45 protein-coding genes and 2 riboswitches (1 of these 47 only partly in view) are annotated in these 57,671 nt (G+C 59.3%); of the genes, 25 read left to right on the top strand and 20 right to left on the bottom strand.

Annotated elements, in window-relative coordinates; all coding sequences use genetic code 11:
• On the bottom strand, positions 1 to 778 hold the 5' portion of the coding sequence (locus AGR13A_RS13605) for a M20 aminoacylase family protein (protein WP_167377497.1). 401 nt of this gene lie to the left of the window's left edge; the window shows 778 of its 1,179 coding nt (coding positions 1–778); the start codon lies at positions 776 to 778; its stop codon lies beyond the left edge, outside the window.
• Positions 779 to 1,352: 574 nt separating this feature from the next.
• Here AGR13A_RS13605 and AGR13A_RS13595 point away from each other — a divergent pair.
• Entirely contained in the window at positions 1,353 to 9,848 is an 8,496-nt protein-coding gene (locus AGR13A_RS13595) for a GH36-type glycosyl hydrolase domain-containing protein (RefSeq protein ID WP_080836210.1), read from the top strand.
• A gap of 531 nt (positions 9,849 to 10,379) precedes the next feature.
• Here AGR13A_RS13595 and AGR13A_RS13590 read toward each other — a convergent pair.
• Positions 10,380 to 12,143 carry a glucan ABC transporter ATP-binding protein/ permease gene (locus AGR13A_RS13590; protein WP_080836209.1) on the bottom strand — a complete coding sequence of 588 codons (1,764 nt, stop codon included), beginning with the start codon at positions 12,141 to 12,143 and terminating at the stop codon, positions 10,380 to 10,382.
• A gap of 337 nt (positions 12,144 to 12,480) precedes the next feature.
• On the opposite strand from AGR13A_RS13590, the gene AGR13A_RS13585 reads away from it, so the two are divergent.
• From AGR13A_RS13585 to AGR13A_RS13560, 6 genes are all read left to right on the top strand, one after another.
• On the top strand, positions 12,481 to 13,218 hold the full coding sequence (locus AGR13A_RS13585; protein WP_035221773.1) for a helix-turn-helix transcriptional regulator: 738 nt from the start codon (positions 12,481 to 12,483) through the stop codon (positions 13,216 to 13,218).
• A gap of 106 nt (positions 13,219 to 13,324) precedes the next feature.
• The gene (gene pyc / locus AGR13A_RS13580) at positions 13,325 to 16,786 is read left to right on the top strand and encodes a pyruvate carboxylase (RefSeq protein ID WP_080836207.1); all 3,462 of its coding nucleotides are present in this window, start codon (positions 13,325 to 13,327) and stop codon (positions 16,784 to 16,786) included.
• A 127-nt stretch (positions 16,787 to 16,913) separates the two neighbouring features.
• Positions 16,914 to 17,714: a DeoR/GlpR family DNA-binding transcription regulator gene (locus tag AGR13A_RS13575; RefSeq protein ID WP_080836205.1), complete on the top strand. Its 801-nt coding sequence runs from the start codon at positions 16,914 to 16,916 to the stop codon at positions 17,712 to 17,714.
• A gap of 12 nt (positions 17,715 to 17,726) precedes the next feature.
• A complete protein-coding gene (locus AGR13A_RS13570; protein WP_035221767.1) occupies positions 17,727 to 18,917 on the top strand; it encodes an MFS transporter in 1,191 nt (396 codons plus the stop codon).
• A gap of 120 nt (positions 18,918 to 19,037) precedes the next feature.
• The gene (ispG, locus tag AGR13A_RS13565) at positions 19,038 to 20,288 is read left to right on the top strand and encodes a flavodoxin-dependent (E)-4-hydroxy-3-methylbut-2-enyl-diphosphate synthase (protein WP_080836203.1); all 1,251 of its coding nucleotides are present in this window, start codon (positions 19,038 to 19,040) and stop codon (positions 20,286 to 20,288) included.
• Positions 20,289 to 20,354: 66 nt separating this feature from the next.
• Positions 20,355 to 21,017: an OmpA family protein gene (locus tag AGR13A_RS13560; RefSeq protein WP_080836202.1), complete on the top strand. Its 663-nt coding sequence runs from the start codon at positions 20,355 to 20,357 to the stop codon at positions 21,015 to 21,017.
• A 154-nt stretch (positions 21,018 to 21,171) separates the two neighbouring features.
• On the opposite strand, the gene AGR13A_RS13555 is transcribed toward AGR13A_RS13560, so the two are convergent.
• On the bottom strand, positions 21,172 to 22,086 hold the full coding sequence (locus AGR13A_RS13555) for a polyprenyl synthetase family protein (protein WP_080836201.1): 915 nt from the start codon (positions 22,084 to 22,086) through the stop codon (positions 21,172 to 21,174).
• A 136-nt stretch (positions 22,087 to 22,222) separates the two neighbouring features.
• Between AGR13A_RS13555 and mtgA the strand changes: the two genes are divergently transcribed.
• The gene (gene mtgA / locus AGR13A_RS13550; RefSeq protein WP_080836199.1) at positions 22,223 to 22,969 is read left to right on the top strand and encodes a monofunctional biosynthetic peptidoglycan transglycosylase; all 747 of its coding nucleotides are present in this window, start codon (positions 22,223 to 22,225) and stop codon (positions 22,967 to 22,969) included.
• A gap of 15 nt (positions 22,970 to 22,984) precedes the next feature.
• Here mtgA and AGR13A_RS13545 read toward each other — a convergent pair whose 3' ends face one another.
• Together AGR13A_RS13545 and metA are read right to left on the bottom strand one after the other, a co-directional pair.
• Positions 22,985 to 24,004 (bottom strand): aldose epimerase family protein, encoded by a 1,020-nt coding sequence (locus tag AGR13A_RS13545; protein ID WP_080836197.1) that lies wholly within the window; start codon positions 24,002 to 24,004, stop codon positions 22,985 to 22,987.
• A gap of 74 nt (positions 24,005 to 24,078) precedes the next feature.
• Positions 24,079 to 25,005, bottom strand: a complete 927-nt coding sequence (gene metA / locus AGR13A_RS13540) for a homoserine O-acetyltransferase MetA (RefSeq protein WP_080836195.1) — start codon at positions 25,003 to 25,005, stop codon at positions 24,079 to 24,081.
• An 82-nt stretch (positions 25,006 to 25,087) separates the two neighbouring features.
• Positions 25,088 to 25,164, bottom strand: a riboswitch (SAM riboswitch).
• A gap of 89 nt (positions 25,165 to 25,253) precedes the next feature.
• On the opposite strand from metA, the gene AGR13A_RS13535 reads away from it, so the two are divergent.
• The 7 genes from AGR13A_RS13535 to AGR13A_RS13500 all read left to right on the top strand — a co-directional run bounded on the left by AGR13A_RS13535 (position 25,254) and on the right by AGR13A_RS13500 (position 33,550).
• Positions 25,254 to 25,907 carry a thiamine diphosphokinase gene (locus tag AGR13A_RS13535; RefSeq protein WP_080836193.1) on the top strand — a complete coding sequence of 218 codons (654 nt, stop codon included), beginning with the start codon at positions 25,254 to 25,256 and terminating at the stop codon, positions 25,905 to 25,907.
• 4 nt (positions 25,908 to 25,911) lie between these two features.
• The gene (locus tag AGR13A_RS13530) at positions 25,912 to 27,738 is read left to right on the top strand and encodes an ABC-F family ATP-binding cassette domain-containing protein (protein ID WP_080836191.1); all 1,827 of its coding nucleotides are present in this window, start codon (positions 25,912 to 25,914) and stop codon (positions 27,736 to 27,738) included.
• A gap of 92 nt (positions 27,739 to 27,830) precedes the next feature.
• Entirely contained in the window at positions 27,831 to 28,223 is a 393-nt protein-coding gene (locus AGR13A_RS13525) for a VOC family protein (RefSeq protein ID WP_035221756.1), read from the top strand.
• A 45-nt stretch (positions 28,224 to 28,268) separates the two neighbouring features.
• Positions 28,269 to 28,379, top strand: a riboswitch (TPP riboswitch).
• 37 nt (positions 28,380 to 28,416) lie between these two features.
• Positions 28,417 to 29,430, top strand: a complete 1,014-nt coding sequence (gene thiB / locus AGR13A_RS13520; RefSeq protein ID WP_080836189.1) for a thiamine ABC transporter substrate binding subunit — start codon at positions 28,417 to 28,419, stop codon at positions 29,428 to 29,430.
• 19 nt (positions 29,431 to 29,449) lie between these two features.
• Positions 29,450 to 31,075 (top strand): thiamine/thiamine pyrophosphate ABC transporter permease ThiP, encoded by a 1,626-nt coding sequence (thiP, locus tag AGR13A_RS13515; RefSeq protein WP_080836187.1) that lies wholly within the window; start codon positions 29,450 to 29,452, stop codon positions 31,073 to 31,075.
• Positions 31,072 to 31,782, top strand: a complete 711-nt coding sequence (locus AGR13A_RS13510) for a thiamine ABC transporter ATP-binding protein (RefSeq protein ID WP_080836185.1) — start codon at positions 31,072 to 31,074, stop codon at positions 31,780 to 31,782. Before thiP ends, AGR13A_RS13510 begins: the two co-directional genes overlap by 4 nt.
• A 307-nt stretch (positions 31,783 to 32,089) precedes the next feature.
• Complete coding sequence (locus AGR13A_RS13500; protein WP_035222097.1) at positions 32,090 to 33,550, top strand: M48 family metalloprotease; 1,461 nt, start codon at positions 32,090 to 32,092, stop codon at positions 33,548 to 33,550.
• Positions 33,551 to 33,562: 12 nt separating this feature from the next.
• Here AGR13A_RS13500 and AGR13A_RS13495 read toward each other — a convergent pair whose 3' ends face one another.
• Positions 33,563 to 34,159, bottom strand: a complete 597-nt coding sequence (locus AGR13A_RS13495; protein ID WP_080836183.1) for a TetR/AcrR family transcriptional regulator — start codon at positions 34,157 to 34,159, stop codon at positions 33,563 to 33,565.
• A gap of 96 nt (positions 34,160 to 34,255) precedes the next feature.
• Here AGR13A_RS13495 and AGR13A_RS13490 point away from each other — a divergent pair, with 96 nt between their 5' ends.
• A complete protein-coding gene (locus tag AGR13A_RS13490) occupies positions 34,256 to 34,762 on the top strand; it encodes a DinB family protein (RefSeq protein WP_080836181.1) in 507 nt (168 codons plus the stop codon).
• A 60-nt stretch (positions 34,763 to 34,822) separates the two neighbouring features.
• Here AGR13A_RS13490 and leuC read toward each other — a convergent pair whose 3' ends face one another.
• A complete protein-coding gene (gene leuC, locus AGR13A_RS13485) occupies positions 34,823 to 36,232 on the bottom strand; it encodes a 3-isopropylmalate dehydratase large subunit (RefSeq protein ID WP_035221746.1) in 1,410 nt (469 codons plus the stop codon).
• A 427-nt stretch (positions 36,233 to 36,659) separates the two neighbouring features.
• Here leuC and AGR13A_RS13475 point away from each other — a divergent pair, with 427 nt between their 5' ends.
• Positions 36,660 to 37,937, top strand: a complete 1,278-nt coding sequence (locus AGR13A_RS13475) for an MFS transporter (RefSeq protein WP_080836180.1) — start codon at positions 36,660 to 36,662, stop codon at positions 37,935 to 37,937.
• A 123-nt stretch (positions 37,938 to 38,060) separates the two neighbouring features.
• Here AGR13A_RS13475 and AGR13A_RS13470 read toward each other — a convergent pair whose 3' ends face one another.
• The 4 genes from AGR13A_RS13470 to rplS all read right to left on the bottom strand — a co-directional run bounded on the left by AGR13A_RS13470 (position 38,061) and on the right by rplS (position 43,000).
• Complete coding sequence (locus AGR13A_RS13470; protein WP_080836178.1) at positions 38,061 to 39,002, bottom strand: rhizobiocin; 942 nt, start codon at positions 39,000 to 39,002, stop codon at positions 38,061 to 38,063.
• A 181-nt stretch (positions 39,003 to 39,183) separates the two neighbouring features.
• A complete protein-coding gene (locus AGR13A_RS13465; protein ID WP_080836175.1) occupies positions 39,184 to 40,497 on the bottom strand; it encodes an HlyD family type I secretion periplasmic adaptor subunit in 1,314 nt (437 codons plus the stop codon).
• The gene (locus tag AGR13A_RS13460) at positions 40,490 to 42,226 is read right to left on the bottom strand and encodes a type I secretion system permease/ATPase (protein WP_080836173.1); all 1,737 of its coding nucleotides are present in this window, start codon (positions 42,224 to 42,226) and stop codon (positions 40,490 to 40,492) included. Before AGR13A_RS13460 ends, AGR13A_RS13465 begins: the two co-directional genes overlap by 8 nt.
• A 234-nt stretch (positions 42,227 to 42,460) precedes the next feature.
• The gene (rplS, locus tag AGR13A_RS13455) at positions 42,461 to 43,000 is read right to left on the bottom strand and encodes a 50S ribosomal protein L19 (protein ID WP_003492508.1); all 540 of its coding nucleotides are present in this window, start codon (positions 42,998 to 43,000) and stop codon (positions 42,461 to 42,463) included.
• A 265-nt stretch (positions 43,001 to 43,265) separates the two neighbouring features.
• On the opposite strand from rplS, the gene AGR13A_RS13450 reads away from it, so the two are divergent.
• Positions 43,266 to 44,012, top strand: a complete 747-nt coding sequence (locus tag AGR13A_RS13450; RefSeq protein WP_080836172.1) for a sulfite exporter TauE/SafE family protein — start codon at positions 43,266 to 43,268, stop codon at positions 44,010 to 44,012.
• Here the strand turns inward: AGR13A_RS13450 and trmD are convergent.
• From trmD to ffh, 5 genes are all read right to left on the bottom strand, one after another.
• The gene (trmD, locus tag AGR13A_RS13445) at positions 43,994 to 44,692 is read right to left on the bottom strand and encodes a tRNA (guanosine(37)-N1)-methyltransferase TrmD (RefSeq protein ID WP_080836169.1); all 699 of its coding nucleotides are present in this window, start codon (positions 44,690 to 44,692) and stop codon (positions 43,994 to 43,996) included. The genes AGR13A_RS13450 and trmD overlap by 19 nt on opposite strands.
• Before the next feature lie 4 nt (positions 44,693 to 44,696).
• Positions 44,697 to 45,263, bottom strand: coding sequence for a ribosome maturation factor RimM (gene rimM, locus AGR13A_RS13440; protein ID WP_035221730.1), 567 nt, complete (start codon positions 45,261 to 45,263; stop codon positions 44,697 to 44,699).
• Positions 45,264 to 45,383: 120 nt separating this feature from the next.
• Positions 45,384 to 45,761 carry a 30S ribosomal protein S16 gene (gene rpsP, locus AGR13A_RS13435; RefSeq protein WP_035221728.1) on the bottom strand — a complete coding sequence of 126 codons (378 nt, stop codon included), beginning with the start codon at positions 45,759 to 45,761 and terminating at the stop codon, positions 45,384 to 45,386.
• Positions 45,762 to 45,794: 33 nt separating this feature from the next.
• Complete coding sequence (locus AGR13A_RS13430) at positions 45,795 to 46,112, bottom strand: chorismate mutase (protein ID WP_003492497.1); 318 nt, start codon at positions 46,110 to 46,112, stop codon at positions 45,795 to 45,797.
• Positions 46,113 to 46,123: 11 nt separating this feature from the next.
• Positions 46,124 to 47,692 carry a signal recognition particle protein gene (ffh, locus tag AGR13A_RS13425; RefSeq protein ID WP_080836167.1) on the bottom strand — a complete coding sequence of 523 codons (1,569 nt, stop codon included), beginning with the start codon at positions 47,690 to 47,692 and terminating at the stop codon, positions 46,124 to 46,126.
• Between the two features lie 326 nt (positions 47,693 to 48,018).
• On the opposite strand from ffh, the gene AGR13A_RS13415 reads away from it, so the two are divergent.
• The 7 genes from AGR13A_RS13415 (at position 48,019) to AGR13A_RS13385 (ending at position 55,392) form a co-directional block, all read left to right on the top strand.
• Complete coding sequence (locus AGR13A_RS13415) at positions 48,019 to 49,089, top strand: MBL fold metallo-hydrolase (protein WP_080836165.1); 1,071 nt, start codon at positions 48,019 to 48,021, stop codon at positions 49,087 to 49,089.
• Between the two features lie 121 nt (positions 49,090 to 49,210).
• Positions 49,211 to 50,113: a diaminopimelate epimerase gene (gene dapF, locus AGR13A_RS13410; RefSeq protein WP_080836866.1), complete on the top strand. Its 903-nt coding sequence runs from the start codon at positions 49,211 to 49,213 to the stop codon at positions 50,111 to 50,113.
• A complete protein-coding gene (mtaB, locus tag AGR13A_RS13405; RefSeq protein WP_080836163.1) occupies positions 50,110 to 51,384 on the top strand; it encodes a tRNA (N(6)-L-threonylcarbamoyladenosine(37)-C(2))-methylthiotransferase MtaB in 1,275 nt (424 codons plus the stop codon). Before dapF ends, mtaB begins: the two co-directional genes overlap by 4 nt.
• Before the next feature lie 31 nt (positions 51,385 to 51,415).
• A complete protein-coding gene (gene ftsY, locus AGR13A_RS13400; RefSeq protein WP_080836159.1) occupies positions 51,416 to 52,837 on the top strand; it encodes a signal recognition particle-docking protein FtsY in 1,422 nt (473 codons plus the stop codon).
• Positions 52,838 to 52,839: 2 nt separating this feature from the next.
• On the top strand, positions 52,840 to 53,490 hold the full coding sequence (locus AGR13A_RS13395) for a septation protein A (protein ID WP_035221720.1): 651 nt from the start codon (positions 52,840 to 52,842) through the stop codon (positions 53,488 to 53,490).
• Positions 53,487 to 54,083 (top strand): DUF2585 domain-containing protein, encoded by a 597-nt coding sequence (locus AGR13A_RS13390; RefSeq protein WP_080836157.1) that lies wholly within the window; start codon positions 53,487 to 53,489, stop codon positions 54,081 to 54,083. Before AGR13A_RS13395 ends, AGR13A_RS13390 begins: the two co-directional genes overlap by 4 nt.
• Positions 54,084 to 54,204: 121 nt before the next feature.
• The gene (locus AGR13A_RS13385) at positions 54,205 to 55,392 is read left to right on the top strand and encodes a GGDEF domain-containing protein (RefSeq protein WP_167377496.1); all 1,188 of its coding nucleotides are present in this window, start codon (positions 54,205 to 54,207) and stop codon (positions 55,390 to 55,392) included.
• 18 nt (positions 55,393 to 55,410) lie between these two features.
• Here the strand turns inward: AGR13A_RS13385 and AGR13A_RS13380 are convergent, their stop codons facing one another.
• The 4 genes from AGR13A_RS13380 to ccmB all read right to left on the bottom strand — a co-directional run.
• Positions 55,411 to 56,016 carry a DsbE family thiol:disulfide interchange protein gene (locus tag AGR13A_RS13380; RefSeq protein ID WP_139786055.1) on the bottom strand — a complete coding sequence of 202 codons (606 nt, stop codon included), beginning with the start codon at positions 56,014 to 56,016 and terminating at the stop codon, positions 55,411 to 55,413.
• Complete coding sequence (gene ccmD, locus AGR13A_RS13375) at positions 56,013 to 56,186, bottom strand: heme exporter protein CcmD (RefSeq protein WP_080836155.1); 174 nt, start codon at positions 56,184 to 56,186, stop codon at positions 56,013 to 56,015. The genes AGR13A_RS13380 and ccmD overlap by 4 nt, the downstream gene beginning before the upstream one ends.
• 4 nt (positions 56,187 to 56,190) lie before the next feature.
• Entirely contained in the window at positions 56,191 to 56,952 is a 762-nt protein-coding gene (locus AGR13A_RS13370; protein ID WP_080836152.1) for a heme ABC transporter permease, read from the bottom strand.
• A gap of 73 nt (positions 56,953 to 57,025) precedes the next feature.
• Positions 57,026 to 57,671 (bottom strand): heme exporter protein CcmB (gene ccmB / locus AGR13A_RS13365; RefSeq protein WP_080836150.1); only part of this gene is annotated, 646 nt, incomplete at its 5' end.

Below are 57,671 nucleotides of genomic sequence, written 5' to 3'. Positions count from 1 at the left end.
TCAGCAGCATTTCCGCCGTTTCGGGAATGACATTGCTGGCAGCACCGGCATGGAACGCGCCAACGGTGACGACCGCAGACAATTGCGGATGGATGTTGCGGGAGACCACGGTTTGCAGTGCCATGATGATGCTTGCGCCGGCAACGATGGGGTCGGCCGCATCCTGCGGTTCGGCGCCGTGGCCGCCATATCCGTTGACCGTGATCTTGCACTCGTCGACGGCGGCAAGGATCGGCCCGTCGCGCAGCACGAATTGCCCGAAAGGCACGCCGGGATCGTTATGAAGGGCAAAAACCGCATCGCAGGGAAAACGGTCAAACAGCCCGTCCTCGATCATGATGCGGGCGCCGCCGAAATTCTCTTCCGCCGGCTGGAAGATCAGATGCAGGGTTCCGTCGAAATTTTTGCGCTCGGCAATGATCTTTGCCGCACCAAGCAGCATGGCGGTGTGGCCGTCATGACCGCAGGCATGCATCACGCCCTGATTGGCGCTCGCATAATCCGCCCCCGTCTCCTCGTGGATCGGCAGGGCGTCGATATCGGCGCGGATGCCGAGCGTGCGGGTGCTGTCGCCATTGCTGAGCGTGGCGACGACACCGGTTCCGGCGAGCCCCCGCGTGACTTCATAACCCATTGCCGCCAACTGTTCGGCAATAAAATCCGACGTCTTGAACTCCGAAAGGCCGATTTCGGGATTGCGGTGCAGGTGGCGGCGAATGGCCACCACATCCGGCATATGGTTGGCAAAAGATGCGAGATTTGCGGTCTGTCTGGTCATTTTTAAAGTCCCGAGTTCGGCCGTTTTTTCCGGCGTCTTTTGTAAATGACATAGCAGCATATGCAGCCATGCGTAAGGGGCGTGCCTGCCCGGAAATGCCCCGAAATTCAGCGCTTGCATCGTGCCGCGACAGGTGGCATGGAACTATTGACGTCCTGGGGCATTAGCTTCTTTCGGATGTAGCGCGGGCCTCTCGGTTCGTGTTGCCCTTCAGGTTGTCAACGGGGGATTATCGGACGTTGTGCGAACAATTTTCGCCATCGGGGAGGGTGCGAAATCCGGTCGGAACGGCGTTGCCGGGCCGCAGGACGGCATATTCTTCCGCCTATCGAAAACACGATGGCCGTACCGATCTCCAGCTTCGCGAACATTCCGGATTAATTATACCGCAGCATGATGCGCCTGTGGATGTGCTGCTCATGACGATCCGTTCCGGACAGCGTCCGGTCCGGTTCACCGAAGGTTCAGGATAAGTCATAAATATAGCGTGGCCCGATTTTCGTGCGTGTTCCCGCCACGGACGAAATGCCGGTCAAGTCGAACAAGTCTCCATAAAGTTCAGAATACGAGCCCGATGTCATTTCATATTACCCCGACCGCCGCCGCCCGTGATTCCGAGACGAAGCAGATCGATCACAATGATTCGATCCGCGCGTCGTATATGACGGTTGAGGAACTTCATGATGCGGGCGCCGCGCTTTCGCGCGATGGCGCCGACAGTCTTCCCGGCTTCATGGAGTTCGATTTCTTCGAGCGTCATCGCGAGAACGAGAAGGAAATCCTCAGGGTCTATCGCACGACGGCCGTCGACGCGGAAAATGGCGCGACGATAACGCCGGCGGCGGAATGGCTGCTCGACAATCACTACGTCATCGAAGAGGCGATCCAGGAAGTCCGCCGTGATTTTCCGCGCAAGTTCTACCGCCAGCTGCCGACGATGACGGTGGGCGGTGTTACGATCCCGCGGGTCATGGCGCTCGGCTGGCTTTATGTCGCCCATACCCACAGCACGGTTTCGCGCGAGAACATGACGGCGCTGGTGGATGGCTACCAGACCTCGAAGACGTTGCAGATCGGCGAATTGTGGGCTTTGCCGTCGATCATCCGTTTCGTTCTCATCGAAAATCTTCGCCGCATCTCCATCCGTGTCGAGCGTTCGCGCCGCATGCGCCAGAAGGCGAATGAGGTCGTCGATGAAATCATCCGTCTGAACGATGCGGAAGCGTCGGCGGCGCTTCTCAAGCAGGTCGATTCGCTGGTGGACGACCCGACTTTCGCGACGCAGTTCCTTTATCGTCTGAGGAACGGTTCGCAGACCTCCGGTTTTGCCGTTGCCTGGCTCGAAGAGCGTCTTCACGCTGCCGGCACCGACGCTGAAAACGTCATGATGTCGGAACATAACCGCCTGGCATCCGGCAATGTGACGATGGGCAACATCGTCAAGAGCCTGCGCGAGATCGACGATACCGAGTGGTCGGTGTGGTTCGAGGAAGTCAGCCATATCGACAAGGTTCTGCGCGAAGAGACCGACTACGAGGTTCTCGATTTCGGTTCGCGCAACACCTACCGCAATACGATTGAACTTCTGGCGCGCCGTTCTCCCAAGACCGAAGTGGAGGTTGCGCGCGCCGCCGTCGAAATGGCGCGTTCGGAGACGCCGGCTGGTGCGGATGAAACTCATCGCGTCAATGTCGGCTCCGTGCTTGTCGGCCAGCGTCGCTTCGAGCTTGAAAAGGCTTTGGGTTATCGGCCGCTGGTGTCGCAGCGCATCGTGCGCTCGATGCGCAAGTTCAACTGGCTGGCAATCGCCGCGCCGGTGCTTCTCATCACCGCGCTCGCCATGCTCGCTGTCGGCTGGTTCCTGGCGCAGGCGGGCATGCCCTGGTATGTCGTGACCGCGTTCCTGCTGATGTTCGCATTGCCGGCATCCGAAGGCGCGACCGGCCTCTTCAACACCCTCGTCACCTTCTTCGTGAAACCGTTCCGGCTGGTCGGATACGAATTCAAGAACGGCATTCCGCAGGATGCCCGCACATTGGTCGCCGTGCCCTGCATGCTGACCAGCCGCGACAGCGTCGATGAGATGATGCGCAATATCGAGGTGCATTATCTCGCAAATCCGCATGGCGAGATTTACTTCTCGCTGGTGAGCGACTGGCGTGATGCGCAGTATGAACAGTCCGACGATGACCTTGAAATTCTCGACTATGCCAAGCGCGAGCTTGCGGCGCTGAACAGCCGTTATGCCTTTGATGGCAAGACGCGCTTTTACCTGCTGCATCGCCGCCGCATCTACAATCCGGCCGAAGGCTGCTGGATGGGCTGGGAGCGCAAGCGCGGCAAGCTGCATGAGCTGAACATGCTGCTGCGCGGCGACAAGGATACGACCTTCCTCGGCGGTGCGAACATCGTCCCGGCCGATGTCAAATACGTCATGACGCTGGATGCCGATACGCGCCTGATGCGCGATGCGGTGACCAAGCTCGTCGGCAAGATGCATCACCCGATCAACCGTCCGGTGATCGATCCGGTATCCGGACGGGTTGTCGAAGGCTACGGCCTGCTGCAGCCGCGGGTAACGCCCTCGCTGACGACCGGCAAGGACGCCTCCGTCTTCCAGCGCGTCTTCTCGATCAACCGCGGTATCGATCCTTACGTCTTTACCGTTTCCGACGTCTATCAGGACCTGACCTCGGAAGGCACCTTCACCGGCAAGGGTCTTTACGATGTGGATGCCTTCGAGGCGGCGCTGAAGGGCCGTATCGAGGAAAACTCCATCCTCAGCCACGATCTGCTCGAAGGCTCCTTTGCGCGCTGTGCGCTGGTGACCGATGTAGAGCTGGTGGAGGACTTTCCGACCCGCTATGAAGTGGAAGTGTCGCGCCAGCATCGCTGGGCGCGTGGCGACTGGCAGCTTCTGCCCTTTATCCTCGATCGTGCCCGCGGCGTTACCGCCATCGGCCGCTGGAAGATGGTCGACAATCTGCGTCGCTCGCTCACGCCGATCGCCTGGTTCTTCGCCTCGATCCTCGGCTGGTATTTCATGGATCCGCTCGGTGCGCTGATCTGGCAGATCCTGCTGATCTTCTCGCTGTTCGTCGCGCCCACGCTTTCCCTGCTGTCCGGTCTCGTGCCGCGCTCCACTGATATCGTGCCACAGGCGCATTTCCATACCATCTGGTCGGAAATCCGCGCCACCAATGCACAGGTGGCGCTGCGTATCGTCTTCATCGCCGATGCCGCCTGCATGATGACGGATGCGATTGCCCGTTCGCTTTACCGCCTGCTCGTCAGCCACAAGCTGATGCTGGAATGGCGTACCGCCGCCAGCATGCAGTCGAGCGCGCAGGGCAGCATCATCGATTATTACCGCCAGATGTGGCATGCGCCCGTGGTGGCGATGCTTGGCCTGCTGTTTGCGGCGCTGCCGGGCGATAACGCTTTCCTGATCGGCATTCCCTTCACGCTGCTCTGGGTTCTGTCCCCCGCCGTTGCCTGGTATGTCAGCCAGTCGGCTGAAACCGAAGACCGGCTGTTCGTTTCGGAACACGTTTCTTTCGAGCTTCGCAAGATCGCACGCCGCACCTGGCGTTATTACGAGGCCTTCGTGACGCCGCAGGAAAACCACCTGCCGCCGGATAACTTCCAGGAAACGCCGGAGCCGATCGTCGCTTCGCGTACCTCGCCCACCAATATCGGCGTTTATCTGCTTTCCATTATTTCGGCCCGCCAGTTCGGCTGGATCAGCTTTGCCGATACGCTGGAGCGGATCGAGAACACGATCCAGACCGTCGAGAAGATGGAAAAGCATCGTGGCCATCTCTACAACTGGTATCATACCGACACCTTGCAGACGCTTGGGCCGCGCTATGTTTCGGCGGTGGACAGCGGCAATCTCGCCGGCCACCTGATCGCGGTTTCGTCCGCCTGCCGTGATTGGGCAGAAGCGCCGTCCGCGCATCTTCAGGGCAATCTTGACGGTATCGGCGATGTCGCCGGCATTCTGCGTGAAACGCTGAAGGCGCTGCCCGACGACCGCAAGAACCTGCGTCCGCTGCATCGTCGCCTTGAGGAGCGCATCATCGGCTTCTCGAACGCTCTGGCCTCGGTCAAGCGCGAGCATGAATTTGCTTCCATCCGCGTTATCAATCTTGCGGTGCTGGCGCGCGACATCCAGAAGCTCGCCACCAATGTCGATCATGAGGTGAAGTCCGCGCAGAGCGCGGAAGTGACCCGTTGGGCGCAATTGCTCGTGGAATCCTGCGAGGCGCATATTTCCGACAGCGCCATCGATCTCACCAATATGGAGCCGCTGCGCCAGCGTCTCGCATCGCTGCGCGACCGTAGCCGCAATCTCGCCTTCTCGATGGATTTCACCTTCCTTTATCGTAAGGATCGCCGTCTTCTGTCGATTGGCTATCGCGTCGAAAGCAAGGAGCTGGATGAGGCCTGCTACGACCTTCTGGCTTCCGAATGCCGCCTGACCAGCCTCTTCGCCATCGCCAAGGGCGATCTGCCGACCGAGCACTGGTACCGTCTCGGCCGCCAGGTCGTGCCGATCGGCGCGCAGGGTGCGCTGGTCTCCTGGTCCGGCTCGATGTTCGAATATCTGATGCCGCCGCTCGTCATGCAGGAGCGTCAGGGTGGCATTCTCAACCAGACCAACAATCTGATCGTCAAGGAACAGATGAACCACGGTCGTCGTCTAGGCACGCCATGGGGCATTTCCGAAGCGGCATTCAACGCCCGCGATCACAACATGAACTATCAGTACACCAATTTCGGTGTGCCGACGCTCGGCCTCAAGCGCGGCCTTGGCCAGAATGCGGTGATCGCGCCTTATGCATCGATCCTCGCCAGCCAGTATGATCCTGATGGTGCGCTCGAAAACCTCGACAAGCTGCGCAAGCTTGGCGCTCTCGGCCAGTACGGTTTCCACGACGCGGTGGATTTCACGCCGACACGTGTGCCTGACGGCAAGGTCTGCGCAGTGGTTTACAATTATTATGCTCACCACCATGGCATGTCGATTGCGGCCGTCGCCAACGTCGCCTTCGATGGCGTGCTGCGCGAACTCTTCCATTCCGATCCGGTGATCGAGGCAGCCGAACTGCTGCTGCAGGAGAAGGCGCCGCGCGAAGTGCCGGTCATGAGCGCCAAATACGAGCCGGAAACTCCCGGCAAGGAACAGGCCGACCTCCTGCGTGCGGAAGTGCGCTCCATTGCCGATCCGGCCGTGCGCGACCGCGAAGTGGTGTTCCTGTCGAATGGCCATTACTCGACCATGCTCACCTCCACGGGTGCCGGTTATTCGAAGTGGAACGGCCAGGCGATTTCCCGCTGGAAGGCCGACCCGACGGAGGATCGCTGGGGCACCTTCATCTTCCTGCGCGACACCACCAATGGACAATGGTGGAGTGCGACGGCGGAGCCGCGCGTCATCGAAGGTGAAAAGACCAAGACGATCTTCACCGACGACAAGGCCGAGTTCCACAAGACCACCGGCGATCTGCAGAGCGTGGTCGAATGCATCGTCGCCACCGAGCATGATGCCGAGGGCCGCCGCGTCACCCTGCTCAATGTCGGTTCCGAGGATCGCTATATCGAAGTGACCTCCTATATGGAGCCGGTGATTGCGTCGGAGGATGACGACAACGCCCATCCGTTGTTCTCGCGCATGTTCGTGCAGACGGAGATTGGCCGGCGCGGCGACGTTATCCGCGCCTGGCGCAATCGCCGCAGTCCGAACGAGCCTGGCACTGTCATTGCGCATCTTGCCGCCGACAATGCCGGCCCGTCGCGGCCGACGGAATTCGAGACGGATCGCGCCAAGTTCATCGGTCGCGGACGTTCGCTGCGTGAAGCGGCGGCTTTCGATGCCGGTGCGACGCTTTCCAGCACCGACGGCTTCACGCTTGATCCTATCCTGTCGCTGCGCCGCACCGTGCGCGTGCCGGCGGGCAAGAAGGTGAGCGTGATCTTCTGGACGATCGCCGCGCCAAGCCGCGAGGAAGTCGACAAGGCAATCGACCGTTATCGTCATCCGGACGCCTTCGCGCATGAACTCGTGCATGCCTGGACGCGCACGCAGGTGCAGATGCGACATGTCGGCGTCACCTCGCAGCAGGCGGCCGCCTTCCAGCATCTCGGCCGTTATCTGACCTATCCCGACATGCATTTGCGGGCGGATTCGGAAACGCTGAAAACCGGCCTTGCCTCGCAGCGCGCTTTGTGGCCGCTGGCGATTTCGGGCGATTTCCCGATCTTCAGCCTGCGTATCAACGACGATATGGACATGGATATCGCCCGTGAGGCGCTGAGCGCCCATGAATATCTACGTTCACGCGGCGTGATCTTCGATCTCGTCATCGTCAACGAACGGGCTGCGTCCTATGCGCAGGACATGCAGCATGCGCTGGATCATATTTCCGAGGCGCAGCGCCGCATCAATCCCGCCGATGGCGGACGTCCGCACGTCTTCTCCGTGCGCCGCGACCTGATGGATGAAGAGACCTGGAGCGCGCTTCTCGCCGCTTCCCGCGTCGTTCTCCATGTGCGTAACGGCAAGATCGTTGACCAGATCAACCGTGCGGTATCGCTGTTTGCGGCCCATCGCGGTCCTGACGGCACAAGCGACGCCGCGCAGGCCCGTCTGCCTGTGCCGGTCTTCCCTGTGGCGGAGCCGGTGGAGGATGCGGGTGATCTCGATTTCTGGAACGGTTTCGGCGGTTTTGCCAGAAGCGGTCAGGAATATGTCGTGCGCCTCAATGGCGGGCAGTCCACGCCGCATCCGTGGATCAACGTCATCTCGAACGAGAATTTCGGCTTCCATATTTCGGCTGAAGGCGCAGGTTTCAGCTGGAGCCGCAATTCGCGCGACTATCAGCTGACGCCCTGGAGCAACGATCCGGTCATTAACCGGCCGGGCGAGGCCTTCTATGTCGCCGATGTGGAGACAGGAAAGCTTTATACGCCCTGTGCCGCGCTGTCGCGCGATCCCGAAGCCATGTTCGAAACGCGCCATGGTCTCGGTTACTCCGTGCTGACGGGCGTGGCCGACACGCTGGAGGTGGAGCTGACGCAGACCGTGGACCGTGAAAAACCTGTCAAGCTCTCGCAGGTCATCGTTCGCAACAAGGGCTCGAAAAGCCGCCGCCTGAAGGTCTATGCCTATGTGGAATGGGTGCTCGGCAATAACGGCCAGAAATCCGCGCCGTTCATCCTGAGCAGGCACGATGCCGGCAATAACGCCATCTTCGCGTCGAACCCCTACAGCATCGACTATAGCGCCCGCACCGCGTTCCTCACGCTCGACAGTGAGGCGAGCGGCTTCACCACCAGCCGCCGGGAATTCATCGGTCGCTTCGGGTCGGCGCAGGCGCCGCAGGGCATCGTGTCCGGTGCCGCACTTAGTGGCAGCACCGAGGTCGACGGCGATCCCTGTGCTGCGCTGATGCAGGAAATCCACCTGAAGCCCGGCGAAGAACGGCACATGACCTTCATTCTCGGCGATGCCGACAATGCGGAAGAGGCCGAAGCGCTGGTGAAGGATGTTCGCCAGGCGGACTTCCAGACGGTGCTGGACGAAAGCAAGGCGTTCTGGACGGGCTTTACCGGGCAGTTGCAGGTTTCCACGCCGGATGCCGGCTTCAACCATATGGTCAATAACTGGCTGCCCTATCAGGCGCTTGCCTGCCGCATTCTGGCGCGCACGGCCTTTTATCAGTCGAGCGGTGCCTTCGGTTTCCGCGACCAGCTTCAGGATACGCTGGCCTTCCTGCTCTACCAGCCGGACCTCGCCCGCAAGCAGATCCTGCGCGCGGCTGGCCGCCAGTTCCCTGAAGGCGATGTGCAGCATTGGTGGCTGCCGCTGACGGGCGCCGGTGTTCGCACCACCATTTCGGACGACGTGGTTTGGCTTGCTTATGCGATCAACCAATATGTCTCGGCCACGGGTGATGCCGCCATCCTCGATGAGAGCATTCCCTTCCTGAAAGGTCCGGCATTGATGCCTGGCCAGCATGATGCTTTCTTCCAGCCGGAGACGAGCGACAGGTCCGCCACACTTTACGAACATGCGGCGCTGGCGCTCGATCTCGCCATCCATCGCACCGGCGAAAACGGTCTGCCGCTGATCCTCGGCGGTGACTGGAACGACGGCATGAACCGTGTCGGCGTTGGCGGCAAGGGCACCAGCGTCTGGCTCGGCTGGTTCCTGGCCGGGGCCCTGCGTGATTTCATCGGCATCGCCGAGAAGCGTGGCGATGCTGACCGTGTCGGCAAATGGACGGCGCATCGGGAAAAGCTGCGCAATGTTCTCGAAACGGCGGGTTGGGACGGCAGCTATTACCGGCGTGGTTATTTCGATGACGGCACGCCGCTCGGTTCCGCCGAAAGCGAGGAATGCCGGATCGATTCGCTTGGCCAGAGCTGGAGCGTTCTCTCCGGCGAAGGTGAAGAGGCTCGGTCGCGGCAGGCAATGGATGCCGTCATGGAGCATCTGGTCGATGAAAAGACCGGCATTATCCGGCTGTTCACGCCGCCCTTCTCGCAGGCGCCGCATGATCCGGGCTATATCAAGGGATATCCGCCGGGTGTGCGCGAAAACGGCGGACAATATACCCATGCGGCAACCTGGGTGGTTCTCGCCCTTGCCAAGCAGGGTAGGGCGCAGGAAGCATGGAACTGCTTCAAGCTGCTCAACCCCGTCAATCATGCGCTCGATGCGGCAGCGTCGGAGACCTATCGGGTCGAACCCTATGTGGTGACTGCGGATGTCTACGGTGAAGGCGCTTATGCGGGCCGTGGTGGCTGGAGTTGGTACACGGGTTCCGCCGGCTGGCTCTACCGTGCGGCAGTCGAAGGTATTCTTGGCATCACCCGCACCGACGGCAAGCTTCACATCTCGCCATCGCTGCCGGAGGACTGGAGCGGTTTCTCGGTGAAGATCACGCTCGACGGAAAGGCGAAGGACATTGCCGTCAGCCGCAAGGCCGGCACAGCGGACGTCTCCGTATCCGTCGATGGCAAGCCGCTGTCGGCAGATGATCGGGTGATCCCCTTCGATTGAGACGACCGATTTTCCGCGCTTTTAAAGCCAGGCTCCTGCGGTGACGTAGGGGCCTGAATTTTTATGAACTGCCTCGCCTCTGATATTTGTTTGGTTTTGCATGGGCGCGTGGGACCCCAGCCTTTTGAAAAATGCAACGTCGTCCTCTTCCGAGGATGTAATCAAATACGATAACATCAGTACGTCGCGGATGGCCGGACAGGGCCGAGCATGGCGAACCTAGCCGGCAAGGCTTTGTCAGCAATCTTTGAGCGCGTAGCGTCCGATGACCTTTGTGTCACTCGTGCGCTTCTATCACGGCACGCGCCGCTCTCCCTTCGCTATTATAAGCCGAGACTTCCCCCAAGTGATTATCGTGGGAGGGGACATCAATTGCCGCATGACGGAATGTCTGTGGGACCAGTCTGGGGCAAATATTGTTCGCTCGGATGAAGAGACCATGTCCTCCGCAGCGCAACACTCACAAAGCGGACAAAGAAAAAGGGCGAACAACACGGTGTCCGCCCTCTCTGCATTCCGTTCGCCAAAGTCTCAGGAAGCGATGGCTTTCGGCCGTGGCTGGCCTTCGTCTTCCGTCAAAAGGCCGCTGGTGCGCAGCAGCGAGGTGAAGCGTCCGCCGCGTTGGCTGAGTTCATCAAATGTGCCCTTTTCGATGATACGGCCCTGATCGAGGAACAGCACCAGATCGGCATCGCGAACCGTGGAAAGACGGTGGGCGATGATGAAGGTCGTGCGATTCATTCTGAGCGCGTCCACCGCGGCCTTCACGCGTGCTTCGGTTTCCACGTCCAGTGCGCTGGTTGCCTCATCGAGAACCAGAATGGGGGCGTTCTTCAGAATGGCGCGGGCGATGGCGATGCGCTGGCGTTCGCCGCCGGACAGGCGGTTGCCGCGTTCGCCCACCTGCGTCAGGTAGCCATTGATGCGACTATCGATGAAATCCGTCGCTGCCGCGGCGGCTGCCGCTTCCATCACTTCCGCGTCCGTGGCCGATTCGCGGCCGAGGCGGATGTTCTCACGGATGGAACGGTTCAAAAGGCCGGCATCCTGAAACACGGTGGCGATGGAGTTTCTGAGCGAATTCTTGGTCACCGTGGAAATATCGGTTCCATCGATCAGAATCTGGCCGGAATCCGGATCGTAGACACGCTGCAGAAGGTTGATGAGCGTGGTCTTGCCCGCACCTGTCGGCCCGACGATTGCAATGGTCTGTCCGGCCTTGGCGGTGAACGAGATGTCGTGGACGCCCTGCTTGGTGTTGGCGAAGCCGAAATTGATGTTGCGGAACTCCACCGTGCCGGAGACATTGGACAATTCGCGGGCATCGCCCGGCTCTTCCCGTTCCTTGACGGAATCCTCCAGCACGAAGAAATCCTCGAGCTTGGCGCGGGCCTCGAAAATCTGCGTCACGAACTGGCGCATCTGGTCGAGACGGCCGATCAGGAGATTGGCAAAACCGATGAAGGCAATGACGTCGCCGACGCGCAACTCGCCGTTCTTCACCAATACCGTGCCGATGACGAGGATGATCATCATTGAAACGGTGGAGGCCGTACGGTTCAGCGCGCTGGCGAAAGCCCACCAGTCAAGCACCGGATATTGGGCGCTCAGCAGCTTCTCGGTGAAGGATTTCAGCGCCTTCGTTTCGGCTTCGATGCGGTTGTAGCTATGCAGCACCGACACGTTGCTGATGGAATCGCTGACATGGGCAAAAACGCTGTGATAGTGCTCTTCGACCGAAGCCTGGCCGTCCTTGGTGCGGCCCATCACCCATTTGCCGATGAACCAGTAGACGATGCCGAGGCCAATCAGAACGAAGCTGAGGCGCAGGTCCATGGACATGGCTGTCGGGACAAGCAGCACGAGTGCCACGAAGGTTGCCAGATGGGTGCGCATGAATTCCAACCAGAGGCCGAACAGCGTCTCGCTGGCGCGCAGCAACGTATGCAGGGCGTTGGACGTGCCGCGCTGATGGTGCCAGGAGAGCGGCATCGAAATGATGCGCCCGAAGGCTTCCGTCAGCAGCGTCGCGCGGCGGCCATGCGCCAGCCGGTCCGCCTCGCGGGCGACAGCAACGTAAGCGACGGTATTGAAGACGCCGAAACCCGCCCAGAGAATGAGAATGGGCGTGACGTTGGTGCCGGAAGAAATGGCGTCGATGATCCGGCCGAACAGCACGGGTTCGGCAATGGTGATCGCCGCAAGAATGACGTTGGCGATGACAACCACCGTCACACGCCATTTATGTACGGTCAGATAGCGCAGAGCGCGTGTGTAAACCTGAAACAAAGTCAAATTTTCAATCCAGTCCGGGCATCTTTTTCGAGCGGTTGATTGTTCGGTCTCAAGGCAATGCTTCTTTAGCAAGGTTGCATGAGACGGCGAAATTTGTGTAATTATCGCTCTTTCTGTCTGAATGGCGGCTTAACAAACTGACCGCGCATGCGAACCGAAAAAAACGAACCCGATATCTCCAGGGGACGCCGTCACAAGATTTTGCATGTTCGTTTCAGGGATTGCTAACGATGACATGATCAATCTCATCCGACCGGCGCCCGAGTAACATGACGTCATCGCGGGACCATGTCCTTCGGTCATTCCTTTCAAGCCAAGTTCCGGGCCATGTGTCTTTATGCATGATATTCTTCACTTCATCTCTGCATGTTACCAGGCGGGAAGCGCCGACCGCGTTCGTTCCGAATTCGTGACCCTTATTCGCGAATATGGTTTCGAATACTTCCTTGTCAGCAGGCGGATGACCGGGGAGCTTGCCTCCACCGGCCAGATTCTCGCACAACATCTGCCGGAAGGCTGGATCGAGGTCTACAGGGCCAAGAAATACAATCTCGTCGATCCCGTCCGTAAAGTGATCGGCATGGTCCACAAGCCGTTCCAGTGGAAAGAGGCCCTGGAGGGCCTGCCCCGCGCCATGCATCGAAAAAGGGCGAGCGTCTTTTTTAACGATGCCGGTCGATATGGCCTGCAGGGCGGTTATGCCTTTCCCGTGCACGGACGCGCGGGATTTATCGGCGCGGTGTTCATTGGCGGCCAGGACCGGCAATTGCCTTTGCTTCAGGTGGAGCTGCTGGATGCGGCCACGCGTGCCGTGTTCTGGCGCCTGCTCGACCTTTCGGGTCAGGCCCATGGCCTCAACAATGGCCCGGACGTTTCCGCTCTCGAGCTTACAAAACGGGAAATGGAAGTGCTGACGCTGATGGCGGACGGCATGACCTCGACGGAAATCGGACGCCAGCTATCGATCTCCAACCACACGGTCGACTGGTATATCAACGGAATCCAGCGCCGGTTCAGCGCCAAGAACCGGCAGCATACGGTCGCGCTTGCTTTTCGCCATGGCTTGCTGAGCTAGCGGCGACAGGACGGTTCTCTCCCGAATTGCCCTTTCCAAGACCGGGTTTTGCTGCTTAATTCCGCAGTGCAGCAGAAATTTTGTTTTGGCGTGTGGGGAGACCGTCTTGAAAATATCGAAAATACTTGTTGCCAACCGATCCGAAATTGCGATCCGCGTTTTCCGGGCAGCCAACGAGCTTGGGATTAAAACCGTTGCGATTTGGGCGGAAGAGGACAAGCTGTCTTTGCACCGCTTCAAGGCGGACGAATCCTATCAGGTCGGCAGAGGGCCACATCTCGCCAAGGATATGGGGCCGATTGAAAGTTATCTTTCGATCGAAGAGGTTATCCGCGTTGCCAAGCTTTCCGGAGCCGACGCGATCCATCCCGGTTACGGCCTTCTGTCGGAAAGCCCGGAATTCGTGGAGGCCTGCAACAAGGCCGGCATAACCTTCATTGGACCGACCGCGGATACGATGCGCCAGCTCGGTAATAAGGTGGCTGCCCGCAATCTGGCGATTTCTGTTGATGTGCCCGTCGTTCCCGCCACCGATCCGCTACCGGACGATATATCCGAAGTGGAGCGCATGGCCGAGGAAATCGGCTATCCCGTCATGCTGAAGGCCTCCTGGGGCGGCGGCGGCCGCGGCATGCGCGCCATCCGCAAAAAGGAAGACCTGGCGCGTGAGGTGACCGAGGCCAAGCGCGAGGCGAAGGCCGCCTTCGGCAAGGACGAGGTCTATCTCGAAAAACTGGTCGAGCGCGCCCGCCACGTCGAGAGCCAGGTTCTCGGCGATACCCATGGCAATGTCGTACATCTGTTCGAGCGCGATTGTTCGATCCAGCGTCGCAATCAAAAAGTAGTCGAGCGTGCGCCGGCACCTTATCTCAGCGAAGCGCAGCGCCAGGAACTGGCGGCCTATTCGCTGAAGATCGCAGCCGCGACCAATTATATCGGCGCCGGCACTGTCGAATATCTGATGGATGCCGATACCGGCAAATTCTACTTCATCGAGGTCAATCCACGCATTCAGGTGGAACATACCGTCACCGAAGTCGTGACCGGTATCGATATCGTCAAGGCGCAAATCCATATTCTGGAAGGGGCCGCAATCGGCACGCCGGAATCGGGCGTGCCGAAGCAGGAAGATATCCGCCTCAACGGGCATGCGCTGCAGTGCCGCATCACCACGGAAGATCCGGAACACAACTTCATTCCGGATTATGGCCGTATCACCGCTTACCGTTCCGCTTCGGGCTTCGGCATCCGTCTGGACGGCGGCACGTCCTATACCGGTGCTGTCATTACTCGCTATTACGATCCGCTGCTCGTCAAGGTGACGGCCTGGGCGCCGCGACCGGATGAGGCGATCAACCGCATGGACCGCGCGCTGCGCGAATTCCGTATCCGCGGCGTCGCCACCAACCTGACCTTCCTCGAAGCCATCATCGGTCACGACAGCTTTCGCAACAATACCTATACGACGCGTTTCATCGATTCGACGCCGGAGCTCTTCGCACAGGTCAAGCGTCAGGACCGCGCCACCAAGCTTCTGACCTATCTTGCCGATGTGACGGTCAACGGCCACCCGGAAACCAAGGGTCGCGCCAGGCCGTCCGAAAAGGCGGCAAAGCCCGTCGTGCCCTATATCGATGCGCCGACGCCCGACGGCACCAAGCAGCTGCTGGACAAGCTCGGCCCGAAAGGCTTTGCGGACTGGATGCGCAATGAAAAGCGTGTGCTGGTCACCGACACGACCATGCGCGACGGGCACCAGTCGCTTCTGGCCACCCGCGTTCGCACGCATGATATCGCCCGCGTCGCCAGCGTTTATGCCAAGGCACTGCCTGAGCTTCTGTCGCTGGAATGCTGGGGCGGCGCGACCTTCGATGTCTCCATGCGCTTCCTGACTGAAGACCCATGGGAGCGCCTTGCCCTGATCCGCGAAGGCGCGCCGAACCTGCTGCTGCAAATGCTGCTGCGCGGCGCAAACGGCGTCGGTTACAAGAACTATCCCGACAACGTCGTGAAATATTTCGTTCGTCAGGCAGCAAGGGGCGGGGTCGATCTTTTCCGCGTCTTCGACTGCCTGAACTGGGTGGAGAATATGCGCGTCTCGATGGATGCGATCGCCGAGGAGAACAAGCTCTGCGAGGCGACCATCTGCTATACCGGCGATCTGCTGAATTCGGCGCGCCCGAAATACGATCTCAAATATTATACCAGCCTCGCCGCTGAGCTGGAAAAGGCCGGTGCGCATATCATCGCCGTCAAGGATATGGCGGGCCTGTTGAAACCGGCGGCCGCGAAGGTCCTGTTCAAGGCGCTGCGTGAGGCGACCGGTCTGCCGATCCATTTCCACACCCATGATACGTCAGGCATTTCCGCCGCGACTGTTCTTGCGGCCGTGGACGCGGGCGTTGATGCCGTGGATGCGGCGATGGATGCCTTCTCCGGCAACACGTCGCAGCCATGCCTCGGCTCCATCGTGGAGGCGCTGGCGGGGTCGGAACGGGATACGGGTCTCGATACCGAATGGATCCGCCGCATTTCCTTCTACTGGGAGGCCGTGCGCAATCAATATGCGGCTTTTGAAAGCGATCTGAAGGGACCAGCCTCGGAAGTCTATCTGCATGAAATGCCGGGCGGGCAGTTCACCAATCTCAAGGAACAGGCCCGCTCGCTCGGTCTCGAGAGCCGCTGGCACGAGGTGGCGCAGGCCTATGCAGATGCCAACCGGATGTTCGGCGATATCGTCAAGGTAACGCCGTCTTCCAAGGTCGTCGGCGATATGGCGCTGATGATGGTGAGCCAGGATCTGACGGTTGCCGATGTTGAAAATCCCGACCGTGAGGTGTCTTTCCCTGACTCCGTGGTGTCGATGCTGAAGGGCGATCTTGGGCAGTCACCGGGTGGCTGGCCGGAGGCCCTCCAGAAAAAGGCGCTGAAAGGCGAGGCTCCCTACACGGTTCGTCCTGGTTCGCTGCTGGCGGATGCCGATCTCGATGCTGAAAGAAAGACGATCGAGACGAAGCTGGAGCGCAAGGTCGACGATTTCGAGTTCGCGTCCTATCTGATGTATCCGAAGGTGTTCACCGACTTCGCGCTTACCGCCGAGACCTATGGTCCCGTTTCCGTGCTGCCTACCGATGCCTACTTCTACGGCATGGAGGACGGTGAGGAGCTGTTTGCCGATATTGAACGCGGTAAAACGCTGGTTATCGTCAATCAGGCTTCATCCGGCACTGACGACAAGGGCATGGTGACAGTCTTCTTCGAGATCAATGGTCAGCCCCGCCGAATCAAGGTGCCGGACCGTGCCCATGGCGCTTCCGGTTCCGCCGTGCGCCGCAAGGCGGAACTCGGCAACGGCACGCATATCGGTGCGCCTATGCCGGGCGTGATCAGCCGCGTCTTTATCAATCAGGGACAGGAGGTCAAGGCCGGCGACGTGCTGCTCTCCATCGAAGCCATGAAGATGGAAACGGCGCTTCATGCCGAGCGCGAGGGCAAGATCGCCGAAGTTCTCGTCAAGCCAGGCGATCAGATCGACGCCAAGGATCTGCTGATATCATACGCCGAATAAGGGCGTTTGCCATCGTCAGTTACGAGTTAGACGCCCGCCTTTCGGCGGGCGTTTTGCTGTTGCGTATTCGTCGAAACTCGAATATGCCTGTTCGTGCACGTTTATTCCTGTTTATGCATGAGTTTCCATGAGCGATCATTTTGTCAGCGAGCGGCAGGCGCTCATTCTCGCGCAGCTGCGGCAAAGCGGTCGTGTGCTTGCGCAGGATCTGGCCCAGAATTTCGGCGTTTCCGAAGATACGGTCCGCCGGGATCTGCGCGAGATGGCGGCACGTGGCGAATGCCTGCGCGTTTATGGCGGAGCACTGCTTTCAGATAGCAAAACGGTGCCGCTGAAGACGCGGATTGCCGAGGATGCCGACCGCAAGGCCTCTCTGGCGCGCGCAGCCGTTCCGCTTCTCGAGCCAGGCATGGTTGTCTTCATCGATGCCGGCTCCACCAATCTGGCCATTGCAAGAGCTATCCCCGCCGGTATCAACCTGACCGTGGTGACGAACACGCCCGCCATTGCCGCTGAACTCACGGGGCGGGCCGATATCGATCTGGTGCTGATCGGCGGCAAGGTCGATCCGGCGGTTGGTGCTGCGATCGACGCCATGGCGCTCAGGCAACTGGAATTGATGCGGCCTGATCTGTGCATTCTCGGCGTTTGCGGCGTTGCGGAGGAGACCGGCCTGTCGGCGGATGTTTTCGAGGATGCGGTGTTCAAGCGGCTTGCCTGCAGCGCCAGCCAGCGGATTGTCGCCGCCGTTACCACGGAAAAGCTTGGCCACCGCGCGGCCTTTCACGTGCATGATTTTTCACCGCCTCTTTCCCTGGTGCTCGAACATGATGCCGACCCGGCACTGATCGAGGCGCTGTCGGCAAGAGGCGTACAGCTTCATTGCGGCGATGATGACGCCGTTCGATTTTCCCATGGTCAAGTCTGAAGGATATTGCCGATGAATGGCCCCACGACATTTTCGCCGACGGTGAAGCGCTCATCCTATCTGACGCGTCACAGGCTTGGCGTGTCCCTGCTGTTTTTGATGAACGGTTTCATGATGGGGTCTTGGGCTCCGAAGATTCCGGAATTTGCGGCGCGTTTATCGCTCAGCGAGAGTGCACTTGGCCTGATCATTCTGGTTTTTGGTATTGGTTCGCTGGTTTTCATGCCGATCGCCGGTTCCCAGATCGCCCGTTTCGGATCGCGCACGGTCAGCCTCGTGACTGCGGCAATCTTTCTGCCGACACTGCTTTTCATCTCCTGGGCGGGCACGATCTGGGCGGGGGTGATTGCGGTTTTCCTGTTTGGCGGACTGACGGGGGCCATGGATGTCGCCATGAACGCCAATGCCGTGGCTGTCGAGCGTGACATGCGCCGCGCCATCATGTCGTCGTGCCACGCCTTCTGGAGCCTCGGCGGCCTGATCGGCGCCGGTCTTGGCGGTTACCTCATCACAGCCATCGGCGTTCAGGGGCATGCGATCGCGCTGACGATTATCGCCCTTATCCTGCTGGTTATTGCGTGGCCGCGTGTTCTTGCGGATCGTCCGCACGCCGAGGAAGAGCGCCCGAAGGGCGGCTTGCCGCTGACACCCCTGCCGTGGATCATTGGCCTGATGGCGCTGTTTTCGATGATCCCGGAAGGTGCGATCCTCGATTGGGGCGCTCTTTATCTGCGTAATGAACTCGGTGCTTCCGTCTCGCAGTCCGGTTTCGCTTTCGCCGCATTTTCCATGACCATGGCGATCATGCGTTTTGCCGGCGATCTGGTGCGCGACAGGTTCGGGGCCGTCCGAACCCTGCGTTTCTGCTCGGTCATGTCGATCACCGGTCTTCTGATTGCCGGCCTTGCGGGAAATTCCACTTTTGTGATCATCGGTTTCGCCATTGCCGGCATCGGTATCTCCAACATGGTGCCGATCGCTTTTTCGGCGGCCGGCAATATGCCGGGACTGGCGCCTGGCATCGGCCTGTCGGTCGTCACCACCATGGGTTATTCCGGCATTCTGGTGGCGCCCTCGGCTATCGGCTTCATTGCCGAACATACCGGGCTTGCCAGCGTCTTTCTCGCTCTGCCGTTGCTGCATGTGGTGGTTTTGCTGCTTTCGCGGCTCGCCCGGCACGCGGATGGTGCGGGCAAGGAATAGGCGTCTCGAATTTTGCCATGATTGCGGTAAAGTAGAAGCTCTTATGCGTTGGGTGTTGACAAGCAGGCCCCCTTGTTTCACCTCAATTGCCAGACCTTGCCGCAAGCTCCAGAGACCGCCATGACGTCACATGCCGATTACGATCCAAAGCCCCGCCGCGCATCCGTCGCTGTCGACGTGGGCGGCGTCATCGTGGGGGGTGGTGCGCCCGTTGTCGTACAGTCGATGACCAATACCGACACGGCGGATATAGATGCCACCGTGCAGCAGGTGGCGGCACTTTTCCGCGCCGGTTCGGAAATGGTGCGCATTACCGTCGACCGGGATGAGAGCGCCGCAGCCGTGCCGAAAATCCGCGAGCGGCTGCTGCGCCTTGGTATGGATGTGCCGTTGATCGGCGATTTCCATTATATAGGCCACAAGCTTCTGGCCGATCACCCGGCCTGCGCCGAGGCGCTGGCGAAGTATCGCATCAATCCGGGCAATGTCGGTTTCAAGGACAAGAAGGACAAACAGTTCGGCGAAATCATCGAAATGGCGATCCGCTATGACAAGCCGGTTCGCATCGGTGTCAACTGGGGGTCGCTTGACCAGGAATTGCTGACCGCGCTGATGGACAGGAACAAGGAGGAGGGTTTTCCGCTCTCCGCCCGTCAGGTCACCCGCGAGGCCATCGTTCAGTCGGCGCTGATCTCCGCCGAACTTGCCGAAGAGATCGGCCTGCCGCGCAACCGCATCATTCTCTCCGCCAAGGTCAGCCAGGTGCAGGACCTGATCGCCGTTTATTCCATGTTGTCGGAACGGTCCAACCACGCTCTGCATCTCGGTCTTACCGAGGCGGGTATGGGTTCCAAGGGCATCGTCGCCTCTTCTGCCGCCATGGGTTACGTGCTGCAGCACGGCATCGGCGACACGATCCGCGTTTCGCTGACGCCGGAGCCGAACGGCGACCGCACCCGCGAGGTGCAGGTGGCGCAGGAATTGCTGCAGGTCATGGGTTTTCGCCAGTTCATTCCGGTTGTTGCGGCATGTCCCGGCTGCGGGCGCACCACGTCCACCGTCTTTCAGGAACTTGCGCAGAACATCCAGAACGACATTCGCAAGAACATGCCGCTCTGGCGTGAAAAATATCCCGGCGTCGAGGCGCTCAATGTTGCCGTCATGGGCTGCATCGTTAATGGTCCCGGCGAAAGCAAACATGCCGATATCGGCATTTCGCTGCCCGGAACCGGCGAAAGCCCCACCGCGCCGGTCTTCATTGACGGCGAAAAGGCGCTTACCCTGCGTGGTCCCAATATCGCCGCCGATTTTGAAGCACTTGTGATCGATTACATCGAAAAGCGGTTTGGCCGGAAAGATGCGGCGGAGTAATGCGTACCGTGAAAAGGCCGGAATTCCACTGTCATACCTCCTGAACCCCTCGGAGCATCAAACTACATGATCAAGAAAATTGCGATCGTTGCCCTTTGCGCGACCTATCTTTCCTCGTGCACCACCACCGATCCCTATACGGGTGAGCAGAAAATGTCGAACACGGCGGGCGGTGCCGGCATCGGCGCTGTTGTCGGTGCTCTCGGTGGTCTGGCTGTGGGCGGTTCGCCGGTCGGTCGCCGCAACGCAGCCCTCATCGGTGCTGGCATCGGTGCGCTCGCCGGTGGTGCCATCGGCAACTACATGGATGGTCAGGAGGCCGAGCTTCGCGCCCAGCTTCAGGGTACGGGCGTTTCGGTTACCCGCCGCGGTGACAGCATCGTTCTCAACATGCCGTCGAACATCACCTTCGCGACGGATCAGGATCAGGTCATCCCGCCGTTCTATCAGACCCTCGATTCCGTCGCCATCGTGCTGAACAAGTTCAACCGCACGCTGATCGACATCAACGGCCATACCGATTCCACCGGCAGCCCTGGCTACAATCAGGGCCTCTCGGAACGTCGTGCCGCCTCGGTTGCCAATTATCTCGGTGCGCGCGGTCTCGACCAGCGCCGTATTTCGACGCTCGGCTTTGGTCCGTCGCAACCGATCGCTTCGAACGCGACACCGGATGGCCGTGCTCAGAACCGCCGCGTCGAAGTGCTGATTTCGCCGCTCAAGGGATAAAGCGCACGTAGCTTTCTTACCGTCACCCCGGACTAGATCCGGGGTCCAGCGCGATCAAGTCCTTGATCGCGAAAGACTCCCGTCACGACGCAGACGCGCCGTGGCTGGATGCCGGATCTAGTCCGGCATGACGGAAGACGCTACGAGAACCTTGTCAGCTTTTCCGTTCGGCGATGAACCTTGCGGCCGCGATGAGAATCGCGGCCTTTTCGCCATAGGGTGCCAGGAGTTGGCTGGCTTCCGCCACCTGTTCCTGAAGCTTGCCGCGTGCCCAGTCTTCACCGCGCAACGCGACCAGCGTTCCCTTGCCGCGTGCAGCATCCTTGCCGGTTGCCTTGCCCATGGTGGCGGCATCGGCCGTCAGGTCGAGGAGATCGTCGGCAAGCTGGAAGGCAAGGCCGATCTTTTCACCGAAGAGGCGCAGTCTTTGCCTTTCGGAACCATCGCTGCCGGCGATGATCGCGCCCGCCTCGCAGGCGAAACGGAGCAGCGCACCGGTTTTCATAGCCTGCAATGTAACGACACCGGCTTCGTCCGGAGCCTTCTTTTCCGCAGCGAGATCAAGCGCCTGCCCGCCCGCCATGCCGCCGATACCCGCCGCGCGGGCAAGGGACAGCACGAGTGCGGCCTTGCGATCCGCTGGGAGAGGATTTTCGTCAGATGCGATGATATCGAAGGCGAGCGTCAGCAGGCTGTCGCCGGCGAGAATGGCGGTCGCCTCGTCGAATTTGCGATGTACTGTCGGCTGGCCGCGGCGCAGATCGTCGTCGTCCATGGCTGGCAGATCGTCGTGTACCAGCGAATAACAATGCAGGCACTCAAGTGCTGCGCCGACATAAAGGGCGGCATCGGCATCTCCACCCAGTAGAGCAGCGCTTTCGATGACGAGGAAGGGCCGCAGGCGTTTGCCGCCGTTCAGCACGCCATGGCGCATGGCGTCGAGCAGGTTTTGCGGACGTGTGATCTCATCCGCGCGCGCTTCACCGGATAGAAGGCGGCCAAGCAAGGCTTCGGTCTTTGCCGCGTTATCGCGCAGCCTCGTTTCGAAATTCGTCATCTGAGCGTCCATGCCGCGCTCTTTGGCATGCCGCGCGGGGCCAGGCAACCTTTTCGTGATTCCAGAGCCGTAACTGTTTGACCGGACTCGCCTTGAAGGCGGCAATGGAATATGAAAGGCTTCGATTGGTGCGGGGCTTTGACGAATATTGAGCAGTACGCCTGAAAGCGACGCAGATTACGCCGTGCTGGCGGAAGACCGGAGCAGTCCGAAGGTGGATTTTCGCACGTTGGCAAAGCGTATCGTCATGACCTTGCTGGCATTGCTGATCCTGCCCTATCTGCTGATCCCGGTCTATGCGCTGCCGTTCTTCCGGCCGGTCTCGACGCTGATGCTTGCCGATCTCGTAACCCTGCAGGGATATGACCGGCGCTGGGTGCCGCTCGAGGATATTTCCCCGCGCCTTGTGCAATCCGTGATGATGTCCGAGGACGGGCAATTCTGTTCCCATGGCGGCGTGGACTGGAACCAGATGCAATCCGTCGTCAGCAATGCGCTTGACGGGGCCTCTACCCGTGGCGCCAGCACCATTCCGATGCAGACGGCCAAGAACCTGTTTTTATGGAACGGCCGCTCGTTTTTGCGCAAGGGGTTGGAGTTGCCGTTGGCGATTGCCGCCGATTTCGTCTGGTCCAAAAAACGGATGATGGAGATTTATCTCAACGTTGCCGAATGGGGACCCGGCATTTACGGCATCGAGGCCGCCGCGCAGCATCATTTCAAGGTGCCGGCCGCAAAACTCAGTTCGCGTCAGGCGGCGCTGCTTGCCGTTTCCCTGCCCAATCCCATTGATCGTGTTGCCAGCAAGCCAGGGCGTGGCCTGCAACGTCTCGCTGGCCTTATCGAGCGGCGCGCACGCGCCTCAGGCAGCTATGTCGGCTGTGTGCTGGACTGATACTGGCCCGTCGCCTCAACCCTTCTTGAAAATATAATCGGTTTCCTGACGCAGTGTCTCGCCGGGGCGCAGGATCGCATGCGGAAAATCAGGGTGATTGACGGCATCAGGCCATATCTGCGTTTCCAGGCAAAAGCCAGCAAAGGGGCCGTAGTGGCGGCCATCGAGACCCGGAACGGGGACATTCAGCTTGAAGGCCGAATAGAGCTGTACGCCGGGTTCGGTGGTGTGAACCTCCAGAGCGATATCGGAGGCGGGCGAATAGGCGCGGGCGACCTTGCGCTTGGCGCGGCGCTCGGGCGAAAGGCAGAAATTATGGTCGTAGAGAACCTGTTCGCCATCCTCCTTGCGCCGCATCGGCGTCGGGTGGCGCAGGTCAAAGACGGTGCCTTCGACGGAGCGGATTTCGCCGGTCGGTATCTGTCTGTCGTCGGTCGGCAGGTAAAAGTCCGCGGCGATGCTGATCTCATGCCCAAGTGCGGTATCCGCACCGTCGAGATTGAAATAGGAGTGCTGGCAGACATTGGCGATGGTCGGCTTGTCGGTCACCGTTTCATAGACGACTGAAAGCACGCCGCCGTCGCGGATCGTATAGGTGGCGGTAACCGTGCAATTGCCGGGATAACCGGCCCGGCCATCGGGATCGATGGTCTGCAGAACCGCATGGCTTTCGCCATGTTCCATCAGCATCCAGTTGCGTTTGCCCATGCCGTCGCTGCCGCCATGCAGGTGTGTCACGCCTTTTTCGTTCAGTTCCAGCTGGTATTCGTGTCCGTCGATCGAGAACCTGCCGTCATCGATACGGTTGGCATTACGGCCGGGGGTGGCGCCGAAATAGGAGGAGTATTTGTAATCCTCGAATTTATCGAAGCCGAGAACGAGTGGCGGCTGGTGACCCTCAAGGCGTAGATCCTGAATGACCGCACCCCAGGTGATGACCTTGGCCGTCAATCCGCCCTTCGAGATGGTGACGCGTTCGACCTTTTCGCCGGTCGCCGTGAAACCGAAATTCTCCCGTGCCGCCGCTTCGCTCATTGCGTCATTCTCCCGATTGCCGTGAATTGCCGGCGGACGTTGCGTCATTTTCCGGCAATTCGCAATCCCGTAATTCAGGCGGCCAGTTCGCCTATGGCCCCGAGATCGTAAGGGGTCGTCTGGTATATCTCGTTGATCCAGTTGCCGAAAAACAGATGGGCATGGCTGCGCCAGCGGTTGAGCGGGGCAAGCTCCGGATCATTGTGCGGAAAATAATCATGCGGCAGCTTGATTGGAACGCCGGCGTTCACATCGCGGAAATATTCATCCGAAAGCGAGGTCGAATCATATTCGACGTGGTTGAACATATAAAGCCGGTTGCCCTCTTTCTCATGCACCAGACAAACGCCCATTTCCTCTGACTCCATCAGGATTTCGAGGTCGGGGTGTTTTTCGATGTCGGCGCGGCGTACTTCCGTCCAGCGCGAGACCGGTACCTGAAAATCGTCCGAGAAACCGTTCAGATAGATGGAGGAGGGGCAAAGATTGCGGTGGCGATAGACCCCGAAAGCCTTTTCCTTCAGCTCGTATTTCGGCACGCCATGGAAATGGTAGATGGCGGCCATCGCGCCCCAGCAGACATTCAGCGTCGAATGGACATTGGTTTGTGTCCACTCGAAAATTTTTTGCATCTCGTTCCAGTAGGTCACGTCTTCATAGTCCAGCATTTCGATGGGCGCGCCGGTGATGATGAAGCCGTCGAACTTGCGGTGGCGCACTTCCTCCCAGGTCTCGTAGAAGGACAGAAGGTGCTCTTCCGGCGTGTTCTTGGCGCGATGGCCGCCGATGCGGATCAGCGAAAACTCCACCTGCAGAGGCGATGCACCGACGAGGCGCGCCATCTGTACTTCCGTCTTGATCTTGTTCGGCATGAGATTGAGGAGCCCGATCTGGAGCGGGCGGATATCCTGCCGGATGGCCGCCGTTTCAGTCATGACCCGCACGCCCTCATGAACGAGGGTGTCGAAGGCGGGAAGCGTATCGGGAATCTTGATCGGCATGTCGAACTCTCTTTTCGGATGACGTAAAGAACGCTGCGAAAACAAAAAAACCGGCAGCGAAATCGCAGCCGGTCCCAGGAAATTGCCTTTTTCCTCGACCCTTTAGCGACTTCTTTAAAGTGGCTGCAAGCCGGTCGGCAAATCACCACTGAGGCGTTTCATAATCCCGAAGCCGACGAAAATCAATATCGGCGGTTTTCATCGGGTTTCGGCTTTCCATTTTTGGCCGAGGTGCGGTAAGGCAGGGCATGGATAAAGAACGCTTCACCATTTTGCTTGGCGGCGATGTCACGGTTACCGACCGCCTGAAGCTGGCGGTTGCGGGCAGCCGTGTGATTGCGGCCGATGGCGGCATGCGCCATGCCGCGCCGCTTGGGCTCACGCCAGAGCTTTGGGTGGGAGATTTCGATTCCGCCAGCAAGGAGCTGCTGGACGCCTGGCCCGATGTGGAGCGGCAACCTTACCCTGCCGCAAAGGCTGTGACCGATGGTGAGATTGCGGTTTCGGAGGGTCTTGCCCGTGGCGCGGGTTCGCTGGTGCTTGTCGGTGCGCTTGGGGGCGCGAGAAGTGACCATGCGCTGCAGCACCTTCTTTACGCTGTGGCGCTTGCCGAACGGGGTATCGAGGTCACGCTGACCTCCGGTGAAGAGGAGGCCCGGCCGCTGCTTGCCGGGTCACTGAATATCGATCTACCGTCCGCTTCTCTGTTTTCGGTTGCCGGGCTCACTGCCCTTGCGGGGCTTGATATCCGCAATGTGCGTTATCCGCTCAAGGATTTCGCGCTTGCTTTCGGCTCTTCCCGCACTATTTCCAATGTCGCGAATGGCGGGCTCGTGCATTTCTCGCTGAAAAGCGGCAAAGCCATCGTGCTCGCCCGCCCTTATGATCTGACCGGAGCCTGACGCCTTGGCACCCCCTATTTTGAAACTCGATGACATCAAGCTGACCTTCGGCGTGACCCCGCTGCTCGATGGTGCCAATCTCCAGGTGGAACCGGGCGATCGCATCTGCCTTGTCGGGCGAAATGGTTCGGGCAAGTCAACCCTGATGAAGATCGCCGCCGGTCTGGTCGAGGCGCAGTCGGGCGAGGTTTTCCGTCATCCCGCTGCCACCATCCGCTATCTGGAGCAGGCGCCGGATTTTGCCGGTTACGATACCGTTCAGGCCTATGCCGAAGCGGGGCTGGGGCCGGGTGATGATCCCTATCGCGTTACCTACCTGCTCGAGCATCTCGGCCTGACGGGACAGGAACATCCGGAAAGTCTTTCCGGTGGCGAAGCGCGGCGCGCGGCCCTTGCCCGTGTCATGGCGCCCGAGCCCGATATTCTGATGCTGGACGAGCCGACCAACCATCTGGATCTGCCCACGATTGAATGGCTTGAAAGCGAGTTGCAGCAGACGCGCAGCGCGCTGGTGCTGATTTCGCATGACCGGCGTTTTCTCGAGAAAGTGTCGACCTCCACTGTGTGGCTCGATCGCGGCCAGTCCCGTCGTCTCAACCGCGGTTTTGCCCATTTCGAGGAATGGCGCGACAAGGTGCTGGAAGAGGAAGAACTGGAGCAGCACAAGCTCGGCAAGGCCATAGAGCGTGAAGAACACTGGATGCGTTATGGTGTGACCGCGCGGCGCAAGCGCAACATGCGCCGCGTAGGTGAGCTTCAGGCCATGCGCGCGGAATATCGCGGCCACAAGGGACCGCAGGGCGCGGTGCAGGCGACGGCCTCGGACGTGCGGGAATCTGGCAAGCTGGTCATCGAGGCCGAAGCCATCACCAAGTCTTACGGCGAGCGCGTGATCATCGCGCCGTTTTCACTGCGCGTCCATCGCGGCGATTGCATCGGTCTTGTCGGTCCGAACGGCGCGGGCAAGACAACACTTCTGAAGATGCTGACCGGTCAGCTTGAGCCCGATAGCGGCACGGTGAAGCTCGGCACCAATCTGGAGATTGCGACGCTTGACCAGAAGCGCGAGGATCTCAATCCAAACGATACGCTCGCGCATTACCTCACCGATGGACGCGGCGATAATCTGCTGGTCAATGGCGAATTGAAGCATGTGACGGGCTACATGAAAGACTTCCTGTTCCAGCCGGAACAGGCCCGAACGCCGATCCGAAATCTTTCCGGCGGCGAGCGCGCCCGTCTTATTCTGGCGCGTATTCTGGCAAGGCCGACCAACCTCCTGATCCTGGACGAGCCGACCAACGATCTCGATATCGAAACGCTCGATCTGTTGCAGGAAATCGTCGCGGGCTTTTCGGGCACCGTCATCCTCGTCAGCCACGACCGCGATTTTCTCGACCGTACCGTCACTTCCACCATCGCGCCCGCCAATCCGGATCAGCCGGACGGACGCTGGATCGAATATGCTGGCGGCTATTCGGACATGATGGCGCAGCGCAAGGGTGCGGCGGAAGAAAAACGCAAGGCGGAGAAGCAGGAAAAGGCGAAGGCCGCACCTTCCGCCTCCGCATTGCAGGACCCTTCAAAGGCCAAGGCCAAGCTTTCCTTCAAGCAGAAATTCGCGCTCGAAAACCTTCCCAAGGAGATGGAAAAGGCGCAGAGCGAAATTGCAAAACGCGAGCAGCGCATGGCTGACCCCAATCTCTTTGCCAAGGACCCGGCCGCCTTCAACACGCTGGCGCAGGAAATGACAAAGCTGCGCGAAAAGCTTGAAGCCATGGAAGAGGAATGGCTGGAGCTGGAGATGCTGCGCGAGGAAATCGAAGGCTGATGGCGGTTGCGATTTCTTGATTGATATCTCATCCGCCTTTGACAGGAAGGCGGAATTGCCGTTTCCTGTTCCGGTTCGGAGGAGTTCAGAAAATGCGCATGATCTTCGTCAATCTGCCGGTCAAGAATATCGAGACATCGAGAAGCTTTTTTACGGCTCTGGGTTTCAGCTTTAATCCGGAATATTCGGATGACCGCACGCTCTGCATGATCGTTGAGGAGAACATCTTCGTGATGCTGCTTCAGGAAGAGCGTTTCCGCGATTTCATCAATGGCGATATAGCCGATGCGACGCGCAGCACAGAGGTGCTGACCTGCCTTACGGCGGGAAGCCGCGAAGAAATCGACCGGATGATCGAAACGGCGCTTGCTTCCGGCGGAAGCGGCTGGAAACCCGTTCAGGACCATGGCTTCATGTATGCTGGCAGCTTTCAGGATCCCGACGGTCACGTCTGGGAACTGGTCCATATGACGGCGCAGGGCTGATCTCGGCCATCTTGCCAATCAACGACTGCGGGACTACATCATCATCATGATCTAACGGGGTGTCTTTTGTGCTAGCGTGCAAAAGGCTGAGAGGCTTGCCAACCCGAAGAACCTGATCCGGTTCATACCGGCGGAGGGATTAGACGGCTTCAAGGCAAGCGGCTATTTCCCTTTTTGTTTTGAGGAGGTACCCGTGCGCCGTCGTCTTTTCCTGAATTCCCTTGTTGCCGCGTCGCTGTTTCTGCCCGGTCTTGCCGTCGCGCAGGATAGGCAGGAACTGACCGTCTATACCTATGAGAGCTTCGTTTCCGAATGGGGTCCCGGTCCCAGGGTGAAGGAGGCCTTTGAGAAGGTTTGCAATTGCACGGTCAACTTCGTCGGTGTGGCGGATGGCGTGGCGCTGCTCAATCGTCTGAAGCTTGAAGGGGCGGGGTCCAAGGCCGACGTCGTCGTTGGTCTCGACACCAATCTTGTCGCGGAAGCGAAACAGACCGGTCTCTTCGATGTCAGCGGCATCGATGCATCGGCGGCCAAGGTGCCGGGCGGCTACACGGACGATGTTTTCGTTCCTTATGACTACGGTCATTTCGCCGTTATCTATGACACGCAGACGGTGAAAAGCCCGCCGACGAGCCTGAAGGAGCTGGTGGAAGGCGATCCCTCGCAGAAGATCGCCATTCAGGATCCGCGCACTTCCACGCCGGGGCTTGGCCTGCTGCTCTGGGTGAAGTCGGTTTATGGTGACAAGGCTCCGGAAGCCTGGGCGAAGCTCCGGAAGCGTATTCTTACCGTCACGCCGGGCTGGTCGGAATCCTACGGTCTTTTCACCAAGGGTGAGGTGCCGATGGTGCTTTCCTATACCACGTCGCCCGCCTATCACATGGTCTCGGAAAAGACCGACCGTTACCAGGCGGCCGCTTTCTCCGAAGGGCATTACATCCAGATCGAGGTTTCCGGCCTTCTCAAAAACGCGCCGCATAAAGAACTGGCGAAACAGTTCCTCGCTTTCACGCTGACATCAGGTTTTCAGGATGCGGTTCCGGAAAACAACTGGATGATGCCGGTCGCGGCAACATCCAAGCCTTTGCCCGAGGCTTTTTCAAAGCTCGTCGTGCCGCAGAAGACTTTCCTGATGGATCCGGAAGAGGTGGCAAAAAACCGCAAGGCCTGGATCGATGAATGGCTTGCCGCCATGAGCATGAATTGAGGAAGAGGCACGCCCGCATATGATGCTGCGTCGCGACTACAGGTGGTCGATCATTTTCGGAACGGCGGCGTTTGCCGCCGTTTCCCTGTTCATGGCGCTCGCCATCGCGGCCCTTCTATTTTTCGATGCCGGGGCTTCCGCTGCCGGCATCATGGATGCCTATACGCTGCGCATCCTGCGTTTCACGCTTTATCAGGCAACGCTTTCCACTCTTCTCTCCATTGTTCTCGGCCTGCCGGTGGCACTGGCGCTCTCCCGTCGGCAGGACTTTCCAGGGCGTATCTGGATCATCCGGCTGATGGCGGTGCCGATGGGGCTGCCGGTGATTGTCGGCGCTTTCGGCATCATCGCCATCTGGGGAAGGCAGGGTGTTTTGAACAAGGCACTCGTTTTTGCCGGCGCGGATGAGCCTTTCAGTATTTATGGCCTTTCCGGCATCCTCATTGCCCATGTGTTCTTCAATCTGCCGCTGGCGGTGCGGCTGATGCTGGCCGGGCTGGAGCGTATTCCGGGCGAATATTGGCGGATGGCGGCGAGCCTCGGAATGGGGCCGGTTTCCGTGTTCCGCTTCATTGAATGGCCGGCGGTCTCGCGGCTTGTTCCCGGCATTGCCGGGCTTGTCTTCATGTTGTGCGCCACCAGCTTCACGCTCGTGCTTCTGCTGGGCGGCGGGCCGGCGGCAACGACGCTGGAAGTGGCGATCTATCAGGCGCTGCGGTTCGATTTCGATCCGCAGCGGGCGATCGCGCTTTCGGTTCTGCAGATCGTCCTCACAGCGACCCTGCTCGGCCTTCTGGCTTTTTTGCCGGCACCCGAAGCGGAAATTGCCTCGCTTGGCCGCCCCCTTCGCCGTTTTGACGGCAGGGGTATTGGCGCCCGTCTTTGGGATGGAATGGCAATCGTTCTTGCGGTTCTGCTGATTGGTCTGCCGCTTGTCGCCATAACAGTATCAGGGCTGAGCGCCGATCTGCTGCGCCTTCTGTCCGCGCCGATCTTTCTGCGCGCGGCCGCGACCAGCCTTGCGATCGCCATGCTTTCCGCAGCCCTTGTCGTGCTTTGCTGCTTCGCGATCATCAGCGCGCGCCAGGCCGTGGGTTCCGGACGACATACGGCCCGACCGCTACGATTTCTGTCCACCACGCTTGGGGCAGGGTCTTCGCTTGTGCTTCTGGTGCCGCCCGTCGTTCTGGGAAGCGGGTGGTTCCTGCTGTTGCGGCCCTTTGGAGATGTCAGCTTTTATGCTCCCGTTCTGGTGGCGCTCATCAACATGCTGATGGCCCTGCCGCTGGCCATGCGGGTGCTGGAACCTGCCTTCAACAGTCACTTTTTGCGCACAGGCCGGCTGTCTGCCAGTGTCGGGCTTCAGGGTCTGGCGCGGCTGCGGTTTGCCGATCTACCGGTCCTGTGGCGGCCGCTGCTCATGGCGTTTTCCTTCGCCATGGCCCTGTCGCTTGGTGATCTCGGGGCGGTTGCCCTGTTCGGATCGGAAAACTTCGTCACGCTGCCATGGCTGGTTTACAGCAATATGGGCAGTTACCGCACCAATGATGCCGCCGGATATGCGTTCATCCTTGGTATCGTCTGCCTGCTGCTTGCCGCAGGCGGTGTTTCCCGGCAATCGCAATCGGCAAGGGCGAGCATATGACGGATTTTGCAGTGGAGCTGGACAAGGTGAGGCTGCGGCTCGGAACGCAGGATTTCGATCTCGATTGCGTATTCCCGCAAGGTCAGGTGACCGCCGTTGTCGGCGCATCCGGTTCGGGCAAGTCGACGCTCCTTAATCTCATCGCCGGTTTTGAGGATCCCGATTCCGGTCGCATCTTGATCGGCGGAGAGGATATGAAGGCGCGCGATCCTTCCGAAAGACCGGTCTCATCGATTTTCCAGGACAATAATCTTTTTGCCCATCTCGATATTTTCACCAATATTGCGCTCGGCGTCAGCCCCGGGCTGAAGCTGCGGGCGGAAGACCGGCAGGGGATCGACGTGGCGCTTACACGCGTGGGTCTTGCTGGTTTTGACAAACGTCTGCCGGGCACGCTTTCCGGTGGGGAAAGGCAAAGAGCCGCTTTGGCGCGGGCACTGGTCAGGAAAAAACCTGTCATGCTGCTCGACGAACCTTTCGCGGCGCTCGATCCGGGGTTGCGGGCGGGCATGGCATCCCTGCTTCTCGACTTGCATGGCGAAACAAAAAACACGGTGATTATTGTCACCCATCACCCCGAAGACATAAAAAAGCTGGCGCAGCGGGTGGTTTTTCTTGATCGCGGCCGTGTTGTTTATGCGGGCTCGACCGCAGATTTCTTCGCCACACAAAATGTGAAGGCGGTGGACAGTTTTCTGAACGGCTGATCGCCTTATTTTCGACGCGTGCCGCTGGCAATCGCTTTAGATGACTTCAATGGCGCTAATTTGCACTTGCCAGTTTCAAGTTGTTGCCCGAGAAAAGACGAGAATTATTGCGTTCTTCAGGAATATTCCGGACTTGATGGATCGTTTTTACCGTTTCGGCATTCATGGCTCGTTGGGGCGAATCTGTTATTCTGGTCTGCAATTAACGGATGATCAGGAACGTTAGGGGCAGGCATAGAGAATGAGAAATAGCATGACTGCACAGTGGAGTCTTTTCTCCCGTTCAGGCCTTCGCCGTTCGGGCAGGATGGCGGCCGCGTGTTCCGTGCTGACGGCGTCTGCCGTGTTCCTGTCGTCGTGCCAGTCCCTTTTCAGCCCGGCCTACCAGTCCACCCTGCGCCCCTCGGACAATCCGCAGACCGTGGAAGAGGTGCAGAAGAACGATCCCCGTGCGCAGATGGGTGCGCGCGAACATCCGCGCATCGTGGCGAGTTATGGCGGCGAATATCGTGACGCCAAGACGGAGCGACTTGTTGCCCGCATTGCCGGTGCGCTGACGGCCGTTTCGGAAAATCCGCAGCAATCCTATCGCATTACCATCCTCAATTCCCCTGCGATCAACGCCTTTGCGCTGCCGGGCGGTTATCTTTACGTAACGCGTGGGCTTCTGGCGCTTGCCAACGACGCTTCGGAAGTGGCAGCCGTGCTTTCGCATGAGATGGGCCATGTCACGGCGAACCACGGCATCGAGCGCCAGCGCCGGGAGGAGGCAGAGGTGATTGCCAGCCGTGTGGTTGCCGAAGTGCTGTCGAGCGATCTTGCCGGCAAGCAGGCGCTGGCACGCGGCAAGCTGCGACTTGCGGCTTTCTCGCGCCAGCAGGAATTGCAGGCGGATGTGATTGGCGTGCGCATGCTGGGCGAGGCGGGTTATGACCCCTACGCATCGCCGCGTTTTCTGGATTCCATGGCGGCCTATGCGCGGTTCTCCTCGGCCGATCCCGAAAATGACCAGAGCCTCGACTTTCTTTCCAGCCATCCCAACACGCCGCAGCGCATCGAGCTTGCGCGCCGTCATGCCCGTGCTTTTGGCCAGGAAGGCCAGGTTGGGGACCGCGGACGCGACTGGTTTCTGGATGGCATAGACGGCCTGCTTTACGGTGACAGCCCGCAGGAGGGCTACGTCCGGGGCCAGACGTTCCTGCACGGAACACTCGGTATCCGTTTCGACGTGCCGGAAGGTTTCGTCATCGACAACAAGGTTGAGGCGGTTCTGGCGACGGGGCCGGGTGACATGGCCATCCGTTTCGACGGTGTGGCCGATCCGAAACAGACCACCCTTGCCAATTACCTGACCAGCGGCTGGGTTGCCGGCCTGTTGCCGGAAACTGTCAGGGAGACGCAGATCAACGGTCTGGAGGCTGCGACAGCCCGGGCAAGCGCGGATAAATGGGATTTCGACGTGACCGTCATCCGTGTCGGCCAGCAGATATTCCGTTTCCTGACGGCGGTGCCGAAGGGCAATACGCAGCTTGATTCCATCGCCAATGTGCTGCGCACCAGTTTCCGCAAGATGACGCCGCCGGAGATCGCTTCACTGAAGCCGCTGCGGGTGCGGGTGGTGACGGTCAAGCCCGGCGAAACCGTGGCGACGATCGCCGCGCGGATGATGGGGACCGACCGGAAGCTCGACATGTTCCGCATGATCAATGCGATGAGCGCCACCGCCACGCTTCAGCCCGGCCAGCGGGTGAAGATTATTTCGGAATGAGCTGACGGCCTCTCATTCACCGGTTGCTTGAGACAGGTAGGCGTGAACGAGTACAATCATTTCCCGTCTGACTTTGGGTGACTGCAACTCTCCGCGGCGGGCGGCATTATGAATGATGCCGTCAATGGCATCGGATACGATCAGCGCCGCTGTTCTGCTTTCGACCTTTGTGCCGGCTGTCATATGTGCCGCGATCGCTGCAGCGTAGAGACCGAGATATTCCTGTTCGAAAACGCTGTTGGGATCGTTCGTCCCTTCGTGGCGGGGTGCATCGTCCAGAAGGACCTTGTGAAGACCGGGATGGACGCTGTGTACCCCAATCATGCCGGTCACGAGCTCTTCCACGAATTTCTCAAGCGATTGCCGCTTTTGCGAGACGCTTTTCATGACAGAGAGACAGTCCTCGAGGTGACGATGGCGCACCGCTTCCACGATTGAAATCTTGTCCGGGAAATATTGATAGAGCGAGCCGATGCTGACGCCGGCCATTTCGGCGACCCTGTTCGTGGTAAAACCCGCCCAGCCATGATCGCTCAAAATGCGAGCCGCTGCGTGAATGACGGCGTCGACCGTGGCCCGCGAACGCTCTTGACGCGGCTCCTTGCGCATCTCGGTCTTCCGCTTTGCAATGCGAGTAGACAAGGCTCCTCCATGGCGAAAATATAAACATAGTGCTCACATTTTTCAGATGTAAAGGATATTGTTATGAGGGATCTGCTCAGGAGCCTGCTCGGCTATCACCAATGGGCGAACAGGGACTTGTTCGAGAAGCTGAAACACCTCGATCCCGTCCAAAATGCATCCGAACGGCACACGGCAATCCGGCTGATCAATCACTATTACGTCGTCGCGAGGATTTTTTCGGGTCACCTCACGGGAACGGCACATGGCTTTCTCTCGGATAATACCGAGGCAACGCCGCAACTGGATGATCTTGCGAAGGATGTCGCCGCTCTCGATGGCTGGTATCTCGATTATCTCGAGAAAACATCGCCGGTATCGCTTGGCGAATTTGTCGCCTTCACCTTCACGGATGGGGACAAGGGTTACATGTCCCGTGCTGAAATGATCTCACATATGGTCCTGCATGCGGGCATTCACAGAGGCGAGGTCGCGCGTATTTTGAGCCAGCTCTCCATCGCGCCACCCTGGGATACTTTTGCCGTGTTTCTGCACGGCACGCAGCCGCAGCGGCGTTTGCAGGGGCTATAATAAAAAGCCACCCGCCCTTGTGGGGACGGGTGGCTTTCCTGAAATGATGGCCTCAGGAACTTACTGCCACTCACGCACATCGACGAAATGACCGGCGATCGCCGCCGCCGCCGCCATGGCTGGGGAGACGAGGTGGGTGCGGCTCTTATAGCCCTGACGGCCCTCGAAATTGCGGTTCGAGGTGGAAGCGCAGCGTTCGCCGGGCTTCAGGCGGTCGTCATTCATGGCAAGGCACATGGAGCAGCCTGGCTCGCGCCATTCGAAACCGGCTTCGAGGAAAATCTTGTCGAGGCCTTCCTTTTCCGCCTGTTCCTTCACGAGGCCGGAGCCGGGCACGATCATGGCAGAAACGGTGGGAGCCACCTTGCGGCCATCGACGATTTTCGCCGCGGCGCGCAGATCCTCGATACGGCCATTGGTGCAGGAGCCGATGAAGACGCGGTCGATGGCGATATCGGTGATGCGCGTGCCGGGTTTCAGGCCCATGTAATCCAGAGCACGCCATTTGGATGTGCGCTTGTTTTCCTCTTCGATATCATCCGGATTGGGGACGATGCCTTCAACGGAGGTGACGTCTTCAGGCGAAGAACCCCAGGAGACGATAGGCGGCAGATTGGCCGCGTCGAGCACAACGACCTTGTCGTAGTGGGCGCCTTCATCGGATTTCAGCGTTTTCCAATAGGCGATGGCCTGTTCCAGCGTTTCGCCCTTTGGTGAGCGCGGTTTGTCCTTGATGTAATCGAAGGTGGTTTCGTCAGGTGCGATTAGACCCGCACGAGCGCCGCCCTCAATGGTCATGTTGCAGACCGTCATGCGGCCTTCCATGGAAAGCGACCGGATCGCCTCACCGGCAAATTCGATCACATGGCCGGTGCCTCCAGCCGTGCCGATCTCGCCAATAATGGCGAGGATGATATCCTTGGCGGTGACGCCATCGGGGATCCTGCCATCGACACGCACCAGCATGTTCTTGGCTTTCTTCTGGATCAGCGTCTGGGTGGCCAGAACGTGCTCGACTTCGGACGTGCCGATGCCATGTGCCAGCGCGCCGAAAGCGCCGTGGGTGGAGGTGTGGCTGTCGCCGCAGACGATCGTCATGCCCGGCAGGGTGAAACCCTGTTCGGGGCCGACAATGTGAACGATGCCCTGGCGCTTGTCGCGTTCGGAATAATATTCGACGCCGAAATCCTTGGCGTTCTGCGCAAGCGCTTCCACCTGAATACGGCTTTCCTCGTTCTTGATGCCTTCCAGCCGGTCGGCCGTGGTCGGAACGTTATGGTCGACGACGGCCAGCGTGCGGGCAGGCGAATGCACTGGCCGGCCGGCCATGCGCAGGCCTTCGAAGGCCTGCGGGCTCGTCACCTCATGGACGAGGTGACGGTCGATGTAGAGAAGACAGGTTCCGTCCGGGTCACGATTGACGACGTGGTCGTCCCAGATCTTGTCGTACAGGGTGCGGGGTGCGCTCATGGCTCTATGCCTTGTCATGGAAAAGGGTAATCAGGGTTCAGAAAGGCGGTGGACAGCGGATGCTGTCAGGCGAGCCTAAGTCGGCTTGTGAGCGCCCCGGAAACGCGCGCAAAGAAGCGTGCCGGCAGACGCTTGTGGTCCTGCAGCACATAAACATTCTGCGCGAGACATCCGAATTTAGATCCCATGGCAACCTTCATAGCAGATCGCCGGTTTTACGGCAATATGAATGCACAGAGCCGCGGAAGGCAGTGGCAGGACATTTCTATATGCGCTGCATCATGAGGGAAAGCCCGTAAAGGGCCTGTCTTCCGGCGCCTTCCCAATGGTTATGATGCAATGCAACTTGCGTATTTTGCGATGCACATATAGATGGGTCCCCTTATCATTTGCATTTCGACGAGCAATCGAAGGGAGGGAAAAGCATATGGTATCGGAAAAATCCCTTATCTCGAAGATCACCTGGCGGCTTATGCCGTTTCTTGGCCTTCTCTATCTCATCGCCTATATCGACCGGCAGAATGTCAGCTATGCCAAGCTGCAGATGGTCGATGCGCTGAGCCTCAGCGAATATGCCTATGGCCTTGGCGCCTCGCTGTTCTTCATCGGTTACTTCATCTTCGAAGTGCCGAGCAACCTGTTCCTCAACCGTTTCGGCGCCAGCAAATGGTTCGCCCGTATTCTGGTTTCATGGGGTGCCGTCACCATCGCGCTGGCCTATACGCAGAACGCCACGATGTTCTACATCCTGCGCTTCCTGCTGGGGCTTTGCGAAGCCGGTTTCTTCCCGGGCGTGCTGTTTTTGATGACGCTCTGGTTCCCGCGTGATTATCGCGGCCGCATGATCGGCCTGTTCATGATCTTCAGTGCGCTTGCCAACGCCATCGGCGCGCCGCTCGGCGGCATGTTGCTCGATCTCGATGGTTTCCTCGGTTATGCTGGATGGGAGTGGGTGTTCCTGGCGACAGGTATTCCCGCCGTTATCGCCGGTATCGCCACCTTCTTCTATCTCGATGATACGCCGGAAAAGGCGAAGTTCCTGACGCAGGCTGAGAAGGACTGGTTGAAGAACCGTCTGGCTGAAGAAAACAAGGGCATGGAAGACCATGCGGAGGACGGCTTCAAGGCGCTGATCAATCCGCGCGTGCTGTTCATGGCGCTTTGCTATGTCGGCTTTCCGCTGGCGGCCTATGGTCTCAGCTACTGGCTGCCGACAATCGTGAAGAGCTTCGGCGTTTCCAACACCGCCAACGGCTTCATCAACATCATCCCCTGGGTGATTGTGGCCATTGCCCTGTTCGTCGTGCCTCTGGCCGCCGACAAGGCAAAGAACAAGACGCCCTATATTGTCGGCCCTGCCTTCATCGGTGCCTTTTGCCTGTTGATGTCTGCATTGCTCAGCGACCCGGTGCTGCAGTTCGCCTTCCTCTGCATCGCTGCCGCCGGTATTTTCGCCGGCCAGCCGGTGTTCTGGAGCCTGCCCGGCCGCTTCCTCAAGGGTGCGGGTGCCGCCGCCGGCATCGCCGCCATCAACTCCGTCGGCAATCTGGGTGGCTTCGTGGCGCAGAACGTGGTCCCCTGGATCAAGGATCAGACCGGCAGCACGATTGCGCCGATGTTCTTCCTTGCCTTCTGCCTGGCGCTTGCCGGAGTGCTGGTCATCATCGCAGCGCGTAAAATGGGCAATCAGGTCAATGCGGCCTGATCTTGGAAGATTGCGGCAGCCGGCACGATTGCCGACTGTCCGCGTATAATAAAAATCGTGGCCCGGATATTTCCGGGCCACGATCATTTTAAACCACGCTAAATAGTATTCTCTTCAAGAGAATTATGCGGTGAACCAATCGCTACCGGTCAGGTGAACGCCGGAAACAATAATTTTTTCACCCTTGTGCTCGCCAGTGACGTTGTAGCTGAGGATGGTGTCGTTATCGATTGTCGACACCGCCCAGTTATCGATTACCGTGCCAACCAGCTTCAGCTTGTCCACGGCGGCGTTGAAGCCTTCGATGGTATCGGTGGCGAAGCTCTTGGCCATGTCACCGAGATTGAAGACGAAGGTATCGGCGCCACCGCTTGCGATGATGTGGTCGATGCCCTTGCCGCCTGTTACCAGCGACGATGCGAGGTTCACGCCGCTCAGGTCGATGGTGTCGTTGCCGGCGCCGGCATTGATGGTGACGGAGGTGAAGCTACCGTCGGTGACGCCAGCGCCACCGTTCACGACATTGGTACCGGCAGCAACGCCGCCGTCGAACGCCGTGCCTGCCTTGACCACGATGGTGTCGTTGCCGGCGCCCGTGTCGATGTTGAAAGCGTTTACCCAGGCCTTGTCGTTGGATACGACAGAGAGCGTGACCGTGTCGTTGCCGGCACCGGTCGTGATGTTGCCGCGCTTGGCATTGAGAACTTCAACATTGGAAGAACCCGAGCCGCCAAGGTGAACGTCGACCTGAACGAAATCCTTGAATGTAAGGTTTTCAGAGGTGTCGGACTGGGCGAGAGCATTCTTCACCGAATTCCATGCCGACGATACGTCGAAGGTGAAGCCGTTTTTGCTGGCGTCGTATCCGACATCCACCGTGCCGCCTGCGCCGCTGCCGGGAACCGAGACGGCGCCGACATTGACAATGCCGGAGTCGAGCGAGGAGCCGTTCTTGATCTGTGCCGTGGATTCCGTGAGGAGCTTATAAGCTTCCTGGTCAACCAGGCTGGTAAGCGATGAAACTGTGGAAGCACCGCCGTTACCGAAAGTTACCTTCAATGCCATGTTACTCTCCTATAAATTTTTAAGAATGAAATGATGTGAAATTTACTTTTGGACAAAAATGTATGTGATATTTAATCCATAAAAAATAACAGTACAATATATTAATTCATTTTTTAGAAAAATAAATACTATCAGTATTTTCGATAAATTTTTATCAAATTATTGCGTATATGTAAATTATTTATTCCTGAACAAAAGTCTTCTTAAGTCTGTCCTGGAATGGTTTTACAAAATAAGAAAGAACACTCCTTTCGCTTGTCTGTATAAATACTTCAGCAGGCATGCCGGGGTATAATCTTCCGCCTGGTATATGCTCCATTCCAGCTTTGCTTGGTTTGATGCGCAGCGAGTAATACGACGTTCCGGTTCGGGAATCCGTCTGCAGGTCGGGAGCGACGACGGCGACCTCCGCGCTGACATCCGGCGTGGTACTTTGATTGAATGCCGTGAACCGAATGGTCACCGGTTGTCCGACGTAGATCTGGTCAATGTCTCTGGGAACTATGTTGGCTTCGATTGCGAGTTCTTCCTTCTCCGGCACCACCAGCATCAGAACTTCACCCGGCTGGATGACGCCGTTTATGTTGTGTACCGAGAGCTGATAGATGCGCCCTGCGATCGGTGAGCGAATATCGAGGCGATCCAGCTGGTCGCGTGTTGCCGCAAGTCGCTCTTCATATTCCGCCACGGTCGCTTCGATCGAGGTCAGGTCTTTGGTCACCTCGGACTTGCGGTCCTCGTCAAGCTGAAGCAATTGCAGGTCCAGTTCGCTCAGCTTGCCGACCGTCTGGGCACGTGCGGCCATATACTGGCCCTGCTGACCTTCGAGATTGGAAAGCTGCCTCTTTAGCAGGTTGAGACGCTGAAGCGTGACGAGCCCCTTCTTGTAAAGCTCCTGCGTCTTGGAAACATCTTCCTTGACGATGGCAAGCTCGTTGTCGGTTGCCTCCACCTGAACGCTTAGACCGCGCGCCTCGTCGGCGAGCTGATCCTTGCGTGTCGCCAATTGTTTTTTCATGCCGCTCAGCGCGTTGCGACGACTGTTGAAGAGGCTCTGTTCACTATCGATGAAAGTCTTTGCAGCCTTTAAATTGGTCAGGGCCTCAAGATTTTCCGGGACAGTGAAAGATGATGCCTCGGCAAGCTCCGCCCCCAGACGCGCCCGGCGTGAATAGAGCTGCGCCAGCGTGTTCTCGACAATGGACAGGTTGGCCTGAACGATCGTGGAGCTGAGGCGTAGCAAAACCTGGCCAGCCTCCACCCTGTCGCCTTCGGCGACATCGATCTCGCTGACGATACCGCCCGAGAGATGCTGGATTTTTTTGGAGTTGCCTTCGACAACAACCCGGCCGCTTGCGACAACCGCACCAGCAAGTTTCGCCAGAGCCGCCCAGCTTCCCAATCCGACCAGAAGGCCTATCGCCAGAAGGATCACTGCTGCCGAGTGTGTGAGGATAGACGCATTCGTCGTATTGGCTTGTTTCATCTCAGCCATTTTCGCTCACCCGGTTTTCGATCTTGCGTGTTTCTTCCTCTGCTGCCGGTACCTGATGGATGTTTTGTCGCAGGATCTGCGCGAGCACCTCTTCCTTGGTGCCGAAACGGAACATCCGGCCATTGCTCATCACCATCACAAGATTGATGCTTTCGATGGCGCTCGGGCGATGGGCAATGACGACAACGATACCGCCGCGCGCCCGGATGTCCGCGATGGCATTGCGCAGGGCTGCCTCGCCTTCGCTGTCGAGATTGGAGTTCGGCTCATCGAGAAGCACGAAGAAAGGTTCGCCGAAAAGTGCGCGCGCAAGGCCGATGCGCTGTTTCTGCCCGCCCGACAATGCCTCTCCGCGGTCGCCAATATAGGTATCGTAGCCATTGGGCAGGTTGAGGATCAGCTCATGCACCTGCGCGGCCTTGGCGGCGGCAACGATGGATTCCGCCGTTGCATTGCGATCGAAGCGGGCAATATTCTGCGCCACCGTTCCCGGCATCAGTTCCACCTGCTGGGGCATATAACCGATGGATTTGCCGAGAACTTCGAAATCCCACTGGTTCAATGCCGCCCCATCGAAGCGCACGGAGCCGCGCTCATAGGGCCAGATACCGGTTATGAGGCGTGCCAGCGTCGATTTACCGGAGGCGCTGGGGCCAATGATCCCAAGACCATCGCCCGCATTCAATGTGAACGAAATATCGGCAACGGTATCGCGTGCCCCATTGGGCGGACCGCCGGTCACCCGGTCGACGGCGACGGTGAATTGCGGACGCGGCAGGGAAAGCGGCGGAGCGGGCTCAGGCGTCATTTCAAGAAATTCGTTGACGCGTTTCCAGCCTTGCCGCGCAGTCATGAAGCTGCGCCAGTTTGCAATGACATGTTCGACAGGGCCGAGCGCCTTTGCCGAAAGGATAGAGCCGGCAATGATGCTGCCCGCGGATGCATTGCCGTCGATGACCAGCACTGCGCCGATGGCCATGACGCCGGATTGCAGCAGCAGCCGGAATGTTCGGGAAATGGCGCCGAGCATGCCTGCGGTATCGGAGGTCGACAGGGTGACGGCGCGATACTGGTAATGCAGCTCGTCCCACATCGATGTCACGGCCCCCATCATGCCCATGGTTTTGACGGATTCGATGTTGCGCTGGCTGCTGCCGACCAGTGCGTTTCTCTGTCCACGCACGGCGTAAGCCTGCTTGGTCGCCCTTTCGGTCAGCCAATTGGTCAGAAGCGTCAGCATGACAAGGACCACCGCGCCGCCAAGCACGGCGAAGCCGATCCAGGGATGCAGGGCGAAACAGATCAGCAGATAGATCGGCAGCCAGGGAATATCAAAAAAAGCGCCGGGCCCCGGACCTGAAAGAAACTGCCGTATCTGATCGAGATCGCCGACGATCTGTAGCCCGTCGACTTTGGCGGAGGCGACAAGCGGTGCACTGATCGAGGCTCTGAAAAGCTTTTGATTGAGCGCGTCATCCATATTGTCCGCGATGCGCGCCAATATCCGGCCTCGCAAAACATCAAAGCCCATCAGAAAGGCATAGAGGACCACAAGGAGGACGACCAGAGCCACAAGAGACGGAATACTCTTGCTCGGCAAGATGCGGTCATAGACCTCCAGCATGAAGAGAGAACCTGAAAGATGAAGTATATTCATCAATGCGCTGGCAAGACCAACAGCAAAAAAAGCTCTCTTATTTTTTGTTAAAAAAGAATTAAAAAAAAGCATATCAACACCTAAAACTGCATGAAAATTGCACAATAAGTGAAATTAGGCAATGCTGTTCGAGTATGACCTAAAGCAATCTGTTTTTTGGACTCGGTTGGCCGATGTATTTTGATGGGTAATGGGCTTGAGCGGGATGGTCCCGCTACACCGCTTTCTTGATCGCCCCGACATTTCGGGACAACAAAAAAGGCGGCCCGAGAACCGCCTTTCCGTCAATCCATCTAGATGGAAATCTTATTCCGCTGCGGTTTCCGCAGCCTTTGCTGCTTCTTCCGCTGCCTTGGCTTCTGCGGCTTCGGCTGCTGCCTTCTCGGCGGCGAGAGCCTGTGCTGCTGCTACCTTTTCGGCTTCCAGACGTGCCTTTTCTTCGGCGACGGCCTGGCGCTCGGACTCGTTCAGCTTGCGTGCGCGGGTACCGGTGTTTTCAACGATACGGGCAGCCTTGCCGCGACGGTCGCGCAGGTAGTAGAGCTTCGCGCGGCGAACCTTACCGCGGCGAACGATTTCAACGCCTTCGACCAGCGGGGAGTAGATCGGGAATACGCGCTCGACGCCTTCGCCGTAGGAAATCTTGCGAACGGTGAAGCTTTCGGAAAGGCCACCGCCGGAACGGGCGATGCAAACGCCTTCGTAAGCCTGAACGCGGGTACGGTTACCTTCGGTAACGCGCACGTTTACGCGCAGCGTGTCGCCCGGAGAAAACTCAGGCAGGGTACGCTTTGCTTCGATCTTGGCAGCCTGTTCGGCTTCCAGCTGCTGAATGATATTGGTCATGTTAACCTCTGATTTCTTCTGAAACAGCCAGAGCGCTCAACGTTTCGTCTGTCGGTCAATGCCTTCAGACCATGCCTTGCGGCAGGAGCGGGTTCGCCATTCTTTGCTTTCGGTTGGGATATTTCCCATTTCCACGCGGGCACATACACGAGGATGCGCCATTTGTCATCCCTTTCATGACAATATTTTATCAATTATGCGCCGTGCTCAGGCGGTTGCGAAGCGGCTTGCTGCCGGATATGGCATGGGAACCTTGGGAGGGGCCATGTCCATATTCATCGTTGTCATGCTGTTTGCCACAGGCTTTCTGTCGGGCGTCGTCAATGCGATTGCCGGTGGCGGCACCTTCCTGACCTTCGGGGCGATGACGCTGGCCGGCCTGCCACCCATCGTCGCCAATGCCACATCGGCGATCGTGCAGTTTCCGGGCTACATCACGTCCGTAATCGCCTATGGTCCGGAAATCCGCGCCCATTGGCGGGAGGCTATCCTCCTGTCTGTCGTTTCCGTTGTTGGCGGGCTGGCCGGATCGCTTCTGCTGCTGTCGCTCGACAATCCTTCCTTCCGTCAGCTGGTTCCGTGGCTGCTTCTGGCAGCCACCGCCGTTTTCGCCGCCGGCCCATGGCTGCGACCGAAGGCGAGTGCGGAACGTTCGCCCGGCAATCTGCCGAGCCTTGTCTTTCAGGGGCTTGCTTCCATCTATGGCGGCTTTTTCGGCGCCGGCATGGGTATCATGATGCTGGCCATCCTCGGAATAACCTCGGGTGGCAGCTACCATCATCTGAACGCGCTGAAGAACCTCTTGTCAGTCGTGATTGCCGTCATTGCAATCACGATCTTCGTCAGCGGCGGCGTTGTGTCCTGGTGGGCAGCGCTCATCATGTTCCCCGCGGCCGCACTTGGCGGCTATGCGGGGGTGCATACGGCACGGCGGGTGCCGCAATGGATCATCCGCTGGCTGGTGATTGCGGTCGGGCTGGTGCTGACCGCCTATTATTTCTTCTCGGCCTGAGCCTTCTCAAGAAGGTCGGGGCGTCTTTCCTTGGTCAACGCCAGCGCCTGCTCGTGCCGCCATTTGTCGATGACGGCGTGGTTGCCGGAGGTGAGGACGGCAGGAATATCGCGGCCTTCCCAGACCTGCGGGCGGGTATAATGCGGATGTTCCAGCAGCCCGCCCTCGAAGCTTTCATGCACGCCGGAAAGATCGTTGCCCATGACGCCCGGCAGGATACGGACGACGGCGTCAAGAAGCGTCAGCGCCGCCGGCTCGCCGCCGGAGAGGATGTAATCGCCGATCGACACTTCCTCCAGCCCGCGCGCCTCTATCACCCGCTGGTCGACGCCTTCGAAGCGACCGCAGACGATGATCGCACCTTCACCCGCTGCCAGTTCGCGCACGCGGTTCTGCGACAGCGGCTTGCCGCGCGGGCTCATCAGCAGGCGCGGCCGTGCACCGCCATCCGAAACATGGTCGATGGCGGCTGCCAGCACATCGGGTTTCAGCACCATGCCGGCACCGCCGCCTGCCGGCGTGTCATCGACGCTTCTGTGTTTGTCGGTGGCGAATTCGCGGATCTGTACGGCGTCCAGCGACCATTGCCCCCGCTCGAGCGCCTTGCCCGCCAGAGAATATCCGAGATGCCCCGGAAACATTTCCGGGTAGAGCGTCAGAACGGTAGCCTTGAAGGTCATGACTTTATTTCTTGCCGAACGGCGATGCGCCGGTTTCGTCCTTGTCGTCAGGATTATCGATCAGGCCGGCGGCCATCGGATCGATGAGAATGCGACCAGCTTCGAGGTCGATTTCCAGCACGGCTGCTTCCGAAAAGGGAATGAGGGCAGGGCGACGGCCTGCACCTTTCAGCTCCAGCAGGTCACCCGCGCCGAAATCATAGACGGCGCTAACGGCGCCATAACTTTTGCCTTCCGCATCGACGGCTTCCAGCCCTTCGAGATCGGCATAATAAAACTCGTCATCGTCGAGCTCGTCGTCAGGCAGATTGTCGCGGTCGACGAACAGTTCCAGACCGTTCAGGCTCTCCGCCGCATTGCGGTCATTGATGCCCCTGAAACGAACAACGACGACATTCTTGCCCTCGCGGACTTCCAGAATTTCGAAGATGCGGCCATCGGCGGTAACCAGATTGCCATAATCGCCGAGCGCCATCGGATCGGCCGTATAGGTGCTGACACGGACTTCGCCGCGCAGGCCCTGTGCGCCGCCGATCTTTGCCATGAGTACCGGGTTTTCCAGCTTTGCCATCGGGCCGTCCGTCTTCTGGTGTTGGTTGCGTCAGCTTTAAGGTTTGTTGACGCCAAAATAAACAAAAAACGGGCGGCATGGAAAACCACGCCACCCGTTCTTCAAAAGTTTCCGTGCAGATTATTCTGCAGCAGAGGCTTCCGCAGCAGCAGCGGCTGCATCTTCAGCCTTCTGCTTCTTTTCAGCAACGCGCTCCAGAGCGCGCTTGCCCGGCTTTGCCTTTTCCGGGTTGCTGCGAGCGGCGCGCTCGGCAAGACCGGCTTCAGCGAGGAAGCGCAGAACGCGGTCGGTCGGCTGTGCGCCCTTGGCGATCCATTCCTTGATGAGGTCAGCCTTCAGCTCAACGCGCTGCGGGTTGTCCTTGCCGAGCATCGGGTTCCAGGAACCGACCTTCTCGAGGAAACGGCCGTCGCGGGGCGAACGGGCGTCAGCAACGACGATCTGGTAATACGGGCGCTTCTTGGAACCACCGCGTGCGAGACGAATTTTCAGTGCCATGTAATTTACTCCTTAGGATGGCTTGTCCGCCGTTCAGGCGGTCTTTTCGGTGCCGCCATGTTCGGCGGCGATTGCTTCATGATGCCGGATGACTTCCTTGATGATGAAGTTCAAGAACTTCTCGGCGAAATCCGGGTCCAGATTGGCATCCTTCGCCAGGCGGCGAAGGCGTTCGATCTGGTATTCCTCGCGCGCCGGGTCGGCCGGCGGCAAATTGTACTTTGCCTTCAGCACGCCCACCGCCTTGGTACAGCGGAAACGTTCGGCAAGAATGTGAACCAGTGCGGCATCGATATTGTCGATCGACTGGCGGTATTCGGAAAGCTGGGCTTTCACCTCTGCATTGTTCACTGGTGTCCCCCTCACTTCTTTTTCGGAAAGCCGGGCAGGCCCGGCATGCCGCCAAGACCGGGCAGCTTGGCGCCACCCAGACCCGGCAATCCGCCCGGCAGACCACCAAGACCGGGCATTGCGCCCGGCTTGCCGAGACCGGCGGCTTCCGCCTGCTTCTGGAGCGCCTCGAGCTGCTTCGGATCGATATTCGACAGATCAGGCATGCCGCCGCCAAGGCCACCGAGGCCCATCTTGCCGGCAAGGCCACCCATCATCTGCTTCATGATGCCGCCTTTGCCCTTGCCGCCCATGGCCTTCATCATGTCGGCCATGCCGCGATGCATCTTCAGAAGCTTGTTGATTTCAGCGGCATCCGTGCCGGAACCGGCGGCGATGCGCTTCTTGCGGCTGTGCTTCAGAATATCGGGATTGGCGCGTTCCGCCTTGGTCATGGAGGAGATGATGGCGATCTGGCGGTCGAACATCTTGTCGTTCATACCGGCCGAAGCCATCTTGTCCTTCATGCCGGCCATGCCGGGCATCAGCCCCATGATGCCGCCCATGCCGCCCATCTTCTTCATCTGGCCAAGCTGGTCGGCGAGATCGTTGAGGTCGAACTTGCCCTTGGCCATTTTTTCGGCCATGGCGCGGGCTTTTTCCGCATCGATGTTTTCGGCGGCCTTTTCGACCAGCGAGACGATGTCGCCCATGCCGAGAATACGGTCGGCGATACGGCGCGGATGGAACTCGTCGAGTTCGTTCATGCGCTCGCCGATACCGATCAGCTTGATCGGCTTGCCGGTGACGGCACGCATGGAGAGGGCCGCACCGCCGCGTCCATCGCCATCCATACGGGTGAGCACGAGGCCGGTGATGCCGACGCGCTCATCGAAATTGCGCGCCAGATTGACGGCGTCCTGACCGGTCAGCGAATCCGCGACCAGCAGGATTTCATGCGGGTTGGACTTCTTCTTGATGTCGGCCATTTCCAGCATCAAGGGTTCGTCGATATGGGTACGGCCGGCGGTGTCGAGAATGACGACGTCATGGCCGCCGAGTTTTGCAGCCTGCACGGCACGCGCGGCGATATCGGTCGGCGACTGGCTTGCGATAATGGGCAGCGTGTCGACGCCGGTCTGCACGCCGAGCTGGCGAAGCTGTTCCTGTGCGGCGGGACGGCGCGTGTCGAGAGATGCCATCAGCACCTTCTTCTTCTCGCGGTCCGTCAGGCGCTTGGCGATCTTGCCTGTCGTGGTTGTTTTACCAGAACCCTGCAGACCGACCATCATGATGACGACCGGGGCGGCCGCATGCAGGTCGATCGAGACGCCTTCAGTGCCGAGCATCTCGACAAGCTCGTCATGAACGATCTTGACGACCATCTGGCCGGGCTTGATGGACTTCAGGACGGCGGCACCAACAGCCTTTTCACGCACTCTGTCGGTGAAGGAACGCACGACTTCGAGCGCCACGTCCGCTTCCAGGAGCGCACGGCGAACCTCGCGCAGAGCGGCGGCAACATCGGCTTCCGTCAGCGCGCCACGGCCGGTCAGTCCATTCAGAATGGAACCAAGGCGGTCCTGGAGGTTTTCAAACATCGTTTCTTCCTTCTTCGTTCCGGGGTCTCCGAAACGTCGGTGCTTTCGCTGGCAAAAACAAGACGCAAAGCCAAAAAGCACCCGAGGGCGCATCGCGCTGTCGGGTGTTGACCTCCGGGATCTCTTTATACCTTTGCGGGTCCCGGTCGGCGGCTTGGAGTCGTGAAACTGCCGGCTGATGGGCGGGATAAACAGGAAAGTGCAGGAAAAGTCAAGGCGATGCCGCTGTCCGCTCGACAAAGCCTGCATTTCATCTTTGCGTGATCGGCTGCAAGCCGCGATTGGTGCCGCTTGAACGGTGCCATTCCGCTCCCTATACCTTTAGCATGAACCGTCGAAACTTCTTTCGCTTTTCCACGCTTGGACTGCTCGCTTTAGCGGGCGGCGCTCTCTATGCCCGTCGTTCGAGCGCCAGCGCCTATTATAGCGGCCCGATCTCCGATCATTTCGACGGAGTGCGCTTCTTCAACCCCGGCGGTTCGCCGCCGGGCAATTTCATGGGCCTGCTGAAATGGCGCTTCAATGGCGAGCGTGCCACCTGGCCGGAAAGCTATCCAAGCCCATTTCCCTTTGCGAAGCCGGAAACCCGGGTTGAGGGCAAAGGCATCCGTGTCACCTTCATTGGCCACGCCTCCTTCCTCATCCAGACGGGGGGGCTGAATATACTCATCGATCCGGTTTGGTCGCAGCGGACCAGCCCGTTCAGTTTCGTCGGTCCCAAACGGGTCAATCCTCCCGGCATCCGTTTCGAGGATCTGCCGCCCATCGATCTGGTGCTGGTGACGCATAATCACTACGACCATCTGGATATGGAAACGCTGAAGCGTCTGCATGTGGCGCACAAGCCGCTCTTCATCACACCGCTCGGCAATGATGCCATCATCCGCACCGGTGTCGAAGCGGCGCGTATCGAAGTGGGTGACTGGGACGATGTGATTGAGGTGGGCGCAGTGAAAATTCACTTCGAGCCTTGCCACCATTGGTCAGCCCGCGGTCTGAACGACCGGCGCATGGCATTATGGGCAGCCTTCGTCATCGAAACGCCCGGCGGCAAAATCTACCATATCGGTGACACCGGTTTCCACGAAGGCCTCAACTACCACGCCGCGCGCAAGAAGCACGGCGATTTCCGCCTCGCAAACCTGCCTTTCGGTGCTTATGAACCGCGCTGGTTCATGAAGGGCCAGCACCAGAACCCGGCCGAAGCCGTGGAAGGCATGAAGCTCTGTGGTGCGGCGCATGTCTGCGGCCATCACTGGGGCACCGTGCAGCTGACCGATGAGGCGGTGGACGCCCCGCTCGTGGCGCTCAAGGCGGCACTCAAGGAGCAAGGGGTGGATGAGAGCCGTTTTCAGCCCATGCGCCCCGGCGAGGTTTTTGACGCGCCTTCCGCCTGATCGCTGCCCCGTTTGCGCCGTAACAGTCTGGTAATTTGCCGGCCTTTCCGCCATATAGGGCGAAAGCGCGGGGAAATCCCCCATGCAATCCGATTTTCAGGCAGTTTTCAGGTTTAGGGCAATGGCGGATACGGTCGAATTTGCAAAGATGAACGGGCTTGGCAACAAGATCCTGGTTATCGACATGCGCGGCCGCAAGGATATGGTCACGCCGGCAGCCGCGATTGCGCTCAACGCCGATCCTTCGACCCAGTTCGACCAGATCATGGCCATTCACGATCCGCGTGTCAGTGGCACGGATGCATTTATCGATATTCTCAATTGCGATGGTACGAAGGCGCAGGCCTGCGGCAACGGCACGCGCTGTGTGGTGCAGGCTCTGTCTTCCGAAACCGGCAAGACCAGCTTCACCTTCCAGACGGTGGCTGGCATCCTCAACGCCGTCGAACATGACGACGGCATGATTTCCGTCGATATGGGCCTGCCGCGTTTCCGCTGGAACGACATTCCGCTTTCGGAAGAGTTCCACGATACCAGCCGCATCGAATTGCAGATTGGGCCAATCGATGCGCCGATCCTCCATTCGCCGGCCGCCATGTCCATGGGCAACCCGCATGCGGTTTTCTGGGTGGATCGCGATCCGATGGAGTTCGATCTTGAACGTTTCGGACCGCTGCTCGAAAACCATCCGATGTTCCCGGAAAAGGCCAATATCACGCTGGCGCAGGTGATTTCCGACAGCGCGCTGCGCACCCGCACCTGGGAACGCGGCGCTGGATTGACACTCGCCTGCGGTTCGGCCGCCTGCGCTTCGGCGGTTTCTGCGGCGCGCACGGGCCGCACCGGCAGAAAGGTTACCATCGATGTCGCCTCCAGCCCCATCCGTGTGCCGCTGACCATCGACTGGCGCGCGGACAATCACGTCATCATGACCGGCCCGGCCGAATGGGAATGGTCCGGTTCCGTCGATCCCGTCACCGGCGCATGGTCGCGGGATGTTGCGGCGGAGCAGGGGGCCGTATGAGCGGCGTCGAGGTCATAACCTTCGGCTGCCGTCTCAACACCTATGAATCGGAAGTGATGCGGGCGGAGGCTGAAAAGGCCGGGCTCAACAATGCCGTGCTGGTCAATACCTGCGCGGTGACGGGCGAGGCGGTGCGCCAGGCGCGCCAGGCCATCCGCCGGGCAAGGCGTGACAATCCGCATGCCCGTATCATCGTCACCGGCTGTGCCGCGCAGACGGAAAAACAGACCTTTGCCGAGATGCCCGAGGTGGATGCGGTGCTCGGCAATGAGGAAAAGCTGAAAAGTGCTTCCTATCGCGCGCTGCCGGATTTCGGTGTTTCGGCGGAAGAAAAGCTGCGCGTCAACGATATCATGAGCATCAAGGCGACCGCGCCGCAGATGGTGAAGCACATAGACGGGCATGTGCGCGCCTTCATTCAGGTGCAAAACGGCTGCGATCATCGCTGCACCTTCTGCATCATTCCCTATGGGCGCGGCAATTCCCGCTCCGTGCCGATGGGTGCCGTGGTGGATCAGGCGCGCAGGCTGACGGAAAGCGGCTATTGCGAGATCGTTCTGACGGGGGTAGACGCCACGAGCTATGGCGCGGACCTGCCGGGCGAGCCTTCCCTAGGTTACCTCGCGAAGACGTTGCTCAAGCAGGTGCCGGACATCCTGCGGCTGCGGCTTTCCTCCATCGACAGTATCGAGGCCGACCACCATCTGATGGATCTTATTGCCGATGAGCCGCGTTTCATGCCGCATCTGCACCTGTCCCTCCAGCATGGCGACGACATGATCCTGAAACGCATGAAACGCCGCCATTTGCGGGCAGATGCCATTCGCTTCTGTCACGAGGTGCGGTCACTGCGGCCGGATATCGCCTTCGGGGCGGATATGATCGCCGGTTTTCCGACCGAGACGGAAGACATGTTCGAAAACGCCGCGACGCTCGCGGAAGAATGCGGCATTTCCAGCCTGCATGTCTTTCCCTATAGCCCACGTGCGGGCACGCCGGCGGCGCGCATGCCGCAGCTTGACCGGGCTTTGGTGAAGGAGCGGGCGGCAAGGCTCCGTGAGCGCGGCGAGGCGCTGAAGCTGGCGCATCTGCAAAATATGGTGGGGTCGGTGCAGACGATCCTCGTTGAAAACAACGGTTTTGCGCATACCGACAATTTCACGCTGGTGGAGGCGCTGCATCTTGCCCCGCGCACTCTTGCGCAGGTTGCGATTACCGGCCACAACGGCAAACATCTGAACATGAAGCTTCTGGCGGCTGACGCGGCCTGAAGCGGTACGAGATAAAGACACGGGAACAACCATGGCCCTCGGCTTCATCAAAAAAGTCTTTTCGTTCGGCAAGGACAAGGCCGAAACGGACGACCGGCCGCAAGAGGACGCCGCGCCTGAACGCGGCAATGAAAACGCCTCCTTCGAAGCGGCGCTGAGCGACGCCGAAGCGCATGGCCCTGTCGACAAGGACCCGGTTTCCGAACTGGAGATGGAGACGGCCGGCGGGCCAGCCCCGGACGAGGTCCTTTCCGATGATGGCGAGGAAGAAGATGCTCCGCTTCTGCCCGGCGCCGAGCTTTCCGGCGATATGGGTGTCGTGCCGTTGTCGCTGTTGCAGGCGGAAGCCGCTGCCGAAGAGCAGGTCGAAGCTTTGCCAGACGTTGTGGATGGCGTGCTCGATGCGGATGCGATGGATGCACTGCTCGAGGAGGCGGAGGCTGCCGCTGCCGAGCCTTCTGTGGTTTCACCATCCTTGCCCAAGGGCTTCTCATCGGCGAGCGAACGGCAAGAGCCGGTTCCGGAAGTGCCTCAGGCCAAGCTGACATGGTTTCAGCGCCTGCGTGCCGGGCTTGCCCGCACGTCGTCGCAGCTGACCACACAGATTTCTGCGCTTTTCACCAAGCGCAAGCTCGATGAGGATACGCTCGACGAGCTGGAGGATCTCCTCATCCAGTCCGATCTCGGCGTTGAGACCGCCATGCGCATCACTGGCGCCCTGTCTTCCGAGCGTTACGGCAAGGATGTGAGCGGCGAGGATGTGGCTCGCATCATGGCCGGCGAGATAACCAAGGTCCTGAAGCCTGTGGCCAGGCCGCTGGAGCTTGATCTTTCACACAAGCCGCATGTCATTCTCGTTGTCGGCGTCAACGGTACGGGCAAGACGACGACCATCGGCAAGCTTGCCGCCAAGCTTTCCGGCTCCGGCCTCAAGGTGATGCTGGCGGCTGGCGATACGTTCCGCGCGGCGGCCATCGAGCAGCTCAAGATCTGGGCCGACCGCACCGGCTCGCAATTCATCGGCACCAAGCTCGGCGCGGATGCCTCGGGTCTGGCTTATGACGCCTATGAACAGGCGCGGGCGCAGAAAAGCGACGTTCTCATCATCGATACGGCCGGTCGCCTGCAGAACAAGACGGAACTGATGGCGGAGCTGGAAAAGATCGTGCGCGTGCTCGGCAAGCTCGATCCTGACGCACCGCACACCGTGCTGCAGACGCTGGATGCGACGACCGGCCAGAACGCCATGAACCAGGTGGAAATATTCCGCAATGTCGCGGGTGTTTCGGGCCTGATTATGACAAAATTGGATGGCACGGCGCGGGGCGGTATCCTCGTTGCCATTGCCGCCAAACACAAGCTGCCGGTCTATTTTATCGGTGTGGGTGAAGGTGTTGATGATCTGGAGCCCTTCGAGGCGGAAGATTTCGCCAAGGCCATTGCGGGAGTTTGAGTATGGATATTGAAAGCAATTCCAAGGAAAGCGAAAAGATGGTGGCGGAAATCAGCCCGCTCCTGAAATTCGTGCTCGAGCTTGGCCCGCTCATGGTGTTCTTCTTCGCCAATTCCCGCGGCGAATGGCTGGCCTCCACTTTCCCTGTTCTGACGGAATTCGGCGGGCCGATCTTCATCGCCACCGGTCTTTTCATGATCGCAACGGCCCTGGCGCTTTCCGTCTCATGGGTGCTGACGCGCAAGCTGCCCATCATGCCGCTGATATCAGGCATCGTGGTCTTCGTGTTCGGCGCGCTGACGCTGTGGCTGCAGAACGATACTTTCATCAAGATGAAGCCGACCATCGTCAACACGCTGTTCGGCGTCATCCTGCTGGGCGGCCTGTTTTTCGGCCAGTCGCTGCTGGGTTATGTCTTCAACTCGGCCTTCAAGCTGACGGATGAGGGCTGGCGCAAGCTGACGCTGCGCTGGGGCGTATTCTTCCTCTTTCTTGCGGTGCTGAACGAGGTCGTCTGGCGCATGTTCACCACCGACACCTGGGTTGCCTTCAAGGTGTGGGGCACGATGCCGATCACCATCATCTTCACCATGGCCCAGATGCCGCTCGTCATGCGCCATTCGCTGGAACCGCTCAACAAGGACGAAAAATGACCATTGCGGAGATGTCGGCTTCCCGTTCGCGCTCGCTTAAATGGTTCGGCGTGGCCGCCGGGCTGCTTCTCCTGCAGATCGTCATCCTTTATTTCATGGGCCGCATTCCCATTTGCGAATGCGGTTATGTGAAGCTGTTCGAACCGGGTGTGAACACGCCGGGCAATTCCCAGCATCTGGCCGACTGGTATACGCCCTCGCATATCATACATGGCTTCCTGTTCTACTGGTTCGCCTGGCTGCTGTTCCGCAACAGGCCGCTTTCCATGCGGCTTTCGCTTGCAGTTCTGGTGGAAGCGGCATGGGAAATCCTCGAAAACTCGCCCATTATCATTGATCGTTACCGTACGGCGACCATGGCGTTGGGTTACACCGGCGACAGCATATTGAACTCGGCGATGGATACGGTTTTCATGGTGCTGGGTTTCCTTTTCGCCGCCCGTGTGCCGGTGTGGCTGACGGTGGTGATCGCCATCTTCTTCGAAATCTTCACGGGATGGCTGATCCGCGATAATCTGACGCTGAACGTCGTGATGCTGGTCTGGCCAGTCGAGGCGATAAAGGAATGGCAGAACGCGCTCCCGCAAATGTGAACATGCCTGCCGGGATTTTCGCCGGAGAGGCACGAAAACCCTGCGCTATATGCAAGTTTTCTTAATGGCATTGGGGTAGTGTCCGGGCTCAAAGGCTCGTCTTTTCGTCCGGCAGAACACTGTGCAAGATAATTTCGCCTATCTTCTCCCCTTCATCATGCTGACATTTGGTGTGGTGTTCCTGTTCCTGCAGAGGATCGGCCACGCTTCGGCGCGATACTGGGGTTTTGGATATCTTTCGGCGGCTTTCGGTTTCGCGACGCCTCTGGTGCTTGGTGCGCTGCCTTTTGAAGTTCAGGCAATCGTCTCGAACCTGTTGTTCTTTTCCGCCTTTTTTCTCTACGGACACGCGCTGCTCATTCATTTCGAGCGCCCGCTCTATTCGACGGTGCGACTGTCTATCGTGGCTGCGGCGGTTTTGTTCGTATCGTTCCATGTCTTCATCACGCCGGATCTGAAACGCGAACTGGTGGTCGGTGATTTTGTTTGTGCCCTGCTGCTTGCCATCCCGATCTGGTTCGTTCGAAACCGGCCCGTGACGCTTTCCGACAGGCTGATGGTGGCGATCGCTTCGCTTGTGGTGCTGGAAACCCTGGTGCGCATCGGGATGCTGCTGGTGATGACGCCGAACGGCTCGATGGTCGAGCTCGGCGAATTCTTCGAATCTGACTATGCTTTCTACATGCAGCTTGCCGCGAGCATATTCGGCTTCCTGCTGGCGCTTTCCGTGCTTGCGAGCCAGATTTCCGTTACCGTTGACCGGCACCTGCATGCGGCGGAGCACGATCCGCTGACGGATGTGCTGAACCGTCGCGGTTTCGACCGGCGCGTTCTCGATTTTCGTAACGATACACCGCAGGGCGTGGTCATTGTCTGTGACATAGACCATTTCAAGCGCATCAACGATGTCTACGGCCATGCCGCCGGAGATATCGTCCTTATCGGCCTTTCCGATCTTCTCAGGCGAAATGCGCCCGAGGATGCCTTAGTGGCCCGCTTTGGCGGTGAAGAATTCGTGGTCTTTTTGCCCGGTCAGACAGCTGCAGTGGCCGGCCAGCTTGCCAATGGCATGCGACTTGGCCTTTCGTCGCTCGACTGGCGCAACCGGGGCGTGGCGACACAGATCACCGCAAGCTTCGGCGTTTCGGCCGTCGCGAGGGGAGATCATTCCATCCACGACGCCATCAAGCGGGCTGATGACAGCCTGTATGCCGCAAAGCGCGGTGGCCGCGATCAGGTCGTGCTAGAGGGCACGCGTCTTCCGACGATCGCTGAAGGCCCGTCGCTGAGGGTAATTTCCAAGGGGTGAGGTATCGCGGCCGGCCGGCTAGTTTCCGGCTGCGGCCGTGATGGCCGGCAGAAGATCGCGCTCGACGCTGCGGGCATCGAAGGGGCCGACCTTTTTATAAAGGATCGTGCCATCGGCACCGACGAGATAACTTTCTGGAATACCATAGACGCCCCAGTCGATAGCGGCCTTGCCGTTCGGGTCGACGCCGATGGCGGCAAAAGGATTGCCGAGTTCGCCGAGGAAGCGCAGAGCATTGTCCTGCTTGTCTTTGTAATTGATACCGACAACGGTGATGCGGCTGTCTTTGGCCAGTTCCTGAAGCAGCGGGTGCTCCTGACGGCAGGGAATGCACCAGGAAGCAAAGACGTTGACCAGCGTCAGCTTGCCGCTGATGGCGGCGTCGGTGAGCGCCGGCAGGTTCGAGCCTTCCAGCGGCGGCAGAGACAACGATGGCGCCTTGGTGCCAATCAGCGCCGAGGGAATGGCGCTGATATCCAGCCCGTTGACATCCTGGTCATAGAGCATCTTGCCGGCGACAAGGGCAAAGCCGCCGAAAAGCAGAAGCGGCAGCAGTGCCAGCGCATAACGTGCGCGACCCTTTGTTTTTGCTTTGGCGTCCTGTTCCTGGCTGGCCTGCGTCATTGCGCGTCACCTGCGGAGCCGGCTCTTGCCCTGCGGCGCACGCCGGATGCCTCCAGTTCCTTCAGTTCCCGTCTGCGTGCCTGACCGTCCATGACGACCCAGGCGATGAGACAGAGAACGACAAGACCGGTCGCCGCATAGGACATGCCGATATAAAAGGCGTGCGTCATCACCTCAGCCCTCCCGGTTCGCCATGCGGGCGGCGAGACGCCGCTGTGCGGCCACGCGCCGGCGCCAGATTTCGTTGCGCATGGCGGCGATATGCAAGGTGAAGAACAGCAGCGTGAAGCCGATTGCCATTGTCAGAAGCGGCCAGAGGAATTCCGCATCAATGGCGGAGCCGCCCATGCGGATGACGCTTGCCGGCTGGTGCAGCGTGTTCCACCACTCGACCGAAAACTTGATGATGGGAATATTCACGAAACCGACAAGGATCAGCACGGCGCTGACGCGGGCGGCTCTGGACGGGTCGTCCATGGCGCGATTGAGCGCGATCAGCCCGAGATACATCAGGAAGAGGACGAAAACGGAGGTCAGCCGCGCATCCCAGACCCACCAGGTTCCCCACATGGGTTTGCCCCAGAGCGAGCCGGTAACAAGCGCAATCAGCGTGAAGGCGGCACCGATGGGGGCGGCGGCCTTGTGGCTGACATCCGCCAGCGGATGACGCCAGACGAGGGTGCCGATGGCCGAAACCGCCATCACCGTGTAGCACATCATGGCCAGCCAGGCGGAGGGCACGTGCACATACATGATGCGCACGGTGTAACCCTGCTGATAATCGCCTTCCGTTGTGAAGGACAGATAGAGGCCAGCGGCCAGCACCAGCGCTGTCAGGATTGCGAGCCAGGGCAGGATGCGTGATGCCAGCGCCAGAAACCGCGTGGGATTGGCGAGATCGCTGAATTTGGTGATGGCGAAAGTCTGCTCGTTCATGCCGTTTGTGTAACCCGAGAATGGCCATCCCGCAATTGATCCCTGTCAATCGGGGATCGTCAGGCCGGTTTCATCAATCCATAACATTGCGCAATGCCAAAGCGGCAAAGAAAGGGCCGGTCACGGCTGAAAATAACGTGATCGCGCAGAGAATGAGAAATGGCGGCATAAAGGGTGCCGGGTCCTGCACTGCTGCGTAAGAGGCGCTGACGCCGAAGATCAGGACAGGAATGGCAAGCGGAAGGACGAGGATGGAGACCAGAAGCCCGCCGCGCGGCAGGGCGACGGCAACAGCCGCCCCAACCGCGCCGATGAAGGTGATGGCGGGTGAGCCGACGAGAAGGGTCAACATAACGGCGCCGATTGCCACTTCGTCCATATTCATGAAAAGACCGAGCAGCGGCGAGGCCAGCACCAGCGGCAGGCCAGTCGCCACCCAATGCGCCAGGCATTTGACGAACACGGTCAGGACCAGCGGGGTTTCCTGCATCAGGATCAGATCAAGGGAGCCATCGTCCCGTTCTGCCTGAAACAGCCGGTCGAGGCCGAGGAGGGCGGACAGAAGCGCGCCGATCCAGACAATCGCCGGGCCGATGCGGGCGAGCAGATTGAGATCGGGGCCGACACCGAAGGGGATGACGGCAACCACGGTCATGAAGAACAGCACGCCGATCAAGGCACCGCCGCCGGCGCGGATGGAAAGTTTGATGTCGCGGAGG

The organism is Agrobacterium genomosp. 13 str. CFBP 6927, assembly GCA_900012615.1.
In the GTDB taxonomy this organism is placed as follows: Bacteria; Pseudomonadota; Alphaproteobacteria; order Rhizobiales; family Rhizobiaceae; genus Agrobacterium.
Note: the sequence above shows the minus strand (reverse complement) of the source record. Positions and strands in the feature narration are given on the sequence as shown.

What these genes read in the sequence shown, in the direction of transcription:
- AGR13A_RS13595 (WP_080836210.1), top strand. Translation starts at nt 1,353, where the DNA reads ATGTCATTTCATATTACCCCGACCGCCGCCGCCCGTGATTCCGAGACG.
- AGR13A_RS13465 (WP_080836175.1), bottom strand. Translation starts at nt 40,497, where the DNA reads ATGGCTGAGATGAAACAAGCCAATACGACGAATGCGTCTATCCTCACA.
- thiP (WP_080836187.1), top strand. Translation starts at nt 29,450, where the DNA reads ATGATGCTGCGTCGCGACTACAGGTGGTCGATCATTTTCGGAACGGCG.
- AGR13A_RS13575 (WP_080836205.1), top strand. Translation starts at nt 16,914, where the DNA reads ATGAGCGATCATTTTGTCAGCGAGCGGCAGGCGCTCATTCTCGCGCAG.
- ftsY (WP_080836159.1), top strand. Translation starts at nt 51,416, where the DNA reads ATGGCCCTCGGCTTCATCAAAAAAGTCTTTTCGTTCGGCAAGGACAAG.
- dapF (WP_080836866.1), top strand. Translation starts at nt 49,211, where the DNA reads ATGGCGGATACGGTCGAATTTGCAAAGATGAACGGGCTTGGCAACAAG.
- AGR13A_RS13555 (WP_080836201.1), bottom strand. Translation starts at nt 22,086, where the DNA reads ATGGACGCTCAGATGACGAATTTCGAAACGAGGCTGCGCGATAACGCG.
- AGR13A_RS13460 (WP_080836173.1), bottom strand. Translation starts at nt 42,226, where the DNA reads ATGCTTTTTTTTAATTCTTTTTTAACAAAAAATAAGAGAGCTTTTTTT.
- rplS (WP_003492508.1), bottom strand. Translation starts at nt 43,000, where the DNA reads ATGACCAATATCATTCAGCAGCTGGAAGCCGAACAGGCTGCCAAGATC.
- ccmD (WP_080836155.1), bottom strand. Translation starts at nt 56,186, where the DNA reads ATGACGCACGCCTTTTATATCGGCATGTCCTATGCGGCGACCGGTCTT.
- AGR13A_RS13470 (WP_080836178.1), bottom strand. Translation starts at nt 39,002, where the DNA reads ATGGCATTGAAGGTAACTTTCGGTAACGGCGGTGCTTCCACAGTTTCA.
- ispG (WP_080836203.1), top strand. Translation starts at nt 19,038, where the DNA reads ATGACGTCACATGCCGATTACGATCCAAAGCCCCGCCGCGCATCCGTC.
- AGR13A_RS13535 (WP_080836193.1), top strand. Translation starts at nt 25,254, where the DNA reads ATGGATAAAGAACGCTTCACCATTTTGCTTGGCGGCGATGTCACGGTT.
- mtaB (WP_080836163.1), top strand. Translation starts at nt 50,110, where the DNA reads ATGAGCGGCGTCGAGGTCATAACCTTCGGCTGCCGTCTCAACACCTAT.
- AGR13A_RS13450 (WP_080836172.1), top strand. Translation starts at nt 43,266, where the DNA reads ATGTCCATATTCATCGTTGTCATGCTGTTTGCCACAGGCTTTCTGTCG.
- AGR13A_RS13525 (WP_035221756.1), top strand. Translation starts at nt 27,831, where the DNA reads ATGCGCATGATCTTCGTCAATCTGCCGGTCAAGAATATCGAGACATCG.
- AGR13A_RS13415 (WP_080836165.1), top strand. Translation starts at nt 48,019, where the DNA reads ATGAACCGTCGAAACTTCTTTCGCTTTTCCACGCTTGGACTGCTCGCT.
- AGR13A_RS13390 (WP_080836157.1), top strand. Translation starts at nt 53,487, where the DNA reads ATGACCATTGCGGAGATGTCGGCTTCCCGTTCGCGCTCGCTTAAATGG.
- AGR13A_RS13545 (WP_080836197.1), bottom strand. Translation starts at nt 24,004, where the DNA reads ATGAGCGAAGCGGCGGCACGGGAGAATTTCGGTTTCACGGCGACCGGC.
- AGR13A_RS13475 (WP_080836180.1), top strand. Translation starts at nt 36,660, where the DNA reads ATGGTATCGGAAAAATCCCTTATCTCGAAGATCACCTGGCGGCTTATG.
- AGR13A_RS13570 (WP_035221767.1), top strand. Translation starts at nt 17,727, where the DNA reads ATGAATGGCCCCACGACATTTTCGCCGACGGTGAAGCGCTCATCCTAT.
- rimM (WP_035221730.1), bottom strand. Translation starts at nt 45,263, where the DNA reads ATGGCAAAGCTGGAAAACCCGGTACTCATGGCAAAGATCGGCGGCGCA.
- AGR13A_RS13395 (WP_035221720.1), top strand. Translation starts at nt 52,840, where the DNA reads ATGGATATTGAAAGCAATTCCAAGGAAAGCGAAAAGATGGTGGCGGAA.
- AGR13A_RS13380 (WP_139786055.1), bottom strand. Translation starts at nt 56,016, where the DNA reads ATGACGCAGGCCAGCCAGGAACAGGACGCCAAAGCAAAAACAAAGGGT.
- metA (WP_080836195.1), bottom strand. Translation starts at nt 25,005, where the DNA reads ATGCCGATCAAGATTCCCGATACGCTTCCCGCCTTCGACACCCTCGTT.
- AGR13A_RS13560 (WP_080836202.1), top strand. Translation starts at nt 20,355, where the DNA reads ATGATCAAGAAAATTGCGATCGTTGCCCTTTGCGCGACCTATCTTTCC.
- leuC (WP_035221746.1), bottom strand. Translation starts at nt 36,232, where the DNA reads ATGAGCGCACCCCGCACCCTGTACGACAAGATCTGGGACGACCACGTC.
- trmD (WP_080836169.1), bottom strand. Translation starts at nt 44,692, where the DNA reads ATGACCTTCAAGGCTACCGTTCTGACGCTCTACCCGGAAATGTTTCCG.
- AGR13A_RS13490 (WP_080836181.1), top strand. Translation starts at nt 34,256, where the DNA reads ATGAGGGATCTGCTCAGGAGCCTGCTCGGCTATCACCAATGGGCGAAC.
- AGR13A_RS13585 (WP_035221773.1), top strand. Translation starts at nt 12,481, where the DNA reads ATGCATGATATTCTTCACTTCATCTCTGCATGTTACCAGGCGGGAAGC.
- AGR13A_RS13370 (WP_080836152.1), bottom strand. Translation starts at nt 56,952, where the DNA reads ATGAACGAGCAGACTTTCGCCATCACCAAATTCAGCGATCTCGCCAAT.
- ffh (WP_080836167.1), bottom strand. Translation starts at nt 47,692, where the DNA reads ATGTTTGAAAACCTCCAGGACCGCCTTGGTTCCATTCTGAATGGACTG.
- AGR13A_RS13500 (WP_035222097.1), top strand. Translation starts at nt 32,090, where the DNA reads ATGGCGGCCGCGTGTTCCGTGCTGACGGCGTCTGCCGTGTTCCTGTCG.
- rpsP (WP_035221728.1), bottom strand. Translation starts at nt 45,761, where the DNA reads ATGGCACTGAAAATTCGTCTCGCACGCGGTGGTTCCAAGAAGCGCCCG.
- AGR13A_RS13510 (WP_080836185.1), top strand. Translation starts at nt 31,072, where the DNA reads ATGACGGATTTTGCAGTGGAGCTGGACAAGGTGAGGCTGCGGCTCGGA.
- AGR13A_RS13495 (WP_080836183.1), bottom strand. Translation starts at nt 34,159, where the DNA reads ATGCGCAAGGAGCCGCGTCAAGAGCGTTCGCGGGCCACGGTCGACGCC.